The 57671-nt window shown below is 50.5% G+C and carries 46 protein-coding genes (1 of these 46 running past the window's edge); 22 read left to right on the top strand and 24 right to left on the bottom strand.

Translation table 11 applies throughout. The features are described 5' to 3' along the window. From ACNRUY_RS01925 to ACNRUY_RS01865, 13 genes are all read right to left on the bottom strand, one after another. Positions 1-1096, bottom strand: partial view of a pilus assembly protein gene (locus tag ACNRUY_RS01925; protein ID WP_488109950.1) — the start only. It extends 2609 nt beyond the left edge of the window; only the first 1096 of its 3705 coding nucleotides appear in the window; it begins with the start codon at positions 1094-1096; its stop codon lies beyond the left edge, outside the window. Between the two features lie 26 nt (positions 1097-1122). Further along, on the bottom strand, positions 1123-1413 hold the full coding sequence (locus ACNRUY_RS01920; RefSeq protein WP_488109949.1) for a hypothetical protein: 291 nt from the start codon (positions 1411-1413) through the stop codon (positions 1123-1125). 254 nt (positions 1414-1667) lie between these two features. Further along, positions 1668-4868: a pilus assembly protein gene (locus tag ACNRUY_RS01915; RefSeq protein WP_488109948.1), complete on the bottom strand. Its 3201-nt coding sequence runs from the start codon at positions 4866-4868 to the stop codon at positions 1668-1670. Between the two features lie 350 nt (positions 4869-5218). After that, positions 5219-5728 (bottom strand): hypothetical protein, encoded by a 510-nt coding sequence (locus ACNRUY_RS01910; protein WP_488109947.1) that lies wholly within the window; start codon positions 5726-5728, stop codon positions 5219-5221. Between the two features lie 39 nt (positions 5729-5767). Next, positions 5768-6574: a PilW family protein gene (locus ACNRUY_RS01905; protein WP_488109946.1), complete on the bottom strand. Its 807-nt coding sequence runs from the start codon at positions 6572-6574 to the stop codon at positions 5768-5770. Positions 6575-6576: 2 nt separating this feature from the next. Further along, on the bottom strand, positions 6577-7137 hold the full coding sequence (gene pilV, locus ACNRUY_RS01900) for a type IV pilus modification protein PilV (protein WP_488109945.1): 561 nt from the start codon (positions 7135-7137) through the stop codon (positions 6577-6579). Further along, complete coding sequence (locus tag ACNRUY_RS01895) at positions 7112-7669, bottom strand: GspH/FimT family pseudopilin (protein WP_488109944.1); 558 nt, start codon at positions 7667-7669, stop codon at positions 7112-7114. Before ACNRUY_RS01895 ends, pilV (ACNRUY_RS01900) begins: the two co-directional genes overlap by 26 nt. Positions 7670-7911: 242 nt before the next feature. Continuing rightward, positions 7912-8301: a type IV pilin protein gene (locus tag ACNRUY_RS01890; protein WP_488109943.1), complete on the bottom strand. Its 390-nt coding sequence runs from the start codon at positions 8299-8301 to the stop codon at positions 7912-7914. Between the two features lie 44 nt (positions 8302-8345). After that, entirely contained in the window at positions 8346-13166 is a 4821-nt protein-coding gene (locus ACNRUY_RS01885; RefSeq protein ID WP_488109942.1) for a pilus assembly protein, read from the bottom strand. Positions 13167-13243: 77 nt separating this feature from the next. Further along, positions 13244-13897, bottom strand: coding sequence for a pilus assembly PilX family protein (locus ACNRUY_RS01880; protein ID WP_488109941.1), 654 nt, complete (start codon positions 13895-13897; stop codon positions 13244-13246). 2 nt (positions 13898-13899) lie between these two features. Then, a complete protein-coding gene (locus ACNRUY_RS01875; RefSeq protein WP_488109940.1) occupies positions 13900-14961 on the bottom strand; it encodes a PilW family protein in 1062 nt (353 codons plus the stop codon). Beyond that, a complete protein-coding gene (gene pilV / locus ACNRUY_RS01870) occupies positions 14958-15461 on the bottom strand; it encodes a type IV pilus modification protein PilV (RefSeq protein WP_488109939.1) in 504 nt (167 codons plus the stop codon). Before pilV (ACNRUY_RS01870) ends, ACNRUY_RS01875 begins: the two co-directional genes overlap by 4 nt. Before the next feature lie 17 nt (positions 15462-15478). Next, positions 15479-16033, bottom strand: coding sequence for a GspH/FimT family pseudopilin (locus ACNRUY_RS01865; protein ID WP_488109938.1), 555 nt, complete (start codon positions 16031-16033; stop codon positions 15479-15481). A gap of 424 nt (positions 16034-16457) precedes the next feature. On the opposite strand from ACNRUY_RS01865, the gene ACNRUY_RS01860 reads away from it, so the two are divergent. From ACNRUY_RS01860 to ACNRUY_RS01830, 7 genes are all read left to right on the top strand, one after another. Next, complete coding sequence (locus ACNRUY_RS01860; RefSeq protein ID WP_488109937.1) at positions 16458-16955, top strand: GspH/FimT family pseudopilin; 498 nt, start codon at positions 16458-16460, stop codon at positions 16953-16955. Next, positions 16946-17503 (top strand): type IV pilus modification protein PilV, encoded by a 558-nt coding sequence (gene pilV, locus ACNRUY_RS01855; RefSeq protein ID WP_488109936.1) that lies wholly within the window; start codon positions 16946-16948, stop codon positions 17501-17503. Before ACNRUY_RS01860 ends, pilV (ACNRUY_RS01855) begins: the two co-directional genes overlap by 10 nt. Continuing rightward, positions 17500-18564 carry a PilW family protein gene (locus ACNRUY_RS01850; protein ID WP_488109935.1) on the top strand — a complete coding sequence of 355 codons (1065 nt, stop codon included), beginning with the start codon at positions 17500-17502 and terminating at the stop codon, positions 18562-18564. Before pilV (ACNRUY_RS01855) ends, ACNRUY_RS01850 begins: the two co-directional genes overlap by 4 nt. 4 nt (positions 18565-18568) lie before the next feature. After that, positions 18569-19045 (top strand): PilX N-terminal domain-containing pilus assembly protein, encoded by a 477-nt coding sequence (locus ACNRUY_RS01845; protein WP_488109934.1) that lies wholly within the window; start codon positions 18569-18571, stop codon positions 19043-19045. 48 nt (positions 19046-19093) lie between these two features. Beyond that, positions 19094-23317: a hypothetical protein gene (locus tag ACNRUY_RS01840; protein WP_488109933.1), complete on the top strand. Its 4224-nt coding sequence runs from the start codon at positions 19094-19096 to the stop codon at positions 23315-23317. A gap of 128 nt (positions 23318-23445) precedes the next feature. Then, complete coding sequence (locus ACNRUY_RS01835) at positions 23446-23880, top strand: type IV pilin protein (protein WP_488109932.1); 435 nt, start codon at positions 23446-23448, stop codon at positions 23878-23880. Positions 23881-24279: 399 nt separating this feature from the next. Further along, entirely contained in the window at positions 24280-26361 is a 2082-nt protein-coding gene (locus ACNRUY_RS01830) for a hypothetical protein (protein ID WP_488109931.1), read from the top strand. A gap of 56 nt (positions 26362-26417) precedes the next feature. Here ACNRUY_RS01830 and ispH read toward each other — a convergent pair whose 3' ends face one another. The 6 genes from ispH to murJ form a co-directional block, all read right to left on the bottom strand. Continuing rightward, the gene (ispH, locus tag ACNRUY_RS01825) at positions 26418-27368 is read right to left on the bottom strand and encodes a 4-hydroxy-3-methylbut-2-enyl diphosphate reductase (protein ID WP_488109930.1); all 951 of its coding nucleotides are present in this window, start codon (positions 27366-27368) and stop codon (positions 26418-26420) included. A gap of 162 nt (positions 27369-27530) precedes the next feature. Further along, positions 27531-27992 (bottom strand): FKBP-type peptidyl-prolyl cis-trans isomerase, encoded by a 462-nt coding sequence (gene fkpB, locus ACNRUY_RS01820; protein WP_488109929.1) that lies wholly within the window; start codon positions 27990-27992, stop codon positions 27531-27533. 123 nt (positions 27993-28115) lie between these two features. Beyond that, positions 28116-28604: a signal peptidase II gene (gene lspA, locus ACNRUY_RS01815; protein WP_488109928.1), complete on the bottom strand. Its 489-nt coding sequence runs from the start codon at positions 28602-28604 to the stop codon at positions 28116-28118. Positions 28605-29150: 546 nt separating this feature from the next. Then, positions 29151-31976, bottom strand: a complete 2826-nt coding sequence (gene ileS, locus ACNRUY_RS01810) for an isoleucine--tRNA ligase (protein WP_488109927.1) — start codon at positions 31974-31976, stop codon at positions 29151-29153. 126 nt (positions 31977-32102) lie between these two features. Continuing rightward, positions 32103-33026 carry a bifunctional riboflavin kinase/FAD synthetase gene (gene ribF, locus ACNRUY_RS01805; RefSeq protein ID WP_488109926.1) on the bottom strand — a complete coding sequence of 308 codons (924 nt, stop codon included), beginning with the start codon at positions 33024-33026 and terminating at the stop codon, positions 32103-32105. 244 nt (positions 33027-33270) lie between these two features. Continuing rightward, on the bottom strand, positions 33271-34863 hold the full coding sequence (murJ, locus tag ACNRUY_RS01800) for a murein biosynthesis integral membrane protein MurJ (protein WP_488109925.1): 1593 nt from the start codon (positions 34861-34863) through the stop codon (positions 33271-33273). Between the two features lie 327 nt (positions 34864-35190). Here murJ and rpsT point away from each other — a divergent pair, with 327 nt between their 5' ends. Further along, positions 35191-35460: a 30S ribosomal protein S20 gene (gene rpsT, locus ACNRUY_RS01795; RefSeq protein ID WP_488109924.1), complete on the top strand. Its 270-nt coding sequence runs from the start codon at positions 35191-35193 to the stop codon at positions 35458-35460. Positions 35461-35594: 134 nt separating this feature from the next. On the opposite strand, the gene proB is transcribed toward rpsT, so the two are convergent. The 4 genes from proB to rplU form a co-directional block, all read right to left on the bottom strand. Then, positions 35595-36719 (bottom strand): glutamate 5-kinase, encoded by a 1125-nt coding sequence (gene proB / locus ACNRUY_RS01790; RefSeq protein WP_488109923.1) that lies wholly within the window; start codon positions 36717-36719, stop codon positions 35595-35597. A gap of 3 nt (positions 36720-36722) precedes the next feature. Continuing rightward, the gene (cgtA, locus tag ACNRUY_RS01785) at positions 36723-37919 is read right to left on the bottom strand and encodes an Obg family GTPase CgtA (protein ID WP_488109922.1); all 1197 of its coding nucleotides are present in this window, start codon (positions 37917-37919) and stop codon (positions 36723-36725) included. A gap of 214 nt (positions 37920-38133) precedes the next feature. Continuing rightward, on the bottom strand, positions 38134-38391 hold the full coding sequence (gene rpmA, locus ACNRUY_RS01780; RefSeq protein WP_488109921.1) for a 50S ribosomal protein L27: 258 nt from the start codon (positions 38389-38391) through the stop codon (positions 38134-38136). A 108-nt stretch (positions 38392-38499) separates the two neighbouring features. Beyond that, positions 38500-38811: a 50S ribosomal protein L21 gene (rplU, locus tag ACNRUY_RS01775; RefSeq protein WP_488109920.1), complete on the bottom strand. Its 312-nt coding sequence runs from the start codon at positions 38809-38811 to the stop codon at positions 38500-38502. Positions 38812-39167: 356 nt separating this feature from the next. Here rplU and ACNRUY_RS01770 point away from each other — a divergent pair, with 356 nt between their 5' ends. From ACNRUY_RS01770 to ispB, 3 genes are all read left to right on the top strand, one after another. Then, positions 39168-40067 (top strand): polysaccharide deacetylase family protein, encoded by a 900-nt coding sequence (locus ACNRUY_RS01770; protein WP_488109919.1) that lies wholly within the window; start codon positions 39168-39170, stop codon positions 40065-40067. Continuing rightward, positions 40064-40909 (top strand): GNAT family N-acetyltransferase, encoded by an 846-nt coding sequence (locus ACNRUY_RS01765; protein WP_488109918.1) that lies wholly within the window; start codon positions 40064-40066, stop codon positions 40907-40909. The genes ACNRUY_RS01770 and ACNRUY_RS01765 overlap by 4 nt, the downstream gene beginning before the upstream one ends. Positions 40910-40990: 81 nt before the next feature. Next, positions 40991-41968, top strand: coding sequence for an octaprenyl diphosphate synthase (gene ispB, locus ACNRUY_RS01760; RefSeq protein WP_488109917.1), 978 nt, complete (start codon positions 40991-40993; stop codon positions 41966-41968). Between the two features lie 87 nt (positions 41969-42055). On the opposite strand, the gene galU (ACNRUY_RS01755) is transcribed toward ispB, so the two are convergent. After that, complete coding sequence (gene galU / locus ACNRUY_RS01755; protein ID WP_488109916.1) at positions 42056-42883, bottom strand: UTP--glucose-1-phosphate uridylyltransferase GalU; 828 nt, start codon at positions 42881-42883, stop codon at positions 42056-42058. 605 nt (positions 42884-43488) lie between these two features. On the opposite strand from galU (ACNRUY_RS01755), the gene ACNRUY_RS01750 reads away from it, so the two are divergent. From ACNRUY_RS01750 to galU (ACNRUY_RS01700), 11 genes are all read left to right on the top strand, one after another. Then, on the top strand, positions 43489-44268 hold the full coding sequence (locus ACNRUY_RS01750) for an ABC transporter permease (RefSeq protein ID WP_488109915.1): 780 nt from the start codon (positions 43489-43491) through the stop codon (positions 44266-44268). Then, on the top strand, positions 44265-44918 hold the full coding sequence (locus ACNRUY_RS01745; protein WP_488109914.1) for an ABC transporter ATP-binding protein: 654 nt from the start codon (positions 44265-44267) through the stop codon (positions 44916-44918). The genes ACNRUY_RS01750 and ACNRUY_RS01745 overlap by 4 nt, the downstream gene beginning before the upstream one ends. Positions 44919-45013: 95 nt before the next feature. Next, on the top strand, positions 45014-46279 hold the full coding sequence (locus ACNRUY_RS01740; RefSeq protein WP_488109913.1) for a KpsE/RkpR family capsule polysaccharide export protein: 1266 nt from the start codon (positions 45014-45016) through the stop codon (positions 46277-46279). Between the two features lie 15 nt (positions 46280-46294). Further along, positions 46295-47962, top strand: coding sequence for a polysaccharide biosynthesis/export family protein (locus tag ACNRUY_RS01735; RefSeq protein WP_488109912.1), 1668 nt, complete (start codon positions 46295-46297; stop codon positions 47960-47962). A gap of 550 nt (positions 47963-48512) precedes the next feature. Continuing rightward, entirely contained in the window at positions 48513-48902 is a 390-nt protein-coding gene (locus ACNRUY_RS01730; protein ID WP_488109911.1) for a DUF29 family protein, read from the top strand. 320 nt (positions 48903-49222) lie between these two features. Next, positions 49223-50215, top strand: a complete 993-nt coding sequence (locus tag ACNRUY_RS01725; protein WP_488109910.1) for a CgeB family protein — start codon at positions 49223-49225, stop codon at positions 50213-50215. Positions 50216-50259: 44 nt separating this feature from the next. Beyond that, positions 50260-51429 carry a non-hydrolyzing UDP-N-acetylglucosamine 2-epimerase gene (wecB, locus tag ACNRUY_RS01720; protein WP_488109909.1) on the top strand — a complete coding sequence of 390 codons (1170 nt, stop codon included), beginning with the start codon at positions 50260-50262 and terminating at the stop codon, positions 51427-51429. A gap of 385 nt (positions 51430-51814) precedes the next feature. Further along, positions 51815-53059: a UDP-N-acetyl-D-mannosamine dehydrogenase gene (wecC, locus tag ACNRUY_RS01715; RefSeq protein ID WP_488109908.1), complete on the top strand. Its 1245-nt coding sequence runs from the start codon at positions 51815-51817 to the stop codon at positions 53057-53059. Positions 53060-53126: 67 nt separating this feature from the next. Next, a complete protein-coding gene (locus ACNRUY_RS01710) occupies positions 53127-55895 on the top strand; it encodes a glycosyltransferase family protein (RefSeq protein ID WP_488109907.1) in 2769 nt (922 codons plus the stop codon). Between the two features lie 14 nt (positions 55896-55909). Further along, positions 55910-56677 carry a DUF6270 domain-containing protein gene (locus ACNRUY_RS01705; protein ID WP_488109906.1) on the top strand — a complete coding sequence of 256 codons (768 nt, stop codon included), beginning with the start codon at positions 55910-55912 and terminating at the stop codon, positions 56675-56677. Continuing rightward, positions 56670-57542 carry a UTP--glucose-1-phosphate uridylyltransferase GalU gene (galU, locus tag ACNRUY_RS01700; protein ID WP_488109905.1) on the top strand — a complete coding sequence of 291 codons (873 nt, stop codon included), beginning with the start codon at positions 56670-56672 and terminating at the stop codon, positions 57540-57542. The genes ACNRUY_RS01705 and galU (ACNRUY_RS01700) overlap by 8 nt, the downstream gene beginning before the upstream one ends. The last annotated feature ends 129 nt before the right edge of the window (positions 57543-57671 follow it).

Genomic DNA, 57671 nt, shown 5'->3' with positions numbered 1-57671 from the left:
AGAAACTTCTGGCGGAACTGTTGAAAAATCCGGTTTCCGGATCAATGGCCAGTCGGCCATCGGCATCATAAATCTGATTATCATCCCCCAGCCGGTAACGCTTGAGGTTTCCTTTCCAACGGGTGCCGTCCACCGGTTTGAACAATACAAAATACACATCGTCTGCGGTTTCAAGGGAGTTGAAAGCACTGGTGCTGGTCGCTGGCGAGGTAAAGGTAGTGGCATCAGCCCGGATTTTTGCCATGATGTCCGCCAGGGCATTATCCAGCTGCACTTCGTCCAGGGCACTGTAAAACGCCCCACCGCCATTCTCTGCGGCACTAAGCATCAGTGCTTCCGGGGCAGCACCAAAGCCGGCAATGGTGTATATCTTGACATTCTGGTTACCGGTCAGATCGGTTCGAATATCGGTATTAAACAGATACCAGGCCATTTCATCGAAGCAACTGTCCACATGGCTTGACTCCCCTCCACTGCAGTTATGGTTTAAGGAGGGAGGTATGGCTCTGCCACTTAACAACCCCTGAATCAGGCCGTTGGCATGTCCATCCCGCCATGGATAGCCGTCGGTAAAATAGATAATGTTGTTTTTCTGGCATTGATTAACCACTGGCGGGCTATAGCGCCCTCCGGACAGAGCTTCTGCAGTGCTTGCTCCGCCGTAATAGGGCGTTTCACCCCTCAAATAGCGATAGGCTTCGTAAAGAGTTTCCACCAGAGGAGTAGCACCTACATTTGGAGAGTAGCCCGCCACAATCTGTAATGCCTGGGTTCGCCTGTCCTCTATAGGCAGGACAGCAAGGTCCACTTTGCCTCCCTGGGTGCTGGGATCAAAACTCATCAAACCGAAATTGATATTCTCTGCAGTGGAGATAAAGCGGGTCATGGAATCCTTGGCAGCCGTCATCCGCGTGAAGCTTCTGCCAAATTTGGTTCCCGCAATGGCCCCCATACTCCCGGAGTTATCCATTACAAAAACCACATTCCCCCTGATCGCCTGATCCAGCTCCTGTACAAATAAATCAATATCCTCAGCCTCTCCCAGAACAGACCAGCCGAGAAAAATAACAGGTAGGGCTCGAAGAAAGGCTCTCATTGGTTCCACAGTCCCTGTGAAAATCATTAATTCATCAATATTCTTAAAGCACGGGTTGTACCTGGACGCCAGGTCACCGTTCCCTCTTTACCATCAACATACCCCAATTTCTGAAATAATGAAGCCCCTTGGACGTTATCGATTACCAGCAGATCATCAAAATAGAAGACCTTTGCCGGACAGAAACGGCATTTGTACGCCTCAATGATACCGGTCGTTTTTGTTGAAAAAATCACTTCCAAGCGTTCAAACTCGCTGGCATCTTCCACAACGGTGTCTTCCGCCCAGGCACTGTATAAGGAGCTGGCGACGGCCATGCAAACCAAAAAACACCGTGATACACGATTCATTCCATTAACCTTATTGTCTATGCCAACAACTTCTCTTGATGACTATGGGATACAGCAACTATTTTTCCTAAAAGAGTATCGGCAGACAACACTATTAATAAAAAATAGAATCAGGCAGGTTCCGACATAACAGGATCAATAAAAGAGTCATTAGCATTAGCATTTTGACGAGCATTCATAAGGAAATAACGGTTCAACAATACCCTGAAGCCAAATCTGATTTACCGGTTTTCCCTCCAGAAGCTCCGGTTCACGGGCACGGCCCCGATACTTTCCAGGGTATCCTTGAAACACTCAGTCCCCACACAGATTTCAGACTTATTGCCTCTGTTCAGAATCGCCGGTTCAGGAGCCAGGGTAGAGTGTTTAAGCAGCTTTTTACGATTGGATTTATTCAGTGACCCCGTATTCCCCAGGTCGCCAAAGTTAAATACTGAACCTGCATTTTCAATATCAACCGCATAGAAATAATTCAATCCTGGGTTAGGTACACACTCGTTTGTACTTGCCGTATTCAATGCAAATGTATTGAACAAAAGAATACCCTTGAAGATATTCGCTCTGCTGAGCACTTTTTCCCCAGCCTCCTCCAACTGAATATACCACCCATTACTGCTATTCAGGCTATTTATAGCAGCCTGCTTTTGCGAGTCACTCCCCTGCTGAATAATATTAGTTGTCGCATCATACAATGAGGCTTCAGTAATAACTGAATTACCTGAGTAGTTATAATCTGTCGGAGCAACATATATATTTGGATCACGAATAACGTACATTCGATCATTGACAGCCGTATCAAGTGGAGAGTGTCGAAGCCCGGAGCCTACTGCAATATTCAAGTACCCAAATGTACTGGACACACTGACACTTGGCGTTTCAAAAAAGCGTCTGGCCTCTGATGCTGAGGTACCGGACAATTTTGCGATCACCCCGCCACGGGCAAAACCCGATGCTCCGGAGTTACTCTGATTAATGTCAAACCGAATGATCTGTCCACCCATATCCACAGCATACAGGTAGTCAACCAACTCATCCTGGTTGATATCAACCACGGCAATCCCTGCAGGAATGCTGTATTTCATATCCGAAATATTCAGATGTGAACCACCGTTCGAGGCACGCCAGAGTAATGTCCCTGTCTCAGCATCAACCATAAATACAGCATTGCCAATATTGCTATCCTGAATCGAAGTCTGAGAGTCAACTGAAACATCGTAGCCACCTCCAAAAAACAACACCTGACGCTCACTTCCGTTCCATTTGACTTTTGCCAGTTTAGGTTCCGACCATGTCTGCCCCAAGTAACCGAAATCACCACTTGGGTCAGTCAAGTGATTATTATCAATATCCCCCCGAATAACCCACTTTAAAACAGGGGCTGCTCTTTGAGTCACATCCAGAGCATAAATATTATTCCCACCTCTGCGCATGGTCAGGTAAAGGTATACATGTTCGCCAGGTTCTGGAGAGCCATTTTTTGACTGGAGAAGGTGTCCATTGCCATTAACATCATTGACCCATACAGCTAATGGACCATCTAACCCATAGGGCTTGCTGAAACTTCCTGAAGGTTGATTGAGTACATACTGTACATCAATCCCCACAATGGTAAACAAGCCATTTGTGACAGTTATTTCATAATCATCCCAGGAGCCACCACCATCCGTTAATTGAACGGTTTTACCACCATTAACCACTCGAATCTGAGGGTTGCTGATATTGCCCAGGGTGCCATGGCCATTATACCTTAAGTTATAACCACCAGGGCGAACATTAAGGTTTCTTGTGTACCAGCCTTCTGGGAAGTTATCAACCCCTACAATCTCCATGCTGTGCCAGATACCCGATTCCTCAGTTACCCGAAATGTTTCTGGCAACCTTACACCTGAATCGATCTTGTCGAGCCCCCTGTACACCGACAGGTTTGAAAGCAGATCTTCTGGAATAAATGAAAACTCAGTACTGCCATCTCTTGCATTAACCCCGTAGAGAAAACCATCATTAGCAGTAAAGTAAATGACTTTATCATCAGTAAAGTAATTGATGACCTGAGGTTGGGTATGCAGTGGGTCACCAATACTTTTTCGATCATCCACCGTTGAGCCATTCCCATTTTCGTCATCGACATCAACGCCTCTGGCCCATCGGATAACATTATTACGATCTGTGGAGTTGGATACCCCAAGACGCCCCTGGGTAATTAATGCATTGTTTTCATGAAAACGGTTAGAAGAAGCAGAAAGCTCTACATCAGTAGAGCCACTGATGTTTGTATAGGCGGATGAATTCTGGCTTCTTTTCTCAGCCATCCCGCCCAGTTCAACCGACTTTCCATCTTCAGCACTGCTCCAAAAGCTTTTTGCATTTTCTCTGAAGAATCCTGTATCAGGGTCTATAGCCAACTGTCCATTTGCATCATAAATCTGGTTATCATCCCCAAGGCGGTAACGTTTTAGATTTCCTTTCCAGTTAGTGCCTTCTTCAGGTTTAAACATTACATAATAAACATCTTCAGCAGTTTCCAGGGAATTGAAAGCACTGGTGCTTGTAGCCGGAGCTGTAAAAGTAGACTCCTCAGCCCTGACCCTCGCCATAATGTCATTAAGAGCATTATCCAGGTCTTCTGAACCGGCGGCATCGTAGTATTGACCACCACCAAAACTGGCAGTTGACCTCAAGATGCCGGGCGGTGCACTGCCAAAACCTGCGATCGTATATGTCGTAGCATGTTGATCACCCGCAACAGATGAGCGAATATCCTGATTGCGCATGAACCAGGACATCTCATCAAGACAATCACCGCTTGAGCAGTTGAAATCCAACCCACCAGGTATTGAAAGCCCTGATATCAAATCTCTGACAGCTTGCTGCACAGACGCACTGGCCCAACCCTGACCGTCAGTAAAAAGAATGATGTTGCTTTTCTGACATTGATTAACGATAGGTGACTGAAAGCTAGAACCAGCAAAAGCACTCCCTATACTGGCACTCCCCCCAAAACGTGCGGATAAGCCTGCCAGATAACGATATGACTCATATAAAGAACCAACCAGTGGAGTTCCACCTGATGCAACATAGTTGGAAATAACATTTAACGCTGCCTGGCGCCCTGTCTCCACATTTTGGGCCGCAAAATCGACCTTTCCTCCTTCGCCACTGAAACTCATCAAGGCAATATTGATGTTCTCGGCACTCTGAACAAACCGACTGGCTGCTGCCTTTGCCACATCCATCCGAGTAACAGTAATCCCTCCCCCTGAATTGACAAGAACCCCCATGCTTCCAGAAGTATCCATGATAAAAACAACGACTCCACGTTGATTATCAGGGATCTCTTTGACAAATAAATCGACATCTTCGGCAAAGGCTCTGCCAACAATGCAGAGAAAAATAATCATCCAGATAAAACGATGTAAGCCCACTGAAAACTCCATTTAAATAGAGACTATTCAAAAGTTCGGCCAAATCCTCAAGGCCTGAATCGTGCCAGGCTTCCAGGTAATCACTACCGCTTTTCCTTCGAGCGTTTTCAGTTTACTAGACACAGTATCAGTGCCCGAAACCAGCACATTGAGTTTATGGTTAAAAACGAGGCTTTTTGGGGGGCAGGTTGGACACTCATAAGCCAGTAAAATGCCTGACTCTTCATTGGCAAATTGAATGTTAACTTTGTAAAACTCCTCTCCTTCCTCCACAGGCTCCACGGCACTGAGAGGCATGACACTCATAATTACAACAATGATAAAAAAACCAGTCCACCTCATGCTGCTACCTATTTCTGAGTGATATAAATCACACTCATCGTCTGGCTGGAGCGGGCCCCTGTACTCTCAAGAACAGCCAGGCTGTCAATTTCAAACGCCATCCCCTTGAACTTACCAACACTGTAACCAACGGGAGGGGGAACTTCTCCGGTAAAACGAAGCGTGGCCGTCTGGCAGGGCTGATTGTCCACAGTACACCCTGTGGGATACATATGTATCGGCAAAGTTTGTTCACCGGCAAGAGCATTGCTGAAGAGATTGGGATTGTCTTCCAGATAATCCATCTGGGCTTCCAGCTCACTGTAGGCGGTCTGATACACCTGAAGTGTCCGTTGCTCGTTACTGACGGTGATTTCCTCAAGAATGGCCATCTCCATCACAAACAGCCCGGAAAACACCATCACCAGCATGATGATCATGGTCATCAACAATATGGAGCCACGCTGTTTTTTTGGCTGCCCCTCCATAACCTCCGGGCTTTTCCTGAAAATCGACATCTGCCTGTTGTCACTGTCCATAGCAAGAGTCCATAAGTGCTTTTCCTTTCAGGCCCTCTATCAAAGCCCCGTATTATTCAACTTGATTGCGGTGCTGTAGGCGTATCTCGGTGTCCGGTCTTCGAAAGATAACGCCCCGCTGTTCAATACATCGTAGGTTCGGATTCTGAGGTCAAACACCCTGCCCTCCTGGCCGGCACTGACCAGAACGCCCACACGCATACTGCGAACATCCCGCCAGTTGGATACCGCATCAGCAGTCACATACTGGTTGACATTGTCGGCCCCTCCCGGAGCCAGCCCATAAACGGCCTGAAGCCTTTCAACCCCCTGCACTAACGCCAGCCCGCTCCCCCTGGGAGAGGCCGTGACCGGGTCATACCCCCGGCAATAAAGGGTGCTGATATTGTTGTTACCGGGGTCGGGGGCAATATAGTAGACATCAGCCGTCATCCCCTTTGCGGGCACAGCATTCCCCTCACAGTCTGTGCCTGTTGTCGGCTCATACTGTATGGCCACTTGATCACTACTGGATCCCCCTCCATCAAAGGTACAGGTGGCCACACCATTGCATCCCCCTAAATAGAAAGGTAATGGGCTTTCAACCCCGGGCTGGGAGCGATATCCCGCTCTTCGAAGCTCCCGGCTGAGCAGATAAAGACTGTGTCGACCATTCTCCTGAGCCGTGGCAAGAAACTCATTGAAATTGGCCGATTGGGTGTTACTGACCATCAACTGCAGAAAGCTACCGGTAATCAACAGGCCAAGAACCAGTGCCAGCATTAACTCAATGAGGGTAAAGCCTTTCTGTTGTTCGGACAGGTTTCTGGATGGGGTATCGAGTCCTTTCAATCCCTGTTCTCTCATGGTCAGTTTCGCCTCATTGCCAGCGTCAGCTGTTGTCTTGCCGAATAGGGCCCTCCAGTAGCCCCCCTGGAATCCCATGAAACGGTGACGGAGATTTGTGCCCCAACCCCACAGGGGCTTGCACAGTCAATACTCATCTGCTGATTGATCACTGTGGCGTTCCGGCACATCAACTCAAAAACATCGAATCTTGCCATCTCTCCCGCTGAACAGGTGGTTCCTATGCACTGTTTGGGTGGAGCGGCACAATAAGAAGTCAGATCAGCACTGGCTGCAGTGGCTGTGTCCTGGTAATCGCCGGAGTCCAGGCCAGGAAAGTTCACCTTGATCCGTTCATTGGCTGCATGGGCCAGCCAGACGGCCTGGGATCTCTGAACACTGTCATGATTCACCCGGATAGCCTGGCTCTGCATCCCCGCCACCCCCAGCACACCACTGACAAAGATCAGAACACTGATCATCACTTCAATCAAACCAACACCGGACTGAGCTCTTTTCGCAGCATGTCTCTGCAAAAAGGCGGTGCCTTTTTTACCGTCAGGGTTGAGGGTTTTCAGGGTCATCACAATCTCCCGTACTAGATGATTTTCTTATCTGCCCAGTCACTGAAACCGAGACCATTCGAAGAGGAGCGGCTTTTCGGCCAATGGGGCACATATCAAACATCCCGGCACTGACAGGACTTCCCCGGGGAATGAACGTCAGCCTTGAAGCATTGCTCCAGGTGATTCGAACCGGAGTGGTCAGAGGACTGTATATCCGAATCACCTCTTCACCGGGATCCACCAGATCATCATTATTGGGATTGGTAAACATCATCCAGCCGGCTGCCCAATTGGCTCCCCCATCACAGGTAACTCCGGTAGTAGACTGGCAAAGGCTGACCAGCTCCCCGCGCTTGATGGCTTCACTGCGAGCTAATGCGGTACTGGCGTAAATTCGCTGATTGAGATAATCCAGCTTGAACGACTCCACCAGGTTGCTCAAAGGCACCGCCATGGCAGCCATGATACCCAGCAGAATGACACCAATCAGGACTTCGATCAGGGTAAACCCTTTATTGGCCTGCTTTTCACCCAGGTGACGGGCACACACTGCTTTTCTTACGCTATGGACATTTGCGCTGGATAATCGTCTGCTGAAAAAAACAGAAGTCACTGGATTAAAGCCCCAAGACACCCTTCCACTCCCTATTCATTAACGCCTTCCTTAAACTTAGGCACAGGCCGATGCCCAAAAAATCCTGGAGGATGGGCGGTTATAAACCGGGGATGAGAAAACAGCAGGAACTTTAGAAAGTCAGAAAACCGACATGAGGGATTTGGAAAGTGCGGTTGTTATTTCCAACACTGGGCTGGAGACTGAACCCCCTGATGATTCAGGGTCATAACAGTACAACCGGAATCCCCCACCTGCAGGCCGGAACTCAGCGCTGTGGCGGTAAGAGTATATGAAGCAGTGTCGGCTACCACGCTGAGTGTATAGTACCCCTCGGGAGAGGCGCTTCCCCCCAGGTTACTGACCTGGTCCGTGTACGAATGATTGACCGAAAACCAGCGCTCCTGGCCTGCTGCTGCTGAACTGAGGGCCACCCAGGCATCGCTGCGGCGTGTTTCATTCATATACTGCCGGTAAGTGGGATAAACAATTCCAGCCAGAATCGCAATAATGGCCAGAACAATCACCAGCTCCGTTAATACAAAACCACTCCGTCGTCGATTGTCCATTCTGTCCACATCCCTTCTGTCCACATTTATAGTGTTCAGCCTCTCTAAAACGGAATATTAAAAATCTGCCACCAGCTCTGGCGCCCTTCCGAACGGACACCATAATGGAGCTCTGTGGCGGTAATGCTGCCACCAGCCCCCTGAGTAACGGCTGAATGACGACCGCCTTCCCCCTGATGAATCACCGGAGAAGAGGCATAGCCCACGCCCAGGCGAACTCTGTCCAGTCCGCGTTCTGCTTCCAGATCATCCACAGGGACACTGCCAAGCAATGGGACATCCGAAGCCGTACCGGTTAAATAGTGAACGGCATGGAGAAAGCTATTGCCATCTACGGAACAGCTGTTGGCAGGAGGCTGATACTCCGTAAAAAGAATGAACTGATAGAGGGCCGTCGCCTGGTTGACGTTTCGCCCTGAAGGCAGTGAAGCCTCATAGGCCAGGGGGCGTTTCCAGCCACTCCTGGCCTTAACCGTCTCCTGAAGCGCTGCAAAACTGCCAACAGGGTTGGAATCCACATAAAAAGGGGTGTAGGTATTTCCGGATTTTTTGCGAACATTGCCATTACTGAGCACTTCCACATCACCTACATTTACCAGATTCCCCTGGCTGACAGTAGCCCAGGTAAACTGTCCGGAACTGTTCAGGGGTTCCTGAATCCCGTAAAAGTCATTGGCCGTGGAGTCCCTGTTATCGTTCACAGTCATCAGGCGACCGGTTCCTGAGTAAACCCAGTAGCTGTCCTGATCCGCACGGGTTAAAGGCGGTGCTTGCACAGGCTGCCCTGTGTCCAGAAATACCCCCAGAGTAGAGTTGCCAACCTCAGAATACAGGCGCAATCGCATCAGCTTACCGCCCAGGCTGGCACCACCAGTCTCAACAGTCCCGAAATAGACCGCATCGTCCTGAAAGTCATTATCCCAGTCCACCACCGTCATATCACCGGCATAGCTGCTTGCATAGCTGGTAACCATTGGGTCAAATCCCGTGACAAACTGCCTCTGATTCAAGTCATAAACAAACAGCCGCATATTCTGGTCCGACTTTCCCTGATCAAGGGCTCCTCTTAACGCAACCTGACCAGTGCCCGCGGGCCCGGAACCAAATACAAGATACCAGTCGTTTTTATCAGGATTTGACCAGTCGGTTTCACCACTGGCGCTGACTCCAGGCACTCTTCTTTTAATGAGAGCCGGTTTTGAAGTGGTCAGCCCCAACCCGGAGTGAGTTATTTCAGCCATTAGCACAGGTGGCTTTTCCGGATTAGTAACATCCATAACAACATAGGCCGAACGCATAGTACGACTGTTACCGTTTACCGTAACATCAATGGCTCCGCCTCCCAGCCGCATACCCATTACCAGTAACGTCCCCCATCCCCCGGGGTGGTCAGCATCCGCCTCAAAAATATTGGCATCAAATACCAGCGGCTCGGCATCCATGTAATAGACATGGGGGTAGTCCACCTCCCGTAACCAGCGAAGATGGGGCAGCAGATTCATTGGGGCATAAGCCCATAGCTCAGAGCCCAGGGGGTGCTGAACCTCTCCATTGCCTCCGGTGCGCAGATAACTGTGAGTGCTTTCATCCCAGAAACCACCGTTAAAGGCATGAAGCAAGCCGTCATTGGCTCCGACATACAACACATGGCGCCGATTAAGATACTGGTTTCGGAAGGCCTTATAGCTGCTGTCATTGTAATAAGCGTCAAAACGGCTATCCGGTGAGGTCACCAGCCGGGGAGTTGAGTGCACCACATCCCCCAGCCGCCACACATCCAGAATTCCATCCCCGTTGTAATCAATGGTTCTTGACCGGGCTCCGGTTTGCTCTTCCCCCCTGATGTAGTTCACCAGGTTTAATGCCTCGGACTGAGGTAATCCCAGATACCCCTCATTTCCATTACTGCCTGAAAACGTATCGGTAATAAAAGGAATCGTCTCATTATCATCTACTTGCTGGTCATTATCCTGATCCAGCCAGGTAAGAATGTGCCGACCTCCTGAGGCCTGCGCACTATAGGTTCGCTGGCTGGTCAGATTGCTCAGCTGGGACAGCTGGTCCCGGGCATCCCAGATGGAGGCCAGAGAGGATAACGGTTTCAGCGCACCCTCCGTGGTTTTTGTGAGGCCATTGTCCTCTGAGGTAAACCTCTGGACCTGGGTTTGCCCGGCATTGGGATCAAAAAACAGTTCAACAATTTTGTCCGTGCTGTAATCATCCAGCCGGTCATTCCCATTACCGTCTTCACGAAGGTGTCCTTTGCTGTCCACGAACAGAGAGTGCAACAGTCCCCCCCAGGTAACGGTTTTACCATTTACCTCCAGACTCGGCTGAAACAGAGCCTGATAGAGGGCTCCGGTTCCCGTTGAGTTATTGGCAAACAGAGCGGTGTTGGTTGCTGATGACACCCGGCGGGAAATATCAGAGAACACCTGATCTAACTGGCTCTCAAGCATTGCCGGATTTCTGGAAAAAAAGTAGTTATCCGGCAAACCGTCGGCTCCCAGAGCCCCTGACAGGTTGTTCCGGTTATCCCACTCCCGGTGGTCTCCGGAGTCCGCCGTACCGTCGCCATCCCCATCATGACCAGGGGTACCATCACCATCAAGGTCACTGAATCCACCGTACTTTGCCGCCAGAAATAAAGGTTTCGGTAAAACACCTGCCGCAACGCCAACAGCAGTAAAGTCGTTGACAGACCAGGCTGATGATCCTTTATACACATAGCTGCTCTGCAGACCATCATTACCACTCCCTACTCCAGTCAGGGTATAGGAAAAGCGCATATTCAAACCGGCGAACACACCATCTACCTGAACGGCGAGGCGAACCTCATCCGAAGTAAAGTTAACGGTATTCAAGGTGCTATCCGCTGTCTGATTACATTGAGAACCGACACAGAACTTTATGCGGGATGACGCATCATAGTCATAATCATTCCCCCACAGAGAATCCTCCCAGGTAAACAACAACGAACCTTCTACCACCTTGCCAGAACCATCCTGTACCAGCTGCTCCACCACCACATCAGTCAGGGTACAGTCGCTACCACTGCCGGAAAAATTACCACTGCCACTACCAAAGTTGGAGCTGGTCTGACAGACCGGCTGAAACGTCACCGGCCTGCCATTCACATCCAGGGTAAAGCCCGGCATGGACTCAGCCAGCTCCAGGGCGTAGGTGCGCACTTTCTGGGTTCCTTCCTGGCTTGTCAGGTCCGTCTTATTGGCATAATAAGCCAGCCCTGCCACCTGAAACCCTCCCTCCAGCTGAGGAATTTCAGGACACAGACCGGAGGCCTGGGACAACCCGGTCAGATATTTGCCTGTACATTGACGCGTACTACCGGTACCACCCACCAGATAATGTCCGGCAAAGGCACCGCCATACTCAAGCTGCCCCACTTCATCGGTCTTACTGTTGACACTGGCACTGCCTGTTAAACCGGGAAGGTCCGCACTGGAAGAGAGTTGATCCGTATCAAAAGAGTTTAATCCGGTGGTCAGAAGAATAATTGAGCAGTTTGCACAGGCGTTCTCTTCAGTGATCGGGTTTACCCAGGTTTCTCTGGAGAGACCACTGACAAACACATCATCGTTTGTGGTATCAAAACTGCTGGTCGGCAATGCCTCTCCAGAAAAATAACGAAGTGCTTCCAGATAGATTTCCGCCAGCGGGTTCCCCCACATACTGCAGTGCCGACTGGAATAAGTCCCCCTGCTTGATTTAAAGGAAGAGATGGATATGCCATAGGTGTTGCAGTCAGTGTATTTATTCTGAGAGAAGCTGTATTTCGCCAGGCGGAACCGGCTTATGTTATGAATAATGCCCTGAACACTGGAAAAGCGCCCTGTGGAAAGCTCAATTTCATCCAGTGAGCTGGATGAGTTACCGGCGATTTTTCCAATATTTTTCCGAAGAATGCCCCCGGATATATTTTTATCGTAGGAGCCGCTCATCAGTCCAAAACGAATATCCCCCCCCTCTCCATACTGCTGCAATAACCCTACCGGTTTGCTTGCACCACTGGGATACACTTTGCATCGAGATGAAGTATCTGCGTCTTTACCAGCCACACAGGACTCAATATAAACGTCCCTGGTTGACAATTCACGGCTTCCAGACGGACTGTTCTGAGCCCCCCATTGGCACTGTTTAACTTCTGTAGAGGCCCAGCGGGGCCAGGCATCTTCCGCAATACGGACTTCGGGAGCACCGTTTTCAGAACCTGCCACATTACAAAGACTGATTTCACTCTGGGTATAAGGGGTGAAATTCTGGGTTGCCAAACCAGACTCACTGCTTCGATACACTTTCACAAAAGCGTGCACATCTCTGGTGATATAGGCTCTTTCAAGAACCGTCTGACTGCTGCTATCGGTTGACCGCTTCCCTCCAAACAGAACCTTTCGAAGAATATCCATCCGGGTCATGGTCGCCCAGTTCATGAAATTACCGCTCCAGGGTGCCGCAGATGTTGTACAAAAATGGGAGTAGGTGCCAGTGGCGGGAGAAACCGGTGTAAAGCGTCCTGAAGTGTATTGATAGCACCAGTTACTGTCGAAATACCCGAGGTAGTCAAAACTATCCACATAGCGGGTATCCAGGCGGCCGTCTTCATCAAGATCGGTGTAGTCACTGTATGCCTTTTTGAACAACTCATGATCCACCGACATCACCAGCATCACCAGAGGCTCAGAAGTGTTGCTCAATAATGGCGGAGCAGCGGCATAATCACTGGAAAGAGGTTCTGCAACCACTTTTTGAAAGAACTGCAGCTGGAAGAGCAGTAGCAGAAGAACAGAGAGTCCAGCTATTGCCTTTATCCCCGAAATAAAGATCCCGCTTATCCTTCGATCCATAATCATCACCCCCTCTTCCTTTTGAGGATGCCAAACAGTAAAGGCGCTTTATTCGACGATGCTCTTCACACCTCCAGTCAAGAACCTTTTTTATACGACGTTTGCAACATAACCCGGGCATCGTCTGTGCCCCCGGTCGCCAGAGCCGTTATCCGATAGTACAGTGCCCAGTCGCCCGGGTTTGAAGGATCCGGTAAGGGGCCAGACGTTTCTTTTGCGATGTAGCAACGGAACTCAATAATGTATTTGGCCTTGGCTGAAATGCCGGAAATGACCACTGCCGTCGATCGGTGCCGGGAGCTAATACTCCAGGTATCCTTGCTCAACCAGGGCTCTGAAGTACCCGGCTCGCAGCTGCCTGCATCAGAGACATCGCTTCCGGAAAAGCAGTACCCATTAGAGCAGTCTGCGGAAAACCCAGTGAGGGGTAATACCTCATTGGCAATGTGATTTTCTGCTTCCAGTAGTGCCACTTCAGCCGCATAAAAAGCCATTTGCTGATCCTGATAGTTACCACTCATTTTCTCTTCAAGAGTGGCCATTCTTATCCCGGTCAGCCCCGCCACAGTCATGATCAGTAACAGCACAAGACTCACCATCAACACGCTGCCTTTTGCTCGATAACGGCTTCCACACCTTGTTGATTGCATTCCCGAATCGAAAAAACAGTGAACACCCGCCTTATCCGTTAATAACGGGGAAGCCCGTTGTTTAGTTCGGTCATAGTCCATGGCTAAAGCCCCCTGTTTCTCAACTCAATGGTGGTCATAAAACTTCTTCGAACATAGCGGTCTGCAGGGGTCACCTTCTGACCGCCAAAGAAATAAACCTGAGGCTGGGGAGCCACTTCCGAAAAACTTCGGGCCAGCAGCTCCAGTTTCACGCTGACCACCCTCTGCCAGTCAGAACTGTATAGCCCGATGTCACTGGCAGAGAGGTATTGGTTGGCCACCCCGTCAAGATCCGAATCCACACCATATCGAAGATTCAACTTCTCTATACCCTCCACCAATGCTTCCGCATTGATGCTGTTACCACTGGTATATTCGCCGGCCTGCTTTCTATAAAGGGTGGGGACTCCATTACTGTTTCTCAGGTAAAAGGCCTGGGATTGAAGGGGGGACAGAACCGCATCCTGATCATTGAGTTTGTCCGCACCAAGGGTACTGGTATGGCAGTTGTAATGGCCCTGAAGCAGACTGGTGCAGTTATACAGGCTGCCACTGTTACCGGCCGGGTGAGAAACCGATGAACCTCCAGTGCTACTGCCCGCCCTGAACACCGAAACCTGCTTGCAGTTCCGGGATGTCAGGGCAAGAAGGTCGCCTTCATCGAAGCTGTGCTCACTGGCCAGGGTAACCGTGGCGGTGCCCTCACTGTGTCCACTTACTGCTATTGCCCTTGCCTGATCAATACTGTGAACGACAATGGCCTCAGATATGGCATTGCTGTCGAGGTGACCGATAGCACTCTCATCAGAGCTTCCCCCGAATGGAATGCCCAGGATCCCTTTATCAAAGTGCATCATCCAGCGCCGGTTATCACTTTCCGTATAAAGCGCATTGGCCAGGCTGGCCTGAGGAGGGCAACCGGTGTAACCAGCAGAGCGAATATCCTGGCTCAGAATATCCAGGGCAAGTCGGGCATTTTCCTGTATACGTGCAAGTTCATCCTGCAAAGCCCATGACTTATTGGAAGCCAGGACCAGATGCCCTACACCGGTAAATAACACAAGTCCCAGCACCAGTGCCACCAGCATCTCTACCAGGGAAAATCCCTTTTCCAGGCGGCTCATAAAACACTCCTCAAGACAACATCACTGACAGGGACGCCTGTACTCCCCGTTGGAAAGCTGAGGGTGATAATGTAAACCCTGCCATCGCTGCTGTCGGAATAGCTGACGCTTCCCTGGCTTCCCGGCAACTGACAGGTCAGCTGAAACTTCCACTGCAGCACATCGTAAACGGCCAGCTGTTCCGGAGAGCAGCCTCCTGTTTCGCAACTATCCGGATATTCGTTCTGCAAACACTGGGAATAAACGGACTGGCTTAACCCCACCTGATAGAGGTTACTGGTCCTGGCCTGTGCCCGGTTTGCCTGGATCCGGTCAAGCATGTCGCTGGCCAGAAAGGTCGCCTGGGATTGGATATAGGCCGCCTGTTGATACTGCAGACTTCGGCTGTGGAGGCCTGCCATACCCAGCACACCAATAGCAATGACCAGCAAGGTGACCAGGACTTCAATCAGCCCCACTCCGGCGGACTGCTCTGATTGATGGCTTAAACATTCCCTCATGGGACAACCCTCCCTGGCTAACTGCACGTCGTTCTGTCCTCAAGTCTCAACCGGCCGGTCATGCTGATCACAACCGCTTTTACAAACGCTTCAGCAACTGAGCTGTCGCAAACCTCAAATGTCCCGGCAGTAGAAGTTTGTCCACGGCTGTTAAAGCTGACAGTGAACCCTCGATTCCAGACAATCCGAACCAGGTCTGACTGATTGCCCACCCTTCTGAGCAGCTGGTCATTACCATTGATCAACCCATCCTGGCTTTCGTCAGTGAATATCAACCAGCCGTGGTGCCAGCCCCCATTGGTTTCATCACAGGAAACGCCGTCAATGGTGCTGCACAGAGAAATAGTATGTTGTCGTTTAACAGCCTCAGAGCGGGCCAGCATCAAACTGGAATAAACTTCCCGGGTCACATTAGAAACCCGGTTGTCCACAATCATCCCGGTCATAAAAGGTGCAGACAAAGCCACCAGAAGAACGACCACCGACATGGCGACAAGAAGCTCTGGAAAAGTAAATCCTGAAGGAGGCTTAAAAACAGCCTTTGCAGTGGCATGGCCAACGGCATACTTCATTGCCTGCTCCCTGGCTGATGGCGAAATGTCCTTATTCCAATTTAGCCAAGCCTTTGTTTACCGGGTAATCAAACTACTGACTTTTGACTTAATGGTTTTTTCATCGTGATCAGCGGCGATCGAATCAATAACAACCCTTCATGTAATTTAAATTGATTAAGTGAAAACCCGCTGAAATACACTTCATCGCTCTGGAAAACCGCTTATCAACATCCGTTAGACAGCTTTTTCCCAGTATGACTTAATCCCTCCACACTCAAGCTCTTGCCCGGATCCGCCAGGTCAATTGCACATTTTGTGCCAGCAAGGTTGATGCTTTTATCTCCAAGAGGAAAGGGATAAAAATCTGACATCAAAACAGCCAATCATCAACCGTTTAAAAAAGACACAACCCAATACCCAAAACACCCAGTTCAGAATGAGAATGAAGGCCTGTAAACCAGCAAACCGATTAACCGGCTTCACCCTGCTGGAGCTGATGACCACCATAGCCATCCTCGGCATCCTTTCAGCCATTGCCTATCCCGGTTTCGAAGCCAGTATTCAGGACCGCCGCCTGACGTCCCAGAGCAATCGCATCCTGGCAGCTCTGCACTACGCCCGCAGTGAAGCGTCAGCCAACCACGTTGAAGTAAAAGTCTGTGGCTCCAGTGACCAGCAGAACTGCGATAGCCCTGACTGGAGCAAGGGGTTCATCGTCAAAGAAAACACAGAAGAAAAAAAGGTGCTTCAGACCTTCAAGGCTCTGGAGGGAAATAACCGCGTTGAGGGCGGAGATGCCATTACGTTTAACGGTGAAGGGGTGGTCAACACAGTGATCCAGTTAAGCCTCTGCGACCAGCGGGGTACCCCCTCAGCAAAAGGCATCCGCATCAATGGAGCGGGCCAGGCCAGAATCGGGGGAGATCCTCAGTGCAGCTGAAATCCCGGCCTCAAAAGCTCCGAGGCTTCACCTTAATAGAAGTACTGATTGCCATCCTGATCCTTAGCATCAGCCTGCTGGGAATGGCGGGACTCCAGGTGTTGAGCCTCCAGGCCTCCGCCAGCTCCCTTTCTCGAAGTCAGGCGACCATGATTGCCTATGACCTGGCTGAAAGAATGCGTCGCAATTCAAGCGCAGCACGGAATGGAGCCTACAACATCATCACTCCGTCTCTGAAAGGGGATGATATCCACTCGCCAGACTGTATTGAAAAAACATCAGGATGCAGCCCGAAAGAACTGGCAAATCAGGATATACGTGAATGGTTCAACCACCTCCAGGACGTTCCCGGCATTGGCATGAGTGGTGATGAGTGGCAACCGGCCCTGCTCAACGCCCTGGCCACACTCACTCAGGATAAAAATCAATTTACCCTGCTACTGCAGTGGAGTGAAAACCACTTTGCCAGTACTGCTGGCAGCTCTTCAGGAACAGACGGCGATAACCCGAAGAGCCTCTTCTCCTATCAGATGGTGTTTGAGCTATGACCTGCAGGATAAAACAGGCTGTCCTGAAACGAACCTCCACTGTTTCCCAGGCGGGTATCAGCCTGATCGAGCTTATGATCGCCCTGACGCTCAGCTCCCTTCTGATGCTGGGTGTCATGCGCATGTTTATGGACAGCTCTCAGTCCAACAGCACCGACAGTGCACTTGCCCAGGTTCAGGACAGCGCCCGGATTGCCCTTGAAATGATCAAGCGGGATGTTCGAATGGCAGGCTTTCGGGGCCAGTGTGTCACAGCCGATGCGGAAGCCACCGAACATTCTCTGATGAATTTTTCCACCCAGGCGGTCATGGGTATTGAAGGTCAAAACACCGGCAGCGATACCCTGGCGATTATCAGGGCAGAAGAACTGATAAGGCCACATGACATCGAACAACCGGAAAAAGAAAAAAGTACCGTCAGGGTAATTGGTTTTAATGCGGACAGTCTGACACTGGATCGCAAAATCCAGCTATCACCTGACGATGTATTTATGGTGTCGGACTGCCGGCAATACGCCGTATTTCACCCCAAGGTAAACAGCACGACAAACAAGAGCAGTCTTTCCCCGGAGGGAAAAAACAAGGCACCTGTTTCATTTAAAAACTATGTGATCAACGAAGACTGCAGCAGTAGCAATCCCGATGCCTGTCCTGCCCTGTACAACCTGGGCTCCACCAGCGGCCTTATCTATGACATCCGGGAGACTGGCCGCACAGGAAGTGACGGACAACCCCTGATGGCCCTGTTCCGGGACGATCAGGAGATGGTTGAGGGGGTTGAGAACCTTCAGGTGCTTTACGGCGTGAGAAACGGAGACAATACCCGGTCTGTCAATGGCTGCACTCAAGCCGAATTTAACGCTGACAACTGTAATCCGGGGAATGCCCGTTCCATTCAGGTCAGCCTTGTGGTGTCCTCAAACAACAATGTCGCCATGGAAAAGCTTTCCCAGAAGCTGCCCATTTTAAACCTGGAAGACAACCGGAAACGCCTTGAGACCGATGACCGACGCCTCAGAAGAGTGTTCACCACCACCATTCAACTGCGTAACCAGGGGTAAAAGTATGGCCAGGTTGAGGAACACGCACAAAGCCCGACAGGACGGCGCCATTTTATTTATCTCGCTGATTATCCTGCTGCTCATCACCCTGATCGCCATCGGAAGCACTCGTCTTTCGACCCTGGGGCAGAGAGCGTCTTTTAGCTATCAATTGCAGAATACCGCATTTCAGGCCGCTGACAGTGCTCTGGACGGCACCCGACGCTTGCTTGAAGAAAGTGAATTTGCCCTTGATCAGGCCACCAGTGGTGAACTGGTCCAGTCCTACAGCTATACCGATAGCACTACAGGCATCAAAGCTCAGGCAACCACCTCCACGGTGTTCCGGGAAAAGATATCGGACTCAGGCAGCAGCCTGGGCGTCGGCAAAGGCCTGCCGCAACTGCTTCTCTACGAAACCACCAGCACCGTCACCGTGGATGGCTATAAGGTGACCAGCGAGCTGGAGCAGGGCTACCAGATCAGAACATTAAATCAGTAACGGTCAGGAACCTTCCCCCTGCCTCTTATCAATAACAGGGCTGTTCAAATGAGCACGCGACTCTTCATTCCACTTATTCCGCCGCTTAAACAGCAGATTTTCCGGAAAGCATTCCAGAAGGTAATGGCCAGCCTGGTAACCACCGTATACCTGCTGTTATCCACACTGACCTGGGCAGACGATACCGATATTTACCTGCACAATCCCAACCTGGACAGCACGGTCAAACCCAATGTGCTGTTCATTCTGGACACATCAGGGTCAATGGCCTGGGACATCAATGGAAATAGCAATCCAGGCCCCCATGTGAAGTCCCGCATGGAGATCATGCAGGAAGCCTTTGGGGATATTATGCAGAACTCATCCAACATCAATGTTGGAATAATGACCCTGGCAAAGGACTCAACCGGCAGCAGGCTGGTCTTCCCGGTGACCGACATTGACCAGGACATGGGAACCGGCATCATTCTCGACAGTTCCCCGACCATCAAAGACTCATGGGATGACGGTTATGAAGCAACCGATGGTTCCGTGAACCTGGCCTCAGACACGCTTCCACTGGGTGGGAGCAATCTCACGGCTTTGCGTTTCCAGGTACTCGGTGTTCCACGGGGGGCTCGGATAGAGTCTGCAGCCATTGAATTTACTGCGGCTGATAACAATGACTCCGGCCTGACCCTGGAAATTCAGGCGGGGACACCCGGAACCGGTGCCAGTGATCCATTTAAGGAAACCAACTCCAACCTGTCTCAGAGAGCCCGGTCGGCATCAGGTCTTACCCGATGGTCACCGGAGCCCTGGAAAAAAGGGGATAAAGACAACCCGGCCCGTTATTCCGTGGACGTTAAAAACCTGCTTCAAAACGTTGTCAACAACACTCAGTGGTGTGGCAACGATACCACCACTTTCTTCTTTTCCGCTCCCGATAAAAAGGGTGAGCGGTATGCCTACAGTTTTGACGGTGACAAAAACCTGAGGCCACGACTTGTGGTGGAGTACAGTGGTGGGGAGGGCGGCTGCAAAAACGACATACTGGACACTCGCATCCAGCACTCAGGCAATGACGCCTATGAGGGCAACAATGGCAATGTGAACGCCACCTCAAACCTGATCCTGAAACGTCAGAACACCGTCGCATTGCAGTACCAGAAACTCCCTATCAAGCAGGGGGCGGATATTCTCGAGGCCAGCCTGACCCTGACCATTAACGATGGCTGTGACAGCAATAAAAACAACAAAGCCGATGTTTTTATTCAGGCCGAAGACACGGACAGCTCCGCCCCCTTTCGGGTTGCCAAAAAAGAAGACCTCTCACGCCGGAGAAAAACCAGCGCCAAAAGCGCCCCCTGGGATGGTCGTCAATGGCAGCCAGGCAGTACCTATGTATCCCCGGATATCAGTCATGTTCTGCAGGAGGTGGTTGACCGGAAGAACTGGCAGCCAGGCAACAACCTGACCCTGCTGCTCTCCATCAATATGGATAAAAACACCCACAGCCGCTGTGCGGTCAGCTATGATCAGAACCCGACACTCTCTCCCAGACTGAACCTTAAAGTGGCCTCCGGGGGGACCACTGAAGAAATCAGCTATCTGGTGAAAGAACACCTGGTATCACTGGTGAATAATCTTAAGCATGATGGCGGTACTCCATTGACGCCGACTTATTACGATGCGGCCGTGTATTTCCAGAAAGACCACAGCCAATCCAACAGCCCTATCAAAGACGTTTGTCAGAGCAACTACATTGCCATGCTGACCGACGGCGAGGCCAACTCCAACGAGTCTTCGGATATCAAAAAAATCAAGCAGCTTACCGGGGACAGCAAATGCGATAAAGACGCCAGCTCATCGGGTGAGAAATGTGCACGCACTCTGGCCGACTGGATTTACACCACCGACCTGGCACCGGATATGAACGGCCTCCAGAATGCCTATACCCATACCATTGCTTTTGCCGCTCAGGGAAACAAAAAAGTCAAAGCCTTTATGTCGGACATTGCCACCAATGGTGGTGGCAACTTCTATGAGGCAGACGAGGCCGATGAACTGTCCGATGCCTTTAACCAGATCATTACCGGCATTCTTGAAGATGAGTCCAGCTATGTCAGCCCCGGGGTCAGCGCCAATCAGTTCAATAACTCAAGACACCTGTCCCAGGCCTATTACTCCATCTTCAAACCTTCAAAAAGTGATCGCTGGCAGGGCAACCTCAAGCGTTACAAACTGGCGGGGACCCCTCTGGATATTTACGATGCCAACAATAAACTGGCGGTGGACAAGGACACCGGCTTTTTTAATACAGAGGCACAGAGTTTCTGGAGTTCAGACACGGATGGCAGAAAAGTCAACGCCGGAGGCGCAGGAGAAAAACTGCCAGACGCCAGCAAACGCAAACTCTATACCTATCTGGGCACCAACCCGGCGGGTAAAACCATCACCCTGGACAACAGCCAGCATCGCCTGGACCGGAATAATAAAGAGATCACTCCTATCGACCTTGGACTGAACAACTCCGATCAAGACCGGCGTAATCAGTTGCTGGAGTGGATACGGAACCCGTCTACCTGGCTGGGCGATCCTTTACACTCCCTGCCCGGGCTCGTCACTTATGGCTGTAGACAACAGGATCCGGCAAACGGAGCCACCTGCCCTGAGGACCAACAGGAACTGGCCATTTTCTTTGGTACCAATGACGGCTTTATTCATGGCATTGACAGCCTAACCGGTGCCGAAAAGTTTGCCTTTATGCCCGCTGAACTGCTGCCCAATCTGGATAAGCTGGAAACCAATGCCGCCACGGACAGAACCCCGGGCCATGGCCGACCTTACGGCATGGATGGTTCGGTGACCCTATGGGTAAATGATGCCAATAAAAACGGAGTCATTTACGGGGGCTATGACACCCTTAACGACAACCCCTCTAGCAACTTTCTGAATGGCCTGAACAAAGGGGAGTTTGTCTATGCCTACATGGGCATGCGCCGGGGCGGGCGCAGTTACTACGCCCTTGATGTCACCTCTCTGGATTCCCCCAGGCTGATGTGGTTTATCCAGGGAGGGGATCCGGGGTTTGAACAACTGGGGCAAACCTGGTCCAAGCCCGTCAAAACCCGCATCAAGATAGGTGGAACGGTCCGCGATGTGCTGATTTTTTCCGGTGGCTACGACCCTGACCAGGATCAGGCAAAACAATATCAGAACGATACGGTTGGCAATACTGTCTACATCGTCGACGCACGAACCGGAGAGTTAATCTGGTCAGCCAGCAACAGTGCCTCCGCCACCCTGAAACTCAATAACATGAAGTACAGTATTCCGGGAGGAGTCCGGGTAATTGATCTCAATGGAGATGGCCTGGCCAACCAGATGCTGTTTGCGGATGTGGGTGGCCAGGTATGGCGACTGTACCTCAATAACTGCACGAGCAGTGATCCCGATCAATGCGCGGTTGCCGACATGAACGACATCAGGCACCTGGTGTGGCCATCGGACAGCAATGGCGATGGCCAGTGGGATGCCGATGAAGGCGTCTTTGCTTACCTGGGCCCCTCCGATAAAGAGATGGATGGAGGAAAAACCCAGACGACGCACTCCCGGCGCTTTTTTGTTGAGCCCGATGCCTCTCTGTTCCGTTTAAATGGCTCAACTCATCTGGCCATTGCCATCGGCACGGGTAACCGTCCGGACCCATTAAGCAGGGTCAACGAATGGGTTCAAGACAGGGCTTATGTGATGGCATCTCCGTTTTACGGAAACCCCGATGTGACCAAAAGCAATCTTGGTAAAAAGAACGTACCTGTTCACAAGAAGCTGAAACACCAGTCAGGGCAACTGGTGGATATCACCTCCAACCTGAACGTCAGCCCGGAAGACTTGTTCGGCAACAGCAGTTCTGACCCGAGAAAAGGCTGGTTTATTGATATGGAAAGCCAGGAAAAGGTCATGACCGAGTCCGTCACCTTTGAGGAAGTGGTGTATTTCAACACCTATCTTCCCTCTGATGAGGTGTCAAACACCTGTAATCCAGTGGCTGGCAAGGCCAGGGCCTATTCGGTCAATCTGCTGACCGGCCTGCCGGCACAATCCGATGACCCGGACAACCCGGACGCCTCTGACCGTTTTAACGAACTGGCCAACAGCGGCCTGCCCCCCACCACCAGTATCCTCTTTCCGGAAGGCAGTGATGACGCCCTGATCTGTGTGGGAGCTGAATGTGATCCGCTTGAAATTGGTGATGACCGGCAGACCACTTATTGGCGGCAGGTACGGTAGTCACTCCCCTCAGCAGCAACACGCCAGCCCTGGCAACCTGCAAGCTTCCGTAAAATTCTTCTGAAGCATTGCAGGTTGCCTCTGAGTACAGCGCAGAACAACAGAGTCTTGAAAGAGAGAGTAAACCATTGAGCAAACAGACCGGCTTTACCCTGATTGAAATGATGATCGCAGTGGCTGTCATCGGCATACTGGCCATGATTGCTCTGCCCGGCTACCAGAAATACGTTCAGGACAGCGCTGTGGCAGATGCAAAAAGTTCACTGCTGGGACTGGCCGGTGCCATGGAGCGTCACCGGGCACAGAGAGGCTCATACTCCGGTGCCGCAGTGGATGGGAAAAACACCGGAGCCCCTGCAATCTATTATCAGCAGAGCCCGGAATCCGGCACCGCTTTCTTTCATCTGACCATCAGCGAAGCAGACGCCTCAAGCTATAGCCTTACGGCCACCGCAACGGCCAATTCTCTGGTCTGGAATGGTAATGGCAGTGCACCAGCACTCACCGTGGATTCTCTCGGGAGAAAGTCGGGTACCGGTTCTCTTGCCAGCGCCTGGGATTGAGGCTCCTGACTGATGCAGCGCAGTAAAAGCGCCCTGGCCTCTTCAGTGAGAAGATAGGGGCCAGGAAACTAAACAGCCATGGATGTCAATCCATTGTATCAAGCCTATCTTCCTTCAAAAGGCTTAAGCATGAACGAAATAAAGCCAGCCGTTCACTCTTCACTAATAGTCCTTTAAGCCAATAGTTTTTTTTTGATTTTGTGCCATTATAAAAAGCCAGCAGACAGCTTTGAAGAGTGCTCTAACGCTCACGCATTAAACATCTAAAAACGCATATACTGGTTAGGTTGCTTCCCGGTTCGAAATGTTTACTTGAAAGGCTGCTTGGTTCAGACAGGTTCAAAAGAACAGTTATTAATATAACGAAATCAAACCTTCTCCATTACCATACAGGAGTTCATGATGGTTTCTTTGAGACGATGGCTGTGTCAATCTGGTGCTCTTTTTATAGGCGTTACAATAATATTACCGGTTATGTCAGCTCCGGCTATTTCACCAACCTCCTCACCCTCTTCCCTTGCCCCAACCCTCACATCGCCAGCAACAAAACCTCCGCTGCCACACGATTGCCTGAATATAAAAGACCCTTCCACAGGTGTAATCTCTCCTGCCCTTTCAGAAGCAGCTAAAAAAACACTGAATGATATACGTGACAATAACCCGAACATCCGTATTGATGACTGCGTCGCCCTGTGGATTGATGAGGACAGCAGTTTTGATCAGCAAGTCTGGTTTAATGAAGATCCCTTCACAGCGCTGTTGCTTTTTGATAAAGGCATTAATCCTAAGCAACTGGAAGCGGATGACACATGTTTGAAAGAGGGTTCTGAAGACAAAATTGACAACCGAAACAACACAACAGGCTACATGGCTGCAGCCAATACTACGACAAAGTCTCCCCCTATAAAAAGAAAATATTTCACAGCCAAAAAAACGGTTGAATTAGAAAGTGGCATTCGGATTATAGGAGTTCCACTCAAAGAGGATAATTCTCTGGCTGAAGGGCATTTTGTTGGAATTGACCACTACTTTGAGGAGTATGAAGACCTTGATGAGAGTAGCTGGCTACCCCAAAAACTCTGGAGCGCTCTTTCTTCGAAGCGGCAGGTGACCTTCAAGGTTGCAGAACACAATGTATTCATTTCAGGTGTTACATTCTGGCCTGTTGTCCATGTGGATAAGGGATACAACCTTGGCAACAAAGGCTGGCATGGCGAGTACGTCAACGTTGCAATTGATGAGGAAGAACCTTCAACAGCCCCAGGCCTGACACTTTACAGAAATCAATTTGTTGCAATGGCGGTACCCCCCGTCAATGTCTCTCATACCGCTAACAGCTCATACTCCGACTATCTATATTCATTTAAAGAGAATCAGTTTATCTCCTGCTATTCTCAGACCTCCTCTCCTCATTCAGCCATAAAATTCACTTACAATCATCGAGCAGAGAGGACTGACTCCAGCCGCTCTCCCAGAAAGACCATAGCGATAGTCAACAATCATTATCATGGGCAGTATTTCAAGGATATGATATCGCTCACACTACCAGACCTGACAGAAGCACTTATTCAAGGAAACCAGTACTATGAAACGAGAGAAGACTCCGAAACCAGAGGCACCCATGAAAATAATGGCTACATGGTATCGGCCATACGCCTGCATGGAGAGACCGAGCTTGAGTCTGATGATCCCCCTCCTTTCCTTGATGTTACAGGTAATCGGTTCACCCACCCAGGTTACTCTCTGATTGCTGAAGGGCAATTAAAATTACGGCTGAGCAACAACCAATTGATGGGAGACCGGGGCGCTATTACCATTGACGATGAAGTCACCTTATATACCCCCTCAAAACTCACTCTATCCACCAACAGCAGGGAAAATACCTATGACAAAGGCTCAAAAAAAGCCCCCTGTGAAGGCCTGAGAGGAAAACGGGTACATGGCGGCTTTACCTTTACCGATGGCACCCCATGCCCTCCAGAGTACGAGCCTTCAACAACCACCAGTACTACTGAAACCACCAGCACTGCCACTGAACCCCCAACCTCAACAACGGCAAAGGTAACGACTACAGCGAGATCAACCACCCCGGCTAAAGCAACCCCTGCACCTGTCTTTTTATCAACCTCGACTCAAGCTCAAACCCCCTTACCGACTCCATCCACCACCCGGTCAAACAAAGCACCAAAAAGCAGTTCAACAGAAAAACCGGCCAGCCTGCCCCTGAGCACAACTTTGCCTTCAGTGAATTCAACGATCGAAGCATCAGCGTCCCGGCTGAATGGGACTAATCCAGAGGAAAAACAGGAAGGGTTAGGGGGAGGAATCATTGCAGGGATAGTATGCGGTGCAATAGTCGTCCCAGCTTTGGTTGTAGGCTTAGGCTTTGTAGCATGGCTGGTTAGAAAAAAGACCTCAGCAAACAGGCAGGAGATACCGCTTAATCGCTACCATCGAATAAATGACAATACCAATAGCTGAAAACAGAAGTTAAACTCCCCCAGCACACACTGGCCAGAGGAGCAGAGCCGCTCAGCTCAAGCCCCAATCGCCTTAAGCTTTAATTCCCGGGGCATGGAAAACACAATATTCTCTTCACGGCCCTCCAGCTCGGAGGGCGCTTCAGCACCCAATTCTCGAAGCCGACCAATCACCCCCTGGACCAGAACATCCGGTGCTGACGCGCCAGCAGTGATGCCTATGGCCCCTTTATTCTGTAGCCATTCGGGCTGGATATCACCGGCATTATCCACCAGAAAAGCCTGGGCACCGGTACGTTCTGCCAGTTCCCTGAGACGGTTGGAGTTAGAACTGTTAACCGATCCCACCACCAGCACCAGATCACACTCTCCAGCCAGAATCTTCACTGCATCCTGGCGGTTCTGGGTGGCGTAGCAGATATCGTCTTTTCTTGGGCCTTTAATCAGTGGAAACTTAGCCCTCAGGGCGGCTATCACCCGAGCGGTGTCGTCCATGGACAAGGTCGTCTGGGTCACATACGCCAGCCGGGAAGGGTCTGAAACCTCCAGGCGGCTGACATCTTCCTCATTCTCTACCAGATACATCTTGCCACCATAACGGGTTTCGAACTGCCCCATGGTGCCTTCCACTTCCGGATGCCCATGATGGCCAATCAGGACACACTCCATACCTTCACGGGCATAACGAACCACTTCCATATGCACTTTCTTGACCAGAGGACAGGAGGCATCAAAAACTTTCAGCCCACGACGTTCTGCCTCTTCCTCCACTGCCCGGGAAACCCCATGGGCACTGAAAATGACAATGACATCATCAGGTACCTGGTCCAGCTCATCCACAAAGACAGCGCCCCGTTCCTTCAGGCTTTCCACCACAAATTTATTGTGAACCACTTCATGGCGAACATAGATGGGAGGCCCAAACACATCCAGGGCCCGGTTGACGATCTCAATCGCACGGTCCACTCCAGCGCAGAAGCCACGGGGGTTCGCCAGTTTGATTTTCATAATGGTCAACCTATTTTACTGATCGTTCTACTATATCAACTCTCCAGGCATTCACCGCAGACTTACTGCCGGCAAAGCGGTACTCGGAGAAATACATTCCGGAGGGTATACAATAGCTGGCTTTTTAATAACCAGCCATAAGCACAGGCCCAGATCCAGCTCTCAGGGCGAAGCTGGCTGAACATTCACAATACGAACTTCAAACAGCAGGTTCCTGCCCGCCAGCGGGTGGTTGAAATCCACCTGAACCGTCTGGTCATTAAAAGACTGGATAACACCGGGCAATTCACCATTGCCAGCATCCGCAAAAGACATGACCAATCCCTCTTCCAGCTCAATATCACTGGCAAAACTGGTCCGTGGCAGACTCTGTATGTTGTTGGGGTTTGGCATACCAAATGCCTTCTCCGGGGGCACAGAGTTAACCTGCTCATCACCGCTTTTCAGACCGATCAATACATCCTCAAAGCCCTCCGGCAGGTTACCATCCCCCACAACCAGAGTGGCTGGATGGTCTTCTTGAGTAGAGTCTACGACACTGCCGTCTTCAAGCTTTAGCGCAAAATGAAGGCTGACCTGGCAGCCTTTTTCAATCACCGTCTCTGTCACTGCTCTCCTCTCCACAAGCACGACTCTCCTGACCCGTTGTTCGCCTTGTCATTATTTTATTGCCTCATACCCTGGGCAGCCAGGGTGCAGGTAAGATCACCCTATTTGCTGTCAGAGCCTTCAGCTAATGAAGAACCTTCACCCCTGCTGCTCATGCTGACGAAACATATCCAGCACCAGCATTGCAGCCCCAAGCGTAATGCCCATATCCGCCAGGTTAAAGGCAGGGAAATACCAGTTTTTGTAGTAGAACAGCAGAAAGTCAGTCACATGACCGTGAACCAAACGGTCCCAGAGATTGCCCAGCGCCCCTCCCAGAATCAGGGCCAGTGAGCAGGCCTGCCAGTTCTCCCCGGATCGGAGCTGCCGCAGCCAGGTAACCAGCATCACACTGACCACAATCGCGACCCCGCTGAGCAACCATCTCTGCCAGCCAGAAGCATCCCCCAGGAAGCTGAATGCAGCGCCGGTATTGTAAGCCAGGGTCAGGGAAAAAAACGGCAGCAGCTGAAGCTGCTCATACAAAGAAAACTCCTGAACCACCAGCCACTTGACCAGCTGATCCAGCCCCAGAAGAAAGGCACTGAGCCACAGCCATTGCAGCTTGCCTGTCGTTTTACTCTTCATGGATAAGTCCTGTTAAATCATTCCATGCCATCAGCACATCTTATGTCAATACTAAGGGCCTGTATCCTGCCAAAGGTAGTGCTAATTACCGAAAAAGACGCTTAACCACACCCGAGAGACAAGGGGTAACATCAGCAGAAACACCAAAGAAAACGATAGTACCAATAAAACAGTGCAAACCAGAGTAATTTATTTTCAATAAGAGAATAGGCATTGCCGGTTATATGGAAAGTTTTGTTTTTGAGGATAGAGGTTATTCTTGGGCATACCCTGAAAATTGCTCCACGGTAACTGCTCCCTGCGTTACTCTAGCTCCCACATCCATATGGTCGTGCATTTTCAGGATACAGTACATCCCTGCACATACACTGACAACCGCTCCACGGTTTTGGCATCCTGCGTCACTCTAACTCCCACATCCTTGTGGTTGTGCGTTGCCAGCATACAGGCCATCCTTGGCCATACCCCGGGAATTGCTCCAGGCATTCCCGGGATACAATACATCCCTGTACATACCCCGGCGGAGCGGGGCGTTCAGTTCAGCAATCAGGCAAACTGCCTCTGCTCACCAGAGCCTTCAACATTCTCAACACACCGACCACAGAGGTCAGCATGGGCTTCCACGCTACCAACGTCCTCACGGCGGTGCCAGCATCGCTCGCACTTTTCATGGGCGGATTTGCTGACCACTACTTTCAATCCATCCAGATCCGTTCCAGCAGCCTCTTCAGGAGCTTCAGACAATGGCTTTACATCCACCCGTGAAGTAATCAGTACAAAGCGTAACTCATCACCCAGTCGGTTCAGCTTTTCCATCAATTCACTACTGGCGTAAAGGGTCACTTCTGCTTCCAGAGAGCCCCCGATCACTCCCGCTCCACGGGCATCTTCCAGTGCCTTGTTGACGGCGGTCTTCACCTCCATGATGGCATTCCAATACTCCCGGCCCAACTCATCGCCTTCCAGACTGTTTAGCCCTTCGTACCAGGTTTCCAGCAGCACAGAAACACTTCTCTGGCCGGGAATGGCCTGCCAGATTTCATCGGCGGTAAAGCTGGTGATGGGTGTCAACCACCGGGCAAAGGCTTCAATGATATGGTACATGGCGGTCTGACAGCTTCGGCGGGCCAGACTGTCGGACTGAGTGGTGTACTGGCGGTCCTTGATGATATCCAGATAGAAACCACCCAGATCCAGGGCACAGAAGTGATGCACTTTCTGGTAGACCGACAGGAAGTTGTAGCTGTCGTAGGCTTCGATCACCTCTTTCTGAAGCATCAGTGTCCGGTCAACAGCCCACTTGTCCAGTGACAGCATATCGTCCCAGGCCACCGCGTCGGTTTCAGGATTGAATCCAGTCAGGTTTGACAGCAGGAATCGGGCCGTATTACGAATACGACGATAACTGTCTGCAGTCCGCTTGAGGATATCATCGGATACGGTCATTTCAGACGTGTAGTCAGTGGCAGAAACCCAGAGCCTCAGAATATCGGCTCCCAGGGATTTAAACACCTTCTGGGGCGCAATCACGTTCCCCAGGGATTTCGACATCTTGCGGCCATTGGCGTCTACCGTAAAGCCATGGGTGAGCAGACCTTTATAGGGAGGCTCGTCATTGATGGCAATACTGGTTTTCAGGGATGACTGGAACCAGCCCCGGTGCTGATCCGACCCTTCCAGATAGAGGTCTGCGGGGAAGGCCAGGTCTTCACGGCGCCTGAGCACAGAGTGGTGAGTGACTCCAGAATCAAACCAGACATCCAGGGTATCCGTCACCTTGACGTACTGCTGCGCATCCTCTGCTGAAAGCAAGTCTGCTGGCTCCAGATCAAACCAGGCATCCATCCCTTCCTTCTCAACCCTGAGCGCCACTTTTTCAATCAGCTCAGAGGTATCAGGATGCAACTCCTCAGTGTCTTTATGGATAAACAGCGCGATGGGAACCCCCCAGGTACGCTGGCGGGAGATACACCAGTCAGGGCTCTGCCCCAGCATGGCTTCCATGCGGTTACGCCCCCAGTCCGGAGTAAATTGAACACCGTTCAGGGAGCCCATGGCGTGATCAAGCAGCTTTTCCTTACTCATGCTCACAAACCATTGGGGGGTCGCCCGGAAAATCAGGGGGGTCTTGGTTCTCCAGCAATGGGGGTAGCTGTGGCTCAGCTTTTCTTCCGCCAGCAAACGACCCTGTTCCACCAGTACTGCAACCACCTTCGGGTCGACTTTATAGACATGCTCACCGGCAAACCGTTCAACATGGCTTCGATAGTAGCCATTGTCGTCCAGGTAGTTCAGGGTTCCAATGCCATAGTGACGCCCCACATTAAAGTCATCCACACCGTGGTCAGGCGCCGTATGAACACAACCGGTACCGGCATCAATGGTGACATGATCACCCAGAATCAGCGGCAGCTCCCGCTGGTAAAACGGATGAGCAACCGATTTGTTTTCCAGTGCAGCGCCTTTGGCACGCCCCAGAATCCGGTAATCTTCAATCCCGTATCGCTCCATGGCACTGGCCACCAGAGCCTCAGCAAGAATCAAGCGCGCAGGTGATCCGTTCACCTGGCACTGAACCAGGGCATAATCCAGCCCTTCCCCAAGACTGACCGCCTGGGAAGAAGGAATTGTCCAGGGGGTGGTGGTCCAGATCACGACGGCTACTTCACCCTCACCCTGCTCGCCCTCAAAAGTGAAAGCGCTCAATAGATCCGCGTTATCCACAGCCCCATAACGGACATCAATCTGGGTTGAGGTTTTATCCTGGTACTCCACTTCTGCTTCGGCCAGGGCTGACCCACCCACCACGCTCCAGTAAACGGGCTTATACCCTTTCACCAGATGACCGTTGTCGGCAATCCGGCCCAGGGCCCGGATGATGTCCGCTTCTGTCTGGAAGTCCATGGTCAGGTAAGGGCGGTCCCAGTCCCCCAGAATACCCATCCGTTTGAAGTCTTCACGCTGGCCATCCACCTGTTTGGATGCGTATTCCCGGCATTTTTTGCGGAACGTCTTGAAATCCACCTTATCGCCCGCCTTACCCAGCATACCTTCCACTTTATGTTCTATGGGCAGACCATGGCAGTCCCAGCCGGGCACGTAAGGGGCATCATAACCACTGAGGGTTTTGGCCTTGATGATGATGTCCTTGAGGATTTTATTAACCGCATGGCCGATATGAATATCACCATTGGCATAGGGAGGGCCATCATGAAGAATGAACTTATCGCGCCCTTCCCGGGCCTTGCGAATGTCTTCATAGAGATTCATATCATGCCAGCGCTGGAGCATTTCCGGCTCCCGCTTGGCCAAATTGCCGCGCATCGGGAAGTCGGTCTGCGGCAAATTCAATGTGTGCTTATAGTCGGACATAGTTGTTTACCGGAATCTCTACAATTTTCTAATCAGGGTGGAAACGCTGCCCTGTTGGCGGCCGTTTCTCTCAAAACTTTTCAAAAAATGCCAGATTATGCTGACACTGCTCTAAGCCAAGGAGGCTCAGGAAGCGAACCGCCTGCGGGCTGTTTCAATATCATTGGCAATCGCTGCCTGCAGGGCTTCCAGCGATTCAAATTTCTGTTCATCCCTGATTTTGTCGACAAACTCCACTCGAAGTGTCTGGTCGTATAAATCCCCTTTAAAGTCCAGCATATGGACCTCCAGCAAGGGACGGGTGCCCGACACCGAGGGTCGAACCCCAAGGTTGGCGACCCCATTGAAACGATGCCCGTTCACCAGGGTACGAACCGCAAAAACTCCCTTCAGGGGCAGTTGTCTTCGGCACACCCGGATGTTGGCGGTAGGAAAACCCAGCGTCCTGCCCAGCTGCTGACCTTTAACCACCCGCCCGATCATCGTAAAAGGCCTGCCCAGCATTCGTTCGGCTTCCACCATCTGGTCAGCGGCCAGAGCCTGCCGGATACGGGTACTGCTGATCCGTCCTTTCTGCATCAGCACCGTCTGGGTATCACACACCTCAAATCCGTGGCGATCGCCCATGGCCTCAAGGTGTCCAAAGTCGCCTTTGCGATCGCAACCGTAACGGAAGTCATCCCCTACAATCAGATAGCGGATATCCAGGCCTTGCACCAGCGCCTTGAAGACAAAATCATCGGCACTGAGGCTTCTCAGCTTCTCATTAAAAGGCAGACAAAGGACCTGATCCACATGGTTCTCAGCCAGAAGCGCCAATTTTTCCCTCAGGCTGGATAACCGGGGAGGCGCATCCTCTCCCAGAAAAAACTCCCGGGGCTGGGGCTCAAAGGTAATAACGCAGACCCTTGCTCCTGTTTCAAAAGCCTGCTGCTTCAAAGCTTCCAGAATGGTTCGATGGCCTGCATGAACACCGTCGAAATTGCCGATGGTGGCAACACACTGCCGGTGTTCTGGCCGGATGTTCTGCAATCCGCGGATCAACTGCATTGAGAGGCTCAGACTCCCTGATTTCCTGTAGTAAACTTCAGCCGCCTATACCCTGAAAAGGCGCCCAAACCGGGTGATAAAAATAACCGCCGCGCTTCCAATGCCTGCCCTCTTTAAAGAATGAGCAGCAACAAAACACAACCAGCCTCTCGACAAAGCGATGGATTATACCCCAGCAACCCCGTCGGGTCACCGGAGAAGGGTTCTCCTGCAGCAGGAAGCACTCTCATCTTTAATAAGAGACTCAATGCCGGAAATGCTTTGGGCGAACCCCCGCCAGCAACAAAACCGCGCTGTACACCACCATACCGGCCACCACCAGAAGCGCCGTCTGGCTCACTCTCTGAAGCAACGTCCAATCCAGCCAATGCTGCATATCTGCAGCCAGCCAGAACAGCGTCAGGGCCATGGCACCATTGGCAAGCCCCAGGCGAATCAGATAGGCCGGCCAACCGGGGGCTGGCCGGTAAACATTCGTTTTTCTCAACCCGAGATACAACAGACCAGCATTCATAAATGCCGACATCGTTGTCGCCAGTGCCAGCCCCGCATGCTGTAACGAAAACACCAGCATCAGGTTAAACACCATGTTTGCCACCATCGCCTTGATGGCGATTTTCACAGGGGTTCGAGTATCCTGTCGGGCAAAATAACCCGGCGCCAGCACCTTGATCAGCATGAAAGCGATCAGCCCAATAGAATAAGCCTTTAGACTCAGCGCTGACATCAGCACATCCCGGTCCTGCATTTCTCCATAATCAAACAGGGTCGCAATTAATGGCCCTGCCAGAATAAAGAGGGCTACCCCCGCGGGAACCCCAATCAACAGCACCAGCCGAATGGCCCAGTCCAATGTTCTGGAAAAATGCTCTCCGGAGTCCTGGGCATGCTTTCGGGACAGACTGGGCAGAATCACAGTAGCAATGGCAATCCCGAAAACACCCAGCGGCAACTCTGACAGCCGATCCGAATAATACAGCCAGGAGACGCTGCCGGTTTCCAGAAAAGAAGCCAGAACGGTGTCCAGCAGAAGGTTGATCTGACTGACCGATACACCAAAGAGCGCCGGCACCATCAGCACCATGATGCGACGGGCTCCTTCATGCTTCATCCCCCATTTAGGGGGCGGTAGCAATCGAATCTGTAACAGGAAAGGCAGCTGTAACAGCAACTGGGAAACACCGGCAATGGCCACCCCCCAGGCCAGGGCCATCACCGGCTGGTCAAAGTAGGGGGTCAACAATACGGTTGAACCAATCAGGCTCAGATTTAATAACACCGGGGTAAAAGCAGGAACAGCAAAACGCCCGTAACTGTTCAGAACAGCCCCCGCCAACGCAGTCAAAGAGATTAACAATAGATAGGGGAAAGTAATCCGCAGCATTTCACCGGCCAGCGCCAGCTTTTCCGGTTCGTTCATAAACCCCGGGGCAAACAGCCGGATCACTATGGGGGACGCCAGTACACCGACCACCGTGACCAGCAACAGCAGCCCCGCCAGAGTACCACTGACCCGGCTCACCAGTTCCCGGACCTGGTCAAAGCTTTTCTGGGTCCGGTATTCCGACAAAACCGGGACAAACGCCTGGGAAAAGGCCCCCTCAGCAAAAAGCCGACGCAGAAAATTGGGGATTTTAAAGGCCACAAAGAAGGCGTCTGCAGCGGCGGATGAACCAAAATAACCTGCGACCACCACATCCCGAGCCAACCCAAGCACCCTGGAAAGCATGGTCATCATGCCAACCACAAGACTTGATCTCAAAAGCCCAGGCGTCTTTTCAGGATTAGGCCCGTTGTCATTAAAGCCTGAAAGGGATTGGTCGGCAGTATCAGTCATTTCATGCCCGGTTGAAAAACAGCGTTAGTAAAAAAATCGATCATCATATCCAAGGTAATACAAATTGCCTACTGATACATGGCTTCAAATAAAACCCTCCCGGACCAGAAACCATAGCAGGGGCCGTTCCCTCAGGCATACAGGCAGGATGCCGTATTGACAACCCCCGGGTAAATCGGCATAGTTCCGCGACTTAAATATGGGATTTGGGCTGTAAATGCCTTACCCGGGGCCTTTACAGTAACTGCGGCAACCCCTATTTCCCTGCAGGGTGCCCTGAGCCGCCCTGAGACAACCCGATTTTATCGACTTTCAAGGAGCACCATAATGGCTAACTCTCCTTCTGCAAAGAAGCGCGCCCGTCAGGCGGAAAACCGTCGTCAGCACAACGCAAGCCTGCGTTCCATGGTTCGTACCTCCATTAAAAAAGTGGTTCGCGCCATCGAAGCCAAAGACGCTGAAGCTGCCAAAGCAGCCTACACTGCAGCGGTTCCAGTGATTGACCGCATGGCTGACAAAGGCATTATCCACAAGAACAAGGCCGCTCGTCATAAGAGCCGCCTGAATGCTCAGGTTAAAGCCATCGCCACTGCCTGATCGCATACCGCACATCCCTGTGCATAACCGAAAATCGCTCCATGCATTTTCGGCATACCGCACATCCTTGTGCATAAAAAAAACCGGCGGAAGCCGGTTTTTTTATGCCTTCATTTCCTGATTATTTTTAATAATCAGGACACTACCATATTATCTCTGTGTAACAGCTCAGGCTCTCCCTGGTAACCAAGCAGGGCCTCAATCTTCTGACTCGGTTGTCCCATAATCCGGAACGCCTCCCCGGAGTCATAGTTCACCAGCCCACGGGCAATCTCTCGACCCGCATCATCAACGCAGGCCACCATTTCACCTCGCTGAAAGTGCCCCCGCACCTCCCGGACACCCACTGGCAACAAACTCTTCCCTTCCTCCCGGAGCACACGTACAGCACCCGCATCCAGCACCAGTTCACCGGACGTCTTGAGATGCCCCTGCAACCATTGCTTACGGGCAGCCAGTGGCTCCTGATCGGGCAACAACAGAGTCCCCAGAACCTCTTCAGCATTCAATCGGGTAATAACCTGATCAATCCGGCCACCCACAATCACAGTGGCAGCTCCGGAAGACGCTGCCTGACGGGAAGCACGCAGTTTGGTCTGCATCCCTCCCCGCCCCAGATGACCACTACCGCCACCGGCCATGGCATCCAGGGAGGCATCGCCCGCCCGAACCTCATCAACCAGAGTGGCATCGGGATCATTTCTCGGATCCGCCGTAAACAGGCCATCCTGATCCGTCAGAATCACCAGAACATCGGCCTCCACCTGATTTGCCACCAGGGCTGCCAGCGTATCGTTATCCCCAAAACGGAGCTCGTCGGTGACCACGGTGTCATTTTCATTCACCACCGGCACCACACCCATATCCAGCAAGGTTCTCAAGGTACTTTTAGCGTTCAGATAGCGCTGCCGGTTACTGTGATCCGCGTGGGTCAGTAATACCTGGGCAGGCTGCACACCGTATTTTCGAAAACCGCTCTCCCACGCCTGAACCAGCCGGGCCTGACCCACCGCTGCCGCTGCCTGCAACTGGTGAAGAGCCCCAGGCCTCCGGGACCACCCCATCCGCTCCATGCCTGCCGCCACCGCACCGGAAGAGACCAAAACCACCTCTACTCCACGAGATCGCAGCTGGCAAATCTGGGCAACCCAGTCATCAATGCGACCGAGATCCAGCCCTCGTCCTTCATCGGTCAGCAGAGCACTGCCAACCTTGATCACCCAGCGTTGCGCGGCACTTAAACGGCTTCGTTCACCCATGACCTACCCTGCGTAAAAGATCTCAACATCATGATCATCATCGTCCTCATCATCATCCGCCTGCTTCTTGGCAGCACGGCGAAGCCTGCGAGCCTCTGCCAGCTCACGCATCCGGGCACGGGCTTCCGCCTCCATCTGACCCAGCTGCTCCTCTTCCTGACGGGCTACCTCTTCATTCTCTCTTTCCTGAAGCGCCTTCTCTTCAATAAAGTCCATGATGTTCTGACAAAGAATCTCCGTTCCCTGACCCGCAATGGCGGAAGTTTCATAAACCGGCCCTGTCCACTCAAGCTCACTGATGATACGCTGGCACACCGCCTCACGCTGATCATCCGGCAACAGATCCACTTTATTCAGCACCAGCCAGCGATCACGCCCCGCCAGAGTCTCACTGAACTGCTCCAGCTCATGAACAATCGCCTTGGCGCTTTCCGCAGGGTCAGTACCATCATAAGGCGCCACATCCACAAGATGCAGCAGAATACGACAGCGGGCAAGATGCTTCAAAAACCGGATACCCAGCCCCGCCCCGTCAGCCGCGCCCTCAATCAACCCGGGAATGTCGGCCACCACAAAGCCCCGATGCCGGTCAACCGCCACCACCCCAAGATTAGGCACCAAGGTAGTAAACGGGTAATCCGCCACCTTGGGGCGCGCCTGGGAAACCGCCCGGATAAAGGTCGACTTGCCGGCATTAGGCATACCCAGCAGACCCACATCGGCAATCACCTTCAGTTCCAGCCTGAGCGTTCTGCCTTCTCCTTCAGAACCCGGAGATGTCTGACGAGGCGCCCGGTTGACACTGGATTTATACCGGGTATTTCCCAGCCCATGAAAACCACCCTGAGCCACTTTGATGCGCTGACCAATGTGGGTCAGATCACCAATCACCTCTTCGGTTTCATCATCCACCACGGTGGTTCCCACCGGCACCTTAAGCTCAATATCCGAACCTTTGGCACCGGTGCAGTTACGACCACGCCCGGGCTCACCGCTCTCCGCCTGGTAATGACGTTGATAGCGATAATCCACCAGAGTATTCAGGTCATTGTCCGCAATCACGTAGACACTGCCGCCATCGCCACCATCACCACCGTCGGGCCCGCCCTTTTCCACAAACTTTTCCCGGCGAAAGCTGAGACAACCATTGCCGCCCTTGCCCGCCTGCACCGTAATCGTGGCTTCATCAACAAACTTCATGACTCAACACTCCTGCAGAGGTTGTTGCAAAAGGAAAAACCTCTCTGACGCAGACCTTTTGCGACAGCCTCTACAACTTTTACCACTGTATTTACCAAACCGCCTCCCAGAGTTGTCGTCTTATTCCAAAAGGCAAATATGCAAAAGCCCCGCTAATGCGGGGCTTTCAAAGGCTCACCCGGGCAGCAGAGCCGCCCGGATGAACGAAACACAATTACGCAGCTTCTACACGAACGTACTTGCGCTTCTGAGGTCCTTTCACCTCAAAGACCACCTTGCCGTCCGCCTTGGCGAACAGGGTGTGGTCCTTGCCAATACCAACATTGGCGCCCGCATGAAACTTGGTGCCACGCTGACGAACGATGATGGCGCCCGCCTGGATAGCCTGACCACCGTAGATCTTCACGCCTAGGCGTTTACTTTCCGAGTCGCGACCGTTACGGGTACTACCACCAGCTTTTTTATGAGCCATCTTGCTCTCCTTTTATCCCGGGTAAACTGCCGGCTACCACACCAGAAGCCACCCTTAGAAGTTTTCAACAGAACACTGCCTTCAGGCAGCGGGGTCTGTCAGCAAAAATTAACCGGCAATTCCGGTGATCTTCAGCTCAGTGAACCACTGACGGTGGCCCATCTGCTTGCGATGGTGCTTACGACGCTTGAACTTAATGATCTTGATCTTGGGACCACGACCATGGCTAACCACCTCAGCGGTCACCTTGGCACCTTCAACCACTGGCGCACCGACCTTCAGCTCTTCACCGTTGGCCACCAGCAGTACATCGCTGATATCCAGGCTTTCACCGGCAGCGGTGTCCAGCTTTTCAACTTTGAGGGTATCCCCTTCGGCAACGCGGTACTGCTTGCCGCCAGTTCTGATAACTGCGTACATTAAACGAATCTCCGAAAATCCTTACGAGCCTCTTTGTCAAAGGCATCCACCCTTCTCCTGAGCATTGAGCAAACGCTTTTAGCAAACGTTCTTAGCAAAAGAAACGGCTGGAATTTTTATCTATCTGAAAACCACTGCTCAGGGGCAAAGCACCCTGGGGATAGGCGGCACCTCATGAGCCGACACTGCCCAACCGGTCGTTTCGACCAGGAGTAGCACCCGCTTTCCATGACAAAATGGCACACCGCACCGGATTTTGAGATAGGGGCGCAAATTTTAAGGAAGTCCACCGCTTCTGGCAAGCCTTATCGTCTATTCTGGTGCCAGCCTGCTTCAAATATTCCTGGATTTATCCCATGACCGACTACTACCCGAGGAGCTGGGAGGGCTGCGGCAGCCGCCGCCCAACCGTTGCCTGGCCGGACCAGAAAACCCTGGCCATCAATATTGTGATCAATCTTGAAGAGGGGGCAGAAAGAAATGTACTGGATGGTGACGACTGTTCAGAAAACCGGTTCAGCGGCTTTCCCCCACTGCCCTCCATTGCTGGCCGACATTATTCCTCGGAAAGTCTCTATGCCTACGGAAGCCGAGCGGGGAGCTGGCGACTATTACAGCTACTGAATCACTTTGATATTCCCGCCACTTTCTTTGCCTGCGGCCAGGCCCTGGAAAGAAACCCATCCCTGGCCGACGCCCTCCATGACTCTGACCACGAAGTCGCCGGACACGGACTTCGATGGATTGACCACTCAAAACTGGACGAAAACACTGAGCGCCAGCACATTCAGCAAACCCTCAATATCATTCAATCCACCACCGGCAAAACAGCCACCGGCTGGTACACCGGATTGAAAAGCCCCTACACCCGCCGTTTGCTGATCGAAGCTGGACTGGAATACGACAGCGATGACTACTCTGACGATCATCCGTTCTGGCTCCCTGCCGAAGACACCCGCCATCTGATTATCCCATACACCCTGATCAACAACGATATCCAGTACTGCCTGCCCGCAGGCTGGAGCTGCCCTGAAAATGCCTACCGTCACCTGAAAATGACCTTTGACGCCCTCTACCGGGAGAGCAAATTCCAGCCTGCCACCATGACCGTGGGACTGCACTGCCGCCTCTCCGGCCACCCCGGACGCAGCGAAGCCATCCGTCACTTTATTGAATACGCCCAGGCCCATCAGGACATCTGGTTTACCACCCGGGCGAACATCGCCCGCTGCTATTACGAGCAGAGCCCTGTATGACAGCCACCCACCCCATCATTCGACCTCTGACGCCTGCAGAGGCTGGCACGATGATACAACTTGTCAGAGAAGAGGGCTGGAACCCCGGTCTGCACGATGCGCCCACATTCCACAAAATCGCTGACGGTGGACTCCTTGGAGCCTTCCTGGAGAACCAGCTGATTGGCACTTGTGCCATTTTCAACCACAACGCTTATTCGGCCTCTTTTGGACTCTATATCATAAAGCCGGAATTCAGAGGACTTGGCCATGGCATCTGGATGACGCGCCGACGCCTGCGGATGGCAGGCCAGAGAAATATCTCACTGGATGGCGTCCCCCGGCAGTTTCAAACTTATAGACGCATTGGCTTTCGCCAGGCCCACAAAAACCTGCGATTTGAATTCTCTGGCGAACAACCAAAACCCCCTGCCACAATAAGCCTGAGCACAATCCCTTCAGAAGCCATCCGTCGTTACGATACCCAGTTCTTCCCAGGAACCAGAGAACACTATTTAAGCCTCTGGCTAAACCAACCAGCAGTCATTGCCAGAGCCCTGACCAACGGCAGAGACAAACTGAAAGGAATGATTGTTCTTCGCCCCTGTTTCAAAGGTATGAAAGCAGGCCCCTTTTATGCAAACACCCCTGGAAATGCCCTGACACTCCTGCAGGACGCCCTTTACCAGAGCCAGGGAGGCCCAGTCTACATTGACGCCCCTGAAATCAACCCGAATATTCCCTGGTTGGCGGATCAATTTCAGGGAAAATGGGTGTCTGAAACAACTCGAATGTACCGCGGCTATACGCCCGAGCTGAACTACCCGGACCGGTATGGTCTGACTTGCCTGGAGTCCGGCTAACCACCCGGATGAAGACCCGGCTATTGACAGTAAAGAGCCCACTCAATACGATGCCGTATTTCGCCCCACCAAAGCAGCCCAATGCCCGATAAACAGCAAGCCTCTTTTCAGACAGCGGTTCATGATGATTTCCAGAAGGTGGACCAATGCATTCATGAACAACTGCAATCGGATGTTGCCCTGGTCAGCAAGATCGGCGAATACATTATCAAGTCCGGTGGCAAGCGGCTTCGCCCCCTGCTGGTTCTGTTAACCGCCAGGGCCTGCGGTTATAAAGACCACCAACATATTCCACTGGCTGCCATCATTGAATTTCTTCATACCGCCACACTGCTCCACGATGACGTAGTGGATCAGTCTGACCTTCGCCGGGGGAGGGATACTGCAAACGCTCTCTGGGGCAACGCACCCAGCGTTCTGGTGGGTGACTTCTTATACTCCCGCGCCTTCCAGATGATGGTCGGACTGGAAAACTTCAAGCTGCTTCACATCCTCGCCAATGCCACCAACGTCATTGCCGAGGGTGAAGTCATGCAGCTGATGAATATCCATGATGCCGACGTAACCGAAGAAGGCTATATGGAAGTGATACGCTGCAAGACCGCCATGCTGTTCCAGGCCTCCAGCCAAACCGCTGCAGTCCTGAGCAAGGCCAGCCTGGAGGTTGAGCAGGATATGGCAAACTACGGCAACTACCTGGGCGTCGCCTTTCAATTGGTGGACGACCTTCTGGATTACGATGGCGATGCCGAGGCCATGGGGAAAAATCTGGGTGATGACTTGGCCGAAGGCAAACCCACCCTGCCATTGATCTACACCCTCAAGCATGGCTCTGAAGAACAGAAAACCCTGATCCGGGACGCCATTGAGCAGGGCGGACTGGACAGAATCGACGAAGTTCTCAGTGCCGTCCGCAGCTGCGGTGCCCTGGAATATACCGCCACCAAGGCCCGGGAGTATTCAGAAAAAGCCATACGCAGCCTGAAGCACCTGCCGGAAAGCACCTTTCGCACCGCCATGGAAGACCTTGCCGCTTTTGCCGTTGCCCGCAGTTATTAAGCCAGAAACTTTAACTCGCGCTTCACTTGGCACCGTCGAGCAACCGGCCTGCCCAGGGCACACCGGTTGCTACCCACAGCACCAATATCAACTGGAATGCAGACTGCCATAGCAGTAATTAGTTGCCTCAATAAAGCCTTCAATACTGCCGCAGTCGAACCGCCGCCCCTTGAACTTATAAGCCAGGACACAGCCTTTCTGGGCCTGAGCCATCAAGGCATCGGTAATCTGAATCTCCCCCCCCTTGCCAGGCTGGGTTGCTCCGATCAAATCAAAAATATCCGGCGTTAGAATATAGCGCCCAATGATCGCCAGATTACTGGGCGCCTCTTCCCTGGAAGGCTTCTCCACCATACTTTCCACCCGGAGAATGTCCTCTGAGATCCACTGACCGGAAATCACCCCGTATTTATGAACCTCCTCCTCAGGCACCTCCTGAACCGCCACAATACTGCAACGGAACTGTTTATATAACTCAGCCATCTGGGCCAGAACCCCCGGACCTTCAGGATTGACACACAGGTCATCCGCCAGCACCACACCAAAAGGCTGATCACCCACCAGGGACTGCCCCGTCAGAATGGCATGCCCCAACCCTTTCATCTCCCTCTGCCGGGTGTAAGAGAAGGTACACTCATCAATCACCCGACGGATATCCGCCAGCAGGCTCTCCTTCTCGGTTCCGGAAATCTGATGCTCAAGCTCGTAGTTCACATCAAAATGATCTTCCAGAGCCCGCTTGCCACGCCCGGTGACAATACAGATATCCGACATCCCCGCCTGCAGCGCCTCCTCAACTCCGTATTCAATCAGCGGCTTGCTGACCACCGGCATCATCTCTTTGGGCATGGACTTGGTGGCCGGAAGAAAGCGGGTACCATACCCCGCTGCGGGAAACAGACACTTCTTGATCATTGATGGTTTTTCACTCTTTATCTATAAAACGGTATCTATAAAAAACGCCATTCTGAAGACCGTTTATTGCCTCCAGAGTTCCGGGAAAACAATGCTACTGCCAGCGCTTCGCCCATGAAAATTTCGGTAAATTCCCTGCACAATACCAAATGCCCATAGTGAAAAATACCCTTCAATACTTGAGCCTTGACACAAACTTCGGCATAGCGCTTTCGCGTTAAACGGGCATTTTCACCGAATGCCTGCCCAGCCCTCTCAGCGTCTCCATGTCAAAACCCTGAAGCTCCTTAAACCCCGGTCTCTTCTCGAGCGCCCCAATAAGCAATTACCCTTACCCCACCACCAATTCCCTGATTTCATCAGACCACTCGTTCCGATACATTGCTTTCCCATAAACAGCCATGAGCGGGATAGACAGCCATAAGCGGTGCATACTGCACCACCTGAATCATGAAAATAGGTAAAGAGCCGGAAAAATCGGCACATTCAGAGTAACGCGCCGTCATTAAAGCTCCGTTCAGCTTGATCACGGCAAACTACAACGAAAAGAACCCGACCACCCTCCGGGCAGACATCAACCAAGAGAGAACTCTCCAACCGACATTATGCAACAACGAACCTCTTGGCAGATCCAGCGGTCTGTGATTTATGCCCTGCTGATCCGTGAGCTGAAAACCCGCTTTGGCCACTATCGCCTTGGCCTGGCCTGGGCTCTGCTGGAGCCTTTGATGCAGGTGATGGTGTTTATGGCTATGTACCAGGTTCGGGGCATCCACACCATGGGCGGCCTGGATCTTCCCATCTTTCTGGCCACCGGGCTGGCACCGTTTTTCTACTTCAATAAACTGATCTCCCAGTGCACCGGTGCCATCAGTGGCAACCAGAACCTGTTTATCTACCGCCAGGTGCGGATATTTGACCCCTTTCTCGCCCGCCTGTTGCTGGAAGCACCAGTTAATCTGATAACACTGGCTCTGTTACTTACCGGGGCATGGTGGCTTGGCTTCCAGGTAGTTGTCATCAACTCACTCCTGTTTATTCTTCTCTTCATTTTGTTAAGCCTGGTTGGTTTTGGTCTGGGTATGGTTTTTGCCGTTATTCAGGGGCTCTACCCGGAAACAGGAAAATTCATGCCTATTGTGCTACGCCCGCTGTTTTTTATTTCCGGCACCTTTTTCAGCATTAACGATATGCCACACTCGGTGCAACCCCTGCTGCTATGGAACCCGTTGCTCCATATTTTTGAACTGATGCGGTCCTGCTTTTCCCCCCATTACAACGTGTCACTGGTCAGCCTTGAGTTTGCGGCAGTATGGGCGCTGGTTCTGCTGACTCTGGGTATGCTGATGCTCCGAGCCAACTGGCGGAGGATGCTGACCCGATGATTGAGTTCAGAAATGTCACCAAATACTTCCCGACCCCGAAAGGCCGCCATTACATACTGAAAGATGTCACCCTGACCCTGCCGCGGGACAAAAACATCGGAGTATTTGGCGCTAACGGCAGCGGCAAGTCCACCCTGATGAACCTTCTGGCGGGGGTTGACTTCCCCAACAGTGGCTCCATCAAGGTCCACGGCAATGTCTCCTGGCCCCTGGGCCTGTCCGGTTACCAGGGCAGTATGAGCGGACGTGAAAATGCCGAATTTATCTGTCGCGTATACGGCAAAAGCAAACAGGAAATCCGGGAAAAAATCGACTTTATCAAAACCTTCTCAGAAATCGGGGACTTTTTTGAAATGCCCCTGAAAACCTACTCATCGGGCATGCGTTCAAAGTTCTCCTTTGCCGTCAGCATGGCGTTTGACTTTGACTACTACCTGATCGATGAGCTGACCGCCGTGGGCGATAAACGCTTCAGGGAAAAGTGCCACCGGGTTTTCAACGAAAAAAAAGGACGGGCCAACTTTCTGTTTGTCTCTCACAACCTGATCGAACTGAAAAAACAATGTGATATGGGCATCTTTATCAAGGATGGGAAAATACACGTCCACGACTGCATAGATAAAGCCATCAAAGCCTATAACGCTGTATAGAAAACGACTTGAGACGACACCCTATACAGCTTGGCCTGCCCCCATGAACACTGGATACACAACGAACAACCGACTTTTTACCAGATGCACAACCTATGACCAACACTCAACCGGCCATTGAATCGCCCCCAGAACACCAGCCGGATTCTGAACAGAAGAAGCAGACTCATCGCAAGGTGACACGCACTTTATCTTTTCAGAAGTCCCCTTTGAACCGGCCCGAATTTTCCGTGAACCAATTGCAACAGCACCCCTGGTTCAAACTGGCCCGCAAACACCTGTTTCACCGCCAGGTGGGTCGATGGTTTGTGGCTATAGTAGCAGCCCCCTGGCTGGCTTGCGTCCTGTACTATGGCCTGCTTGCCTCGGATCGCTATGTATCCGAAGCCAGCTTCATGGTGGAGAAAAACGACGGAGGCACCTCCACCGCAGCCGGGTTCAGTCTGTTGGGTATCACCCCCCAGAGCGGCAATGACCAGCGCATTCTGGAAGCCTTTATCCAGTCCCCGGATATGCTCAACCACCTGGAGCAAACCCTGAAGCTGAGGGAGCATTACACCGAGTTGCCAGACTGGCTGTCCCGCCTGAGCCCCAACGCCAGCTACGAAGATTTTCTCGATTATTACCGCAGCCACCTGGCGGTACAGTTCAATGCCGAAAACGGCATGCTCAACCTGGAAGTCCAGGGATTTGAGCCAGAGTTTACCCAGACTCTGGCCCGGGCCATTCTGAGCCGCAGCGAGGCCTTTGTGAATGAAATCAGCCATTCCCTGGCCAATGAACAGCAAGCCTTTGTTCAGAAGGAGGTCAATCTCGCCGAAAAGCGGCTGAAAGACATCACAGGACAGCTGCTGGCCTTTCAGAACGCCAACGGGCTTTTAAGCGCTACGGAGCAGGGAGCAGCCCTCAGCGGCATTCTCAATGAATTGCAGGCAGAGCTGGTGCGCAACCAGACCGAACTCCAGACTCTGTCGTCTTATCTGAACAGCCGCTCGCCCCAGGTAGTAGCCCTGAAACAGAAGATCAGCGCCCTGGAAAGCCAACTGATCAAAGAAAAAGCAAGACTTGCCAGCAAAGGCGGAAATGCCGTCAACGACCTGGTCGCAAAACAACAGGAACTGCAACTGGAGCTGGATCTGGCCACCCAGGCCTACTCCGCCACGCTGGTGGCACTGGAAAAAGCCCGCACCGAAGCCAGCCGAAAAATCAAACAACTGGTGGTGGTCAGTTCACCTCAGCTGGCCGAGGATGCCCGCTATCCAAGAGTGGGCTATAACCTGACCAATATTCTACTGGTACTGTTGATGCTGTTCGCCCTGGTGCGAATGATTCGCGCCACTGTTCGTGAACACCGGGACTAAAGGATGTCGACTGATATGATAAAACATGCACTCACCCGAATCGGCATCACTGCACTGATGATTGCCTCTCTGCTTTCTACCCTGCTCTCTTCCCTGCAGGCCTCTGCCGCTGTTGCGGTTCCTGAAGAGTCCAGCAGCAACGGCCCTGAAATGGTGGAATCCATTGACCAGAACCCTGTCTTTGGCCAGAACCTGTTCAGCGGCTTTCGCCAGGCAGAGTTCAAAGGGTTTAACCCGGAATACCGGCTGGCCATTGGGGACAAAATCACCCTGCAAATGTGGGGTGCCTATGAAGTCGCAGTTGACCTGACCGTGGACGCCCAGGGCAATGTCTTTATCCCCCAGGTGGGACCCGTACAAATGCAGGGGGTGGCCAATAAAGACCTCAACACGGTGATTGAGAAAAAGGTGCGCAGCGTCTACCAGAAAAACGTCAACCTCTATGCCAGCCTCAATGCCGCAGAGCCGGTAAAACTTTTTGTTACCGGCTTTGTCAAATCTCCTGGTCTCTACGGAGGCTTTGCCTCGGACTCAGTCCTGGCTTTCCTGGCCAAAGCGGGCGGTATCCGGCCCGAGTCCGGCAGTTACCTGAACGTAGAACTGAAACGCAATGGCAGCACTCGCGCCACCTTTAACCTCTATGACTTTCTGCTGACCGGAAAAATCAACCAGGTGCAACTGCACGATGGTGACACCCTGGTGGTGAACACCCGGCAGAGCATTGCCAGCTTCAAGGGACTGGTGGAAAACCCGGTACAGATTGAGTTTACCGGCGGAGACATTGCTCTGAACGATGCGCTGAATATGGTCGGCCTGATGCCCTCCGCCACCCACGTAAGAATCGCCCGCAACCAGATGGCGAAACGCAATGTTGAATACCTGCCCATTGCCAATGCTCAGGGAATCAACCTGCAAAGCGGCGATGAGGTCACTGTTGTCTCTGACAAAATGCCCGGCACCATCAGCGTTTCCGTTGAAGGTGAGCACAACGGCCAGGCGGTTTATATCCTGCCCTACGGCAGCACGCTTAAAGACCTGATGGCACGCATTCATCCCACGGCCCGCTCCAACCTGCAGGCTCTGCAATTATTCCGCGAGGAGGTTGCCGCCCGGCAGAAAGCCATGCTGGAAGTCTCCCTGCAGCAGCTGGAACAAGCCGCCCTGTCTGCCCGAAGCAAAAGTGTCGGGGAAGCCAAACTGCGCCAGTCTGATGCGGAAGCCATCCTCAAGTTTGTTGCCCGTGCCCGCAAGGTGCAGCCCCGCGGTCAGGTCCTGCTGGGCAACAGCAGCGCCCGGATGGAAGTCATGCTGAAAGACCAGGACCGAATTGTCATTCCCAACAACACCGTACTGGTTCAGGTACACGGCGAAGTGATGTTCCCCAACGCCATGGTCTACAGCGAAGGCAAAACCATCATGGACTACATCAACAGCTCCGGCGGTTATTCCCAGAAAGCGGATCAATCGCGGGTGCTGGTGCTCCATACCGATGGCACCATCCAGAGAATTGAATATAAGGATGGATGGCTATCCGATGGCAAACTGGCGAAGTACGACGTCCAACCCGGTGACGAAATTCTGGTGATGCCCCAGGTGGACAACAAAACCATGCAGTACACCAGCGACATTATGCAGGTGGTCTATCAGGTAGCCATGAGTGCAGCGGTGGTGTTAAGCCTGTAAGTTTGATCAAACATTTCACTTCCCTGCCGATGCAGGGTAGTGGAATGATTGTGACTACTACAGATTATTCCATCACGAGAAGAATCACATCATCCACGGCTTGCTCCCTTTCCTCCCATTCTCAGTGACAGATCATCACAAATGCCCTTCCAGTATTCCTGGAGCTCTTGATAAATAGACATCACATGAACTTCAAACAGATTGCACGCCAGAGGATCCCTCTACCATAACCGGCGCCCATGGTCTATTGAGCAGATGCAAGACAGCGACTAACTGCCGGGGGATTGATCGTCAACGCTGCCTCATTGCCCTCATGTCGTTGCGCTTCGCCATTTGCAAAGGTAGTACTCCATTTAAAGGCATTTGACGTACTCCACTCATCCAGAGTTTGTCGAAGGATGATGACACTGCACTTCGACAGGCTCAGAGCAAGCAGAGATTGAAAGCCTCAATCCCATTGAAATGATGTAGTAGGTTGCGGCTGAGCAAAGCGAAGCGCAACACAAAAAAGACACTCTCACGCCTTTGCCCTTTACTGTGAATTCCCAGCTTGCCCCCAGCCCGACAAGGGAGCAAATGCCGATACCAGAGAACCGTTATTAACCCTCAATGCTTTGACAATGGCTTTGAACCCGAACATTTTCGCAGCTGGACGGACAACACCAGCAATGCCCGTAGAGAGCTGACCCGCTGGCTCAGAAAGACACCCTCCCTTGGCTACCTCCTGGCAGCCACACTTTTCCAGTGCTACCTGGAAGCACAAGCCGATGCAATCCGGGAAATGAACCTCTACCTCCCGAAAAACCAATTACTGACCAAAGAAACCTACCCACAAAGCTGGCATCACCGAAATGAGCACCAGAACATCTACCTTGAACAAAAGAGAAAGAAACCTGAACAAAACCTTAACAAGCCGAAGCTTGAGGTACATCTACACTGATCAATAATCACCCAATATTCGATAAATACGGTTATCCACAACTCCACAGACCATTGAATTAAGTTAAATTCCCGAAACAATTTACCGGCACACTTCTCATTTTTTCATATCTCCGTATTTGCAGGTATATACATCCGCAAAGGGGAACTATTGAAATACGGTTTCAGTGCCAAAACGCTGTTTCGATAAATGCGTAGCCTTCTCCTTTTTTACAAGTAGATTGCGAATTTTGAAGGGCGGTAGCGTGCTTTTTATTTAAAAAACCAACCGCAAGCCTTTCATGGCTGAACAAACAAATGTAATACCGGTAGCCTATGCAAATGAAGCGCCGTCCACGAATTGCCCTTATTGCCGATGACTTGACCAGCCAGGCACTGGCTCCTGATGCAAAACTCCTGCAGTTGACACCCGCGAATTGGCGATGGCAACTTTCCTTAAGGGAGCGTCCGGATATTTTGCTGGTTGAATCGGCCTGGCGCGGATATCGTAATAGCTGGCAAGGTCTGATTGCAGATTCCAACAACAAAACCCATAAAAAAACCAATCCTTTAAAAAAAATCCTGCATTGGTGTCAGAAAAACGGTATTCCAGCTGTGTTCTGGAATAAAGAGGACCCTGTTTGCTTCGATCGTTTTTTGAAAGTAGCACTGCAATTTGAAGTGGTATACACAACCGATGAAGTCTCCATTGCCAGATATTACGACCTTCCCGGGCAACAATTCACACTGGTTGGAGTATTGCCGTTTGCAGCCCAGCCAGAGCTTTACCAGCCTGACAAAGAAGATATCCGCGCTCCGGGAATCGCCTTCGCGGGTGGCTACTATGGAAAAGAGCATCCGGAGCGCAGCCAGCTTCAGACAGACATTTTGACAGCATTAATTGATGCACCATTGACCATTTATGACCGCTTCTGGAGCAGCGGAAAGCAGAGCAGCTTTCCACGCCAATTAAAGCATCGTTGTGCCCCAGCTGTGCCACAAAAAAAAATGGTACAAGTGTACAACAAACATCAGCTATATCTAAACTTCAACACCATCAGCAACTCACCCACCATGCTGTCGCGGCGTGTATTTGAGCTGGCAGCCTGTGCCAGCCCGATGATCAGCACACCCTCACCAGCACTTAAACGTTTTTTTGGGGATTCCATCCCGCAGGTATCCAATAGTGAAGAGGCCCTTAACTGGTGCAACACACTGTTGGCAAATCACTTACTCAGGAAACAGGTAGGGCAAAGGCTCTTTGAAAGTGTTATGGATCAACACACCTGGGCACACCGACTGGAACAAATCCGGCAAGAAACCGGCTTTTTCTAAGACCTCCTCCATCAACACATAAAAAAAGATACGAGACCAACACAGTGAAACTACAGAAAATCCTTATTGTTTTTGGGACACGTCCGGAAGCCATCAAAATGGCACCAGTGATTAAAACATTCCAGGCCAGTCCAATGGTTGATGCCCGGGTCTGCGTAACAGGGCAACATCGGGAAATGCTTGACCAGGTTCTGAAACTGTTTGAAATCAAACCAGAATATGACTTGAACATAATGAAACCCGGCCAGGACCTGACGGATGTCACCACCGCTATCCTGCAGGGTATGAAACCCGTGTTTAATGAATTCAAACCGGACCGGATTCTGGTGCATGGGGATACCGCCACCTCTTTTGCCGCTACTCTGGCAGCCTATTACCACCAGGTAGCAGTGGGTCATGTTGAAGCAGGCCTGAGAACCGGAAATATATACTCGCCATGGCCTGAAGAGGGGATGCGACGGTTAACAGGTGGCATTGCCGACCAGCACTACACCCCTACTACAAGCTCTCTGAAAAACCTGATTATGGAAAACATTGCTCCGGACACCGTATTCGTTACCGGCAATACGGTGATTGATGCCCTGCTGGACGTCTCTGCCCGCATTGACAGCAATGCGGCCATGAACGAAGCATTGGCTGGGCAATTTCCATTTCTTGACCCGGAGAAAAAACTGATTCTAGTAACCGGCCATCGTCGTGAAAACCATGGGGATGGTTTTGAACGGATCTGTCGTGCCTTAAAAGAGCTGGCAGGTCGCCCAGATGTTCAGATTGTCTATCCCGTTCACTTGAATCCAAACGTTCAGGAACCGGTCAACAGGAACCTGGCAGGCCTGGACAACGTTCATTTGGTCGAACCTCAGGATTACCTGCCTTTTGTTTATCTGATGAAGCAAAGCTACCTGATTCTGACCGATTCCGGAGGCATCCAGGAAGAAGCACCCACACTGGGCAAACCCGTGCTCTGTATGCGTGATACCACAGAACGCCCTGCAGCCGTTAAAGCGGGCACTGTGAGGCTGGTTGGCACCTGCGAAAACACGATTATCCAGGAAGTCTGCCACCTGCTGGACGATGAGCTGGCGTATCAGGTCATGAGCCACGCCAGCAACCCTTACGGCGACGGTCGTGCCAGCCATCGTATCCTGGAAGCCATTCTGGGAAGGGATGCTTCCATGAGCATGTTTATTGACCAGAATCTCCGGGTCGCCTGAGCAACGCCTTAGTGCTTATCCTTGCGCCTGAGGATGAGGATTAACGTCTTTTTTCCTGGCTTTTGCCCTCACCCAACTCCTCTCCCAAAAAGCGGGGTTTAAAATTTTGCATAACCAAACTCCCTCTCCCTCCGGGAGAGGGTTGGGGTGAGGGAAAGCTCTTCAGGGTTCATGGCGGAGACATCGAGATCAGCTACCGAATCCTCAATGCAACTTATCCAAGTCTCCCCGGAATAGCTGGGAATTTACCTTTTTATGAATTAATCGTCCCCCCGTAAACCGTAAATTCACGCTGTTCCTTATCCACTGTTTTTTTTCCACAGGGTTCTTTAGCTCCAGACAAACTGGCAATGACCCTTTAAACTGCAACACAAGTAATTATTTAATGAGTACATTCAACACTATTTCTGTAATTGGTCTCGGTTATATTGGTTTGCCCACTGCGGCAGTCATTGCTGGAAACGACCTCCATGTGGTCGGCGTGGATGTCAATCAACACGCGGTTGACACCATTAACCAGGGCAAAATCCATATTGTGGAACCTGGCCTGGAAGCGTTGGTAAAAAGCAGTGTTGAAAAAGGGTATTTAAAAGCGTTCATCACCCCCCAAAAAGCCGATGCCTTTCTAATGGCAGTACCTACGCCCTTCAAAGGGAGCGATCATGAACCCGATCTGAAATACATTGAGGCCGCCTCAAAGGCATTAGCTCCGGTGCTGGAAAAAGGGAACCTGGTGGTTCTGGAATCCACCTCTCCCGTGGGTGCAACTGAAAAAATGGCCACATGGCTGGCGAATGCCCGCCCTGACCTGACCTTCCCACATCAAATGGAAAACGGTGAAAAATCCGATATCCAAATCGCCCACTGCCCTGAACGCGTTCTGCCAGGTCAGGTCATCCGTGAGCTGGTGGAAAATGACCGCATTATCGGGGGAATGGATGAGCACAGCACCGAAGCAGCCACTGCCGTGTACAAGCTATTTGTAAAAAAAGGCGAATGCATAGCAACCGACGCTCGAACCGCCGAAATGAGCAAACTCACCGAAAACGCTTTCCGTGATGTCAATATCGCCTTTGCCAATGAGCTGTCACTGATCTGTGACCAGCAGGGAATCAGCGTATGGGAGCTGATAGAACTTGCAAACCGCCATCCACGCGTCAATATTCTTCAGCCCGGTTGCGGGGTGGGCGGACACTGTATCGCGGTTGACCCCTGGTTTATCGTGAACCAGAACCCAGAAACAGCAAACCTCATTCATCAGGCTCGTAAGATCAATGACTTTAAGCCTAACTATGTAGTGGAACAGGTCGAGGAAGCAGTAAAAGGAATTGAGAACCCAACCATTGCCTGCCTTGGGTTGGCGTTTAAGCCAGATATCGACGATTTGAGGGAAAGTCCTGCACTGGACATCACCACCAAGCTGGCCTTGTCCGGTTACAACATTCTGGCCGTAGAGCCTAATATCCACGAACTGCCTGAAAAATTCTGCAGTCTTGAAAATATCAGGTTAGTACAGTTGCAGGAAGCATTGGAACAAGCAGATGTCGTTGCCATTCTTGTAAAGCATAATCAATTTATTGGGCATGAATTTCCAGAAAACACGCTGGACTTTGTAAATACAACAAACTGAAACACATCAATCATCACAGCAGCCTGATCGTATCGGGCTGCTACCTTGAATAAAGATACAGCTGCTTATGACAACCTCCGCCAGACTCACAAAGAAAAAATCAAAAAAAAATAGACTACAAACACTGCATAAAGAAAAAATCAACACCTGTTTTTCGATCTACGACAAAAGCCTTGACACCTTATACAAGCAGCTATCGAGAAAATCTGGAAAAATCAATTGGGTAGAGCAGAACTACCCCCTCCTTCCATTCAACAAGATAAGCTCAGATAATGTAGGTGATGCTTGGCTATTACCAGGAGACAATAATCGTAGAAAAATACTGACCATTGAAAATAATGGAAAATTAACAGTTGAAGCCGATTTAGTTGATGGAGATTCCTTCTATCTGCAAACCGGCAGCATGAATATAAATGGACTGCCTTTAAATTCACAAAAATGGGGAATTTCAGCTAATCAGCAATTTCGGACTCACATACAAGCTGACTATGGAAGCCAGCGACCAGAGTGCGCAGTTTTTATTATTCAATACGATGATGAAAATCGAATCACTCATAAGTACCAGCAAATCTATCACGGTCTGAACAAAATAGAGTTCAAAACAGAGCCAACAACGCACTATATCAGTATTGCTTTTCGCTTTAAGGGCAAAGGCTCAATTTGCATAAGCCCGGTAAAGATCTATTCAGAAGAAACTCTTTCTATAAGCCAGTTAACACTAGAAAACTGCCAAACAGAGGATGAAGTAGAAAGCATATTCAAACTAAAAACAAAATTACTAAGCAGTGCCTTTGAAAAAAGAATAAATGATATACCAAATTCTCCAACCACTCAAAAAAAAGATTTAAATGATCTAAAAAATAAGCTAGCAACCGCGCTTTATGAAAAGCAAAAGATTGAAAAATCACTTCAATACCGACTTGGAAAAGCTTTTTCTGACATCAGCAAAAACAAAATATCAGGTATCGCATCACTTCCCAAAAAACTTATAAAAATTCGAGCAGCAAATCGAAAAGGTAAGTTCACAACTCCACCAATGGACAACCAGGTAAAACAAAACTTGCTTGAAAGCATTGGAATTTTCAATGAGGACAGGCCTGAGAAAGAACTAAGTTGGCCGGCATTTGAGCCTAAAGCGAAAATGCGAAACCAACACATAAATGTTGTTTCTATCAGTGATAAATTCACCTATGAGTGCTTTCGATACGAAGCAAACTTTATCCAGCTGAGCAAGAAAAACTGGAAAGCAGAAATTGATGAAGCCAATCCAGTAATGTTCTTCATTGAATCTGCCTGGAATGGTAATGATGGCGAGTGGACTTATACCATGGCCAGTTACAAAAAGCACCTTGGTGATCCTCTTCGTGACGCTATCAAGTACTGCAAATCAAAGAAAATTCCTGTCGTGTTCTGGAACAAGGAAGACCCAACTAACTATGATGTTTTCATCGATGTTGCAGCGGACTGCGATTATATCTTCACCACTGATGAAAATATCATCAACAAGTACAAAAACCGTGTAGGACATGAGCGTGTTTATCCATTAGCATTTGCTGCTCAGCCTGCTATCCATAACCCCATTCGAGACAAACGCAAAAACCTTCCTACCTATGAAGTCTGCTTTGCTGGAAGCTGGTACAATAATGGCCATGATACTCGCCGGGTACAAACAGAAATTGTTCTGGATGGTGCGATGCATCGAGAGCTTCATATTTACGATAGAATGCTTCATGCAACGAAACATCGTGAGTCTCGGATTTTCCCTGCTAAGTACCAACCCTTTATTGTTGGGTCCCTGAACTATGAGCAGATGGTCACCGCTTACCGCCAATACAAGGTATTTTTGAACATCAACACCGTTCAAGATTCACCCACCATGTTCTCTCGACGTGTTTTTGAAATTCTGGCTTGTGGAACCCCGGTGATTTCCACGGATTCAGATGGTATGAAAGCTATGCTTGGGGATCACGTAGGAGTTGCTCAAAATAAGGATGAGGCTAAAAAGAAAATTCAAAAGCTACTGGAATCAGAGATCGATCGCGATCGAATAGCTCATTTAGGGGCCCGTCATTGCTTACAACATCACTCCTACCAACAGCGTTTCTCCCAAATCATGGAGACCATTGGTGCTCATTATATAAGTAGTGACAACAATAAAGTATCTGTTATTATGTGCACAAATCGTCCTAAAAATATAGGAATGATGATTGACAACTATCTGCGTCAGGCACACCCTAATAAAGAATTATTGATAATACTTAATAGTGACGAATTTGATTTAGAGAATATTAGAAATAAAACAAGCGACATTCCAAATTGTCAAATCCATCAGTTACCAGAAGAAATGACACTGGGAGACTGTCTCAATCACGGGGTTGCAAATGCTACTGGTGATTATATTGCCAAAATGGATGATGATGATATCTATGGTAAAAACTATCTTGTAGATACCTTGTTAGCATTTAGCTTTAGTGGTGCCGATGTCGTAGGAAAAGATTCCTACTTTTGCTTTGTAGAATCAAACAGCACAATGGCTATTAAACAAATTGGAAAGGAAAGTAGGTACTCTGACTTCATATCAGGAGGAACACTTGTAATTAAGAAGCAAGTTTTTGAGAAAATAAAGTTTCACAGCCGCAATCGTGGAGAAGACACTAATTTCCTAAAAGATTGCAAAAGCAACGGCTTTATTATCTACTCCTCAGATAAATATAACTTTATACAAATGAGGTATTCTGACACAAATTCTCACACATGGACTATTCAAGACAGTGAATATCTAAAAAACTGCCACAAAGTAAGCGAAAAGCTCAACCAAGATATTGCACTTATATAAATAGGATCAAATTAATGATTAAAACAGGTATTATTGGTTCATGTGTAACAAGAGATGCATTTGAAGAAAAGCCAAATTGTTTTGATGTTAAAGGGGCATATTTTCCACGCGCCTCATTAATAAGCTTAATGAGCCAACCAATTTCAGAAAAATCATTAAAAGTAACTACGGACCAAGAATGGATAAAGTGGGTTCTTAAAAACGATTATAGTAAGACATCTTTAACGCAACTAAAACAGAAAAAGCCGAAAATAATCTGCATAGATCTAATAGAGGAAAGATATGACATTATATCTATAGAAAAAAGCCACTTAACAAATTCCGCCGAATTTTCTAAATACACAACCCTCCTAAATGGAGATACAAAGGAAAACATACTCAAAAGAGGAGAAAATAGTACAGAAATGCTTTTTCATGAAAAAGCCCTGTTATTTTGCAACGAAATAAACTCAAAATTCAAAGACACACTTATAATCATTCACAAAGCAAAGTATTGCAATTTTTATAGAGAAAAAGGATCCATAAAAAAGTTTGATAAGAAAACATGTTTTAACAACGACCTAATAAATTCTCGAATAGAGATATATTACACACTTTTAGAAAGCAACTTAAGAAACGTAGAAACCATCGACATTGAGAACAATCTAACATTATCCTGCGCAAATCATAAGTGGGGTTTATCTCCATTTCACTATATAAGCGAGTATTACTGTAATTTTATGACCAAACTAGAGGCTATATCAGAAAAGAAAAATATTCTAACTGGAAATACTTATGCATAAAATAAAAAAAGCAGTATTTCCAGTAGCTGGAATGGGTACCCGCTTTCTTCCTGCTACTAAGGCATGTCCAAAAGAAATGTTACCTGTGGTCGATAAACCACTTATCCAATATGCTGTAGAAGAGGCTATTTCCGCAGGTATTACCGATCTAATTTTTGTAACCTCCTGGACAAAGCGATCAATAGAAGATCATTTTGATAAAAATTTTGAGCTGGAATATAAACTGGAGCAGGCAGGGAAACAAAAATTGCTGGAAACAGTGCAGGGAATCTTGCCAAAAGGTGTCAATTGTTTTTATGTTCGTCAGTCTGAAGCATTAGGGCTTGGTCATGCAGTTTTATGTGCCAAGCAAATAGTCGGTAATGATCCTTTTGCAGTGCTTTTAGCCGATGATATGATTTACTGTGAAAAGACAGCTTGTTTGAATACTATGGTGGGTATGGCATCAGAAAGCAGTAGCTCTGTTGTTGCCGTTGAACAAGTACCTATGGATCAGGTCAATAAATATGGCGTTATTGATCCTGTCAATATTGCGAAACGCCTTTATAAATTAAAAGGGGTGGTAGAAAAGCCTCCTGTGGAAAAAGCACCTTCCAATCTTTCGATTGTTGGACGTTATGTCCTCCAGCCTCGTATATTCGAATTACTGGAAACTACCCCCCGTGGGGCGGGCGGTGAAATTCAGCTGACTGATGCTATCGCAGCCTTAATTCATGAGCAGGATATATTCGCCTACGAATTTGATGGTATTCGCTATGATTGTGGGAGCAAGCTAGGCCATATGAAAGCTAATGTTGAATATGCATTACGCCACCCTGAACTTAAAGAAAGTTTCAAAGAGTATCTATTAAATACTGTTTGTTGATTTGTAGTAGTTCAGACCTGATCTGACAGTCACCGATTTTTCAGAGGGTGTCTGTCAGGTCAAATTCAGGCTACAAATTTTTCCTTCCAGATCTCTTTGCCATCTATCAGAGTTTCCATTGGCGTTCTT

This window comes from Endozoicomonas sp. Z74 (assembly GCF_057680865.1).
This window is presented reverse-complemented; position numbering and strand designations above follow the sequence as displayed.

Excerpts from the sequence above, each read along its gene's own strand:
- ACNRUY_RS01920 (WP_488109949.1), bottom strand. The coding sequence starts at position 1,413 with ATGGCCGTCGCCAGCTCCTTATACAGTGCCTGGGCGGAAGACACCGTT.
- ACNRUY_RS01910 (WP_488109947.1), bottom strand. The coding sequence starts at position 5,728 with ATGGACAGTGACAACAGGCAGATGTCGATTTTCAGGAAAAGCCCGGAG.
- ACNRUY_RS01905 (WP_488109946.1), bottom strand. The coding sequence starts at position 6,574 with ATGAGAGAACAGGGATTGAAAGGACTCGATACCCCATCCAGAAACCTG.
- pilV (WP_488109945.1), bottom strand. The coding sequence starts at position 7,137 with ATGACCCTGAAAACCCTCAACCCTGACGGTAAAAAAGGCACCGCCTTT.
- ACNRUY_RS01890 (WP_488109943.1), bottom strand. The coding sequence starts at position 8,301 with ATGGACAATCGACGACGGAGTGGTTTTGTATTAACGGAGCTGGTGATT.
- ACNRUY_RS01885 (WP_488109942.1), bottom strand. The coding sequence starts at position 13,166 with ATGGATCGAAGGATAAGCGGGATCTTTATTTCGGGGATAAAGGCAATA.
- ACNRUY_RS01880 (WP_488109941.1), bottom strand. The coding sequence starts at position 13,897 with ATGGACTATGACCGAACTAAACAACGGGCTTCCCCGTTATTAACGGAT.
- ACNRUY_RS01875 (WP_488109940.1), bottom strand. The coding sequence starts at position 14,961 with ATGAGCCGCCTGGAAAAGGGATTTTCCCTGGTAGAGATGCTGGTGGCA.
- pilV (WP_488109939.1), bottom strand. The coding sequence starts at position 15,461 with ATGAGGGAATGTTTAAGCCATCAATCAGAGCAGTCCGCCGGAGTGGGG.
- ACNRUY_RS01865 (WP_488109938.1), bottom strand. The coding sequence starts at position 16,033 with ATGAAGTATGCCGTTGGCCATGCCACTGCAAAGGCTGTTTTTAAGCCT.
- ACNRUY_RS01860 (WP_488109937.1), top strand. The coding sequence starts at position 16,458 with ATGAAGGCCTGTAAACCAGCAAACCGATTAACCGGCTTCACCCTGCTG.
- ACNRUY_RS01850 (WP_488109935.1), top strand. The coding sequence starts at position 17,500 with ATGACCTGCAGGATAAAACAGGCTGTCCTGAAACGAACCTCCACTGTT.
- ACNRUY_RS01845 (WP_488109934.1), top strand. The coding sequence starts at position 18,569 with ATGGCCAGGTTGAGGAACACGCACAAAGCCCGACAGGACGGCGCCATT.
- ACNRUY_RS01840 (WP_488109933.1), top strand. The coding sequence starts at position 19,094 with ATGAGCACGCGACTCTTCATTCCACTTATTCCGCCGCTTAAACAGCAG.
- ACNRUY_RS01830 (WP_488109931.1), top strand. The coding sequence starts at position 24,280 with ATGATGGTTTCTTTGAGACGATGGCTGTGTCAATCTGGTGCTCTTTTT.
- ispH (WP_488109930.1), bottom strand. The coding sequence starts at position 27,368 with ATGAAAATCAAACTGGCGAACCCCCGTGGCTTCTGCGCTGGAGTGGAC.
- lspA (WP_488109928.1), bottom strand. The coding sequence starts at position 28,604 with ATGAAGAGTAAAACGACAGGCAAGCTGCAATGGCTGTGGCTCAGTGCC.
- ileS (WP_488109927.1), bottom strand. The coding sequence starts at position 31,976 with ATGTCCGACTATAAGCACACATTGAATTTGCCGCAGACCGACTTCCCG.
- ribF (WP_488109926.1), bottom strand. The coding sequence starts at position 33,026 with ATGCAGTTGATCCGCGGATTGCAGAACATCCGGCCAGAACACCGGCAG.
- murJ (WP_488109925.1), bottom strand. The coding sequence starts at position 34,863 with ATGACTGATACTGCCGACCAATCCCTTTCAGGCTTTAATGACAACGGG.
- rpsT (WP_488109924.1), top strand. The coding sequence starts at position 35,191 with ATGGCTAACTCTCCTTCTGCAAAGAAGCGCGCCCGTCAGGCGGAAAAC.
- proB (WP_488109923.1), bottom strand. The coding sequence starts at position 36,719 with ATGGGTGAACGAAGCCGTTTAAGTGCCGCGCAACGCTGGGTGATCAAG.
- cgtA (WP_488109922.1), bottom strand. The coding sequence starts at position 37,919 with ATGAAGTTTGTTGATGAAGCCACGATTACGGTGCAGGCGGGCAAGGGC.
- rpmA (WP_488109921.1), bottom strand. The coding sequence starts at position 38,391 with ATGGCTCATAAAAAAGCTGGTGGTAGTACCCGTAACGGTCGCGACTCG.
- rplU (WP_488109920.1), bottom strand. The coding sequence starts at position 38,811 with ATGTACGCAGTTATCAGAACTGGCGGCAAGCAGTACCGCGTTGCCGAA.
- ACNRUY_RS01770 (WP_488109919.1), top strand. The coding sequence starts at position 39,168 with ATGACCGACTACTACCCGAGGAGCTGGGAGGGCTGCGGCAGCCGCCGC.
- ACNRUY_RS01765 (WP_488109918.1), top strand. The coding sequence starts at position 40,064 with ATGACAGCCACCCACCCCATCATTCGACCTCTGACGCCTGCAGAGGCT.
- ispB (WP_488109917.1), top strand. The coding sequence starts at position 40,991 with ATGCCCGATAAACAGCAAGCCTCTTTTCAGACAGCGGTTCATGATGAT.
- galU (WP_488109916.1), bottom strand. The coding sequence starts at position 42,883 with ATGATCAAGAAGTGTCTGTTTCCCGCAGCGGGGTATGGTACCCGCTTT.
- ACNRUY_RS01750 (WP_488109915.1), top strand. The coding sequence starts at position 43,489 with ATGCAACAACGAACCTCTTGGCAGATCCAGCGGTCTGTGATTTATGCC.
- ACNRUY_RS01745 (WP_488109914.1), top strand. The coding sequence starts at position 44,265 with ATGATTGAGTTCAGAAATGTCACCAAATACTTCCCGACCCCGAAAGGC.
- ACNRUY_RS01740 (WP_488109913.1), top strand. The coding sequence starts at position 45,014 with ATGACCAACACTCAACCGGCCATTGAATCGCCCCCAGAACACCAGCCG.
- ACNRUY_RS01735 (WP_488109912.1), top strand. The coding sequence starts at position 46,295 with ATGATAAAACATGCACTCACCCGAATCGGCATCACTGCACTGATGATT.
- ACNRUY_RS01725 (WP_488109910.1), top strand. The coding sequence starts at position 49,223 with ATGAAGCGCCGTCCACGAATTGCCCTTATTGCCGATGACTTGACCAGC.
- wecC (WP_488109908.1), top strand. The coding sequence starts at position 51,815 with ATGAGTACATTCAACACTATTTCTGTAATTGGTCTCGGTTATATTGGT.
- ACNRUY_RS01710 (WP_488109907.1), top strand. The coding sequence starts at position 53,127 with ATGACAACCTCCGCCAGACTCACAAAGAAAAAATCAAAAAAAAATAGA.
- ACNRUY_RS01705 (WP_488109906.1), top strand. The coding sequence starts at position 55,910 with ATGATTAAAACAGGTATTATTGGTTCATGTGTAACAAGAGATGCATTT.
- galU (WP_488109905.1), top strand. The coding sequence starts at position 56,670 with ATGCATAAAATAAAAAAAGCAGTATTTCCAGTAGCTGGAATGGGTACC.